Source organism: Streptomyces sp. NPDC004838 (assembly GCF_053600955.1).
Window position 1 is genome coordinate 1 of the sequence record NZ_JBSGAW010000041.1, and the last position, 57,671, is coordinate 57,671.

The 57,671-nt window shown below is 70.4% G+C and carries 43 protein-coding genes and 1 pseudogene (2 of these 44 only partly in view); 27 read left to right on the plus strand and 17 right to left on the minus strand.

Going from position 1 to position 57,671, the window contains the following annotated elements; genetic code table 11:
- The coding region (locus ACWEFL_RS32995) for an alpha/beta fold hydrolase (RefSeq protein ID WP_451720072.1) at nucleotides 1-105 on the plus strand (105 nt) is incomplete at its 5' end.
- A gap of 59 nt (nucleotides 106-164) precedes the next feature.
- On the opposite strand, the gene ACWEFL_RS33000 is transcribed toward ACWEFL_RS32995, so the two are convergent.
- From ACWEFL_RS33000 to ACWEFL_RS33010, 3 genes are all read right to left on the minus strand, one after another.
- A complete protein-coding gene (locus ACWEFL_RS33000) occupies nucleotides 165-401 on the minus strand; it encodes a hypothetical protein (protein ID WP_451719968.1) in 237 nt (78 codons plus the stop codon).
- Between the two features lie 523 nt (nucleotides 402-924).
- Complete coding sequence (locus ACWEFL_RS33005; RefSeq protein WP_451719971.1) at nucleotides 925-2,064, minus strand: sensor histidine kinase; 1,140 nt, start codon at nucleotides 2,062-2,064, stop codon at nucleotides 925-927.
- A 98-nt stretch (nucleotides 2,065-2,162) separates the two neighbouring features.
- On the minus strand, nucleotides 2,163-2,843 hold the full coding sequence (locus ACWEFL_RS33010) for a response regulator transcription factor (protein WP_451719973.1): 681 nt from the start codon (nucleotides 2,841-2,843) through the stop codon (nucleotides 2,163-2,165).
- A 125-nt stretch (nucleotides 2,844-2,968) separates the two neighbouring features.
- Here ACWEFL_RS33010 and ACWEFL_RS33015 point away from each other — a divergent pair, with 125 nt between their 5' ends.
- The 4 genes from ACWEFL_RS33015 to ACWEFL_RS33030 are packed head-to-tail and all read left to right on the plus strand — an operon-like array spanning nucleotide 2,969 to nucleotide 6,586.
- Nucleotides 2,969-3,508: a hypothetical protein gene (locus tag ACWEFL_RS33015; protein ID WP_451719975.1), complete on the plus strand. Its 540-nt coding sequence runs from the start codon at nucleotides 2,969-2,971 to the stop codon at nucleotides 3,506-3,508.
- The gene (locus ACWEFL_RS33020) at nucleotides 3,505-4,578 is read left to right on the plus strand and encodes a peptidoglycan-binding protein (protein WP_451719978.1); all 1,074 of its coding nucleotides are present in this window, start codon (nucleotides 3,505-3,507) and stop codon (nucleotides 4,576-4,578) included. Before ACWEFL_RS33015 ends, ACWEFL_RS33020 begins: the two co-directional genes overlap by 4 nt.
- On the plus strand, nucleotides 4,575-5,378 hold the full coding sequence (locus ACWEFL_RS33025; protein WP_451719980.1) for an ABC transporter ATP-binding protein: 804 nt from the start codon (nucleotides 4,575-4,577) through the stop codon (nucleotides 5,376-5,378). The genes ACWEFL_RS33020 and ACWEFL_RS33025 overlap by 4 nt, the downstream gene beginning before the upstream one ends.
- Nucleotides 5,375-6,586: an ABC transporter permease gene (locus tag ACWEFL_RS33030; protein WP_451719982.1), complete on the plus strand. Its 1,212-nt coding sequence runs from the start codon at nucleotides 5,375-5,377 to the stop codon at nucleotides 6,584-6,586. Before ACWEFL_RS33025 ends, ACWEFL_RS33030 begins: the two co-directional genes overlap by 4 nt.
- Before the next feature lie 354 nt (nucleotides 6,587-6,940).
- Here the strand turns inward: ACWEFL_RS33030 and ACWEFL_RS33035 are convergent, their stop codons facing one another.
- Nucleotides 6,941-7,711 (minus strand): hypothetical protein, encoded by a 771-nt coding sequence (locus ACWEFL_RS33035; protein ID WP_451719985.1) that lies wholly within the window; start codon nucleotides 7,709-7,711, stop codon nucleotides 6,941-6,943.
- A gap of 241 nt (nucleotides 7,712-7,952) precedes the next feature.
- On the opposite strand from ACWEFL_RS33035, the gene ACWEFL_RS33040 reads away from it, so the two are divergent.
- The 11 genes from ACWEFL_RS33040 (at nucleotide 7,953) to ACWEFL_RS33090 (ending at nucleotide 22,920) form a co-directional block, all read left to right on the plus strand.
- Entirely contained in the window at nucleotides 7,953-8,156 is a 204-nt protein-coding gene (locus tag ACWEFL_RS33040; protein ID WP_451719987.1) for a hypothetical protein, read from the plus strand.
- A 141-nt stretch (nucleotides 8,157-8,297) separates the two neighbouring features.
- Nucleotides 8,298-10,130, plus strand: coding sequence for an ABC transporter ATP-binding protein (locus ACWEFL_RS33045; protein WP_451719990.1), 1,833 nt, complete (start codon nucleotides 8,298-8,300; stop codon nucleotides 10,128-10,130).
- The gene (locus ACWEFL_RS33050; RefSeq protein ID WP_451719993.1) at nucleotides 10,127-11,050 is read left to right on the plus strand and encodes an LLM class flavin-dependent oxidoreductase; all 924 of its coding nucleotides are present in this window, start codon (nucleotides 10,127-10,129) and stop codon (nucleotides 11,048-11,050) included. The genes ACWEFL_RS33045 and ACWEFL_RS33050 overlap by 4 nt, the downstream gene beginning before the upstream one ends.
- 16 nt (nucleotides 11,051-11,066) lie before the next feature.
- Entirely contained in the window at nucleotides 11,067-13,985 is a 2,919-nt protein-coding gene (locus ACWEFL_RS33055) for a thiopeptide-type bacteriocin biosynthesis protein (RefSeq protein ID WP_451719996.1), read from the plus strand.
- The gene (locus ACWEFL_RS33060; protein WP_451719998.1) at nucleotides 13,986-15,212 is read left to right on the plus strand and encodes a lanthionine synthetase LanC family protein; all 1,227 of its coding nucleotides are present in this window, start codon (nucleotides 13,986-13,988) and stop codon (nucleotides 15,210-15,212) included. It abuts the gene before it with no gap.
- A gap of 7 nt (nucleotides 15,213-15,219) precedes the next feature.
- Complete coding sequence (locus tag ACWEFL_RS33065; protein WP_451720001.1) at nucleotides 15,220-17,934, plus strand: lantibiotic dehydratase; 2,715 nt, start codon at nucleotides 15,220-15,222, stop codon at nucleotides 17,932-17,934.
- Entirely contained in the window at nucleotides 17,927-19,507 is a 1,581-nt protein-coding gene (locus ACWEFL_RS33070; protein WP_451720005.1) for a YcaO-like family protein, read from the plus strand. Before ACWEFL_RS33065 ends, ACWEFL_RS33070 begins: the two co-directional genes overlap by 8 nt.
- Entirely contained in the window at nucleotides 19,504-20,892 is a 1,389-nt protein-coding gene (locus ACWEFL_RS33075) for a TfuA-like protein (RefSeq protein ID WP_451720007.1), read from the plus strand. Before ACWEFL_RS33070 ends, ACWEFL_RS33075 begins: the two co-directional genes overlap by 4 nt.
- Nucleotides 20,893-20,960: 68 nt before the next feature.
- Nucleotides 20,961-21,359, plus strand: a complete 399-nt coding sequence (locus ACWEFL_RS33080; RefSeq protein WP_451720010.1) for a GntR family transcriptional regulator — start codon at nucleotides 20,961-20,963, stop codon at nucleotides 21,357-21,359.
- The gene (locus ACWEFL_RS33085; RefSeq protein ID WP_451720012.1) at nucleotides 21,356-22,261 is read left to right on the plus strand and encodes an ABC transporter ATP-binding protein; all 906 of its coding nucleotides are present in this window, start codon (nucleotides 21,356-21,358) and stop codon (nucleotides 22,259-22,261) included. The genes ACWEFL_RS33080 and ACWEFL_RS33085 overlap by 4 nt, the downstream gene beginning before the upstream one ends.
- Complete coding sequence (locus tag ACWEFL_RS33090) at nucleotides 22,258-22,920, plus strand: hypothetical protein (RefSeq protein ID WP_451720015.1); 663 nt, start codon at nucleotides 22,258-22,260, stop codon at nucleotides 22,918-22,920. Before ACWEFL_RS33085 ends, ACWEFL_RS33090 begins: the two co-directional genes overlap by 4 nt.
- Here ACWEFL_RS33090 and ACWEFL_RS33095 read toward each other — a convergent pair.
- The 12 genes and pseudogenes from ACWEFL_RS33095 to ACWEFL_RS33150 all read right to left on the minus strand — a co-directional run bounded on the left by ACWEFL_RS33095 (nucleotide 22,882) and on the right by ACWEFL_RS33150 (nucleotide 35,606).
- A complete protein-coding gene (locus ACWEFL_RS33095) occupies nucleotides 22,882-23,682 on the minus strand; it encodes an AfsR/SARP family transcriptional regulator (protein ID WP_451720018.1) in 801 nt (266 codons plus the stop codon). The two genes, ACWEFL_RS33090 and ACWEFL_RS33095, sit on opposite strands and share 39 nt — an antisense overlap.
- Complete coding sequence (locus ACWEFL_RS33100; protein ID WP_451720021.1) at nucleotides 23,679-25,073, minus strand: alkaline phosphatase family protein; 1,395 nt, start codon at nucleotides 25,071-25,073, stop codon at nucleotides 23,679-23,681. The genes ACWEFL_RS33095 and ACWEFL_RS33100 overlap by 4 nt, the downstream gene beginning before the upstream one ends.
- Complete coding sequence (gene eboE, locus ACWEFL_RS33105) at nucleotides 25,070-26,236, minus strand: metabolite traffic protein EboE (RefSeq protein WP_451720024.1); 1,167 nt, start codon at nucleotides 26,234-26,236, stop codon at nucleotides 25,070-25,072. The genes ACWEFL_RS33100 and eboE overlap by 4 nt, the downstream gene beginning before the upstream one ends.
- Before the next feature lie 4 nt (nucleotides 26,237-26,240).
- Complete coding sequence (locus ACWEFL_RS33110; RefSeq protein ID WP_451720027.1) at nucleotides 26,241-27,095, minus strand: TatD family hydrolase; 855 nt, start codon at nucleotides 27,093-27,095, stop codon at nucleotides 26,241-26,243.
- Nucleotides 27,096-27,099: 4 nt separating this feature from the next.
- Nucleotides 27,100-27,744 carry an EboA domain-containing protein gene (locus ACWEFL_RS33115; RefSeq protein ID WP_451720029.1) on the minus strand — a complete coding sequence of 215 codons (645 nt, stop codon included), beginning with the start codon at nucleotides 27,742-27,744 and terminating at the stop codon, nucleotides 27,100-27,102.
- Nucleotides 27,741-28,640: a sugar phosphate isomerase/epimerase family protein gene (locus ACWEFL_RS33120; RefSeq protein WP_451720032.1), complete on the minus strand. Its 900-nt coding sequence runs from the start codon at nucleotides 28,638-28,640 to the stop codon at nucleotides 27,741-27,743. The genes ACWEFL_RS33115 and ACWEFL_RS33120 overlap by 4 nt, the downstream gene beginning before the upstream one ends.
- A gap of 139 nt (nucleotides 28,641-28,779) precedes the next feature.
- Nucleotides 28,780-29,688: an SCO3242 family prenyltransferase gene (locus ACWEFL_RS33125; RefSeq protein WP_451720035.1), complete on the minus strand. Its 909-nt coding sequence runs from the start codon at nucleotides 29,686-29,688 to the stop codon at nucleotides 28,780-28,782.
- Nucleotides 29,685-30,848, minus strand: coding sequence for an inositol-3-phosphate synthase (locus ACWEFL_RS33130; RefSeq protein WP_451720037.1), 1,164 nt, complete (start codon nucleotides 30,846-30,848; stop codon nucleotides 29,685-29,687). Before ACWEFL_RS33130 ends, ACWEFL_RS33125 begins: the two co-directional genes overlap by 4 nt.
- A gap of 42 nt (nucleotides 30,849-30,890) precedes the next feature.
- Nucleotides 30,891-32,153 carry an FAD-dependent monooxygenase gene (locus ACWEFL_RS33135; RefSeq protein WP_451720040.1) on the minus strand — a complete coding sequence of 421 codons (1,263 nt, stop codon included), beginning with the start codon at nucleotides 32,151-32,153 and terminating at the stop codon, nucleotides 30,891-30,893.
- Between the two features lie 996 nt (nucleotides 32,154-33,149).
- A pseudogene (locus ACWEFL_RS33140) lies at nucleotides 33,150-33,331 on the minus strand (hypothetical protein); the annotation flags it as partial.
- A gap of 5 nt (nucleotides 33,332-33,336) precedes the next feature.
- Nucleotides 33,337-33,729 carry a hypothetical protein gene (locus ACWEFL_RS33145; protein WP_451720042.1) on the minus strand — a complete coding sequence of 131 codons (393 nt, stop codon included), beginning with the start codon at nucleotides 33,727-33,729 and terminating at the stop codon, nucleotides 33,337-33,339.
- A 347-nt stretch (nucleotides 33,730-34,076) separates the two neighbouring features.
- On the minus strand, nucleotides 34,077-35,606 hold the full coding sequence (locus tag ACWEFL_RS33150) for a helix-turn-helix domain-containing protein (RefSeq protein ID WP_451720044.1): 1,530 nt from the start codon (nucleotides 35,604-35,606) through the stop codon (nucleotides 34,077-34,079).
- A gap of 654 nt (nucleotides 35,607-36,260) precedes the next feature.
- Here ACWEFL_RS33150 and acnA point away from each other — a divergent pair.
- The gene (gene acnA, locus ACWEFL_RS33155; RefSeq protein ID WP_451720073.1) at nucleotides 36,261-38,999 is read left to right on the plus strand and encodes an aconitate hydratase AcnA; all 2,739 of its coding nucleotides are present in this window, start codon (nucleotides 36,261-36,263) and stop codon (nucleotides 38,997-38,999) included.
- A 125-nt stretch (nucleotides 39,000-39,124) separates the two neighbouring features.
- Nucleotides 39,125-39,256, plus strand: coding sequence for a hypothetical protein (locus ACWEFL_RS33160; protein WP_451720047.1), 132 nt, complete (start codon nucleotides 39,125-39,127; stop codon nucleotides 39,254-39,256).
- On the opposite strand, the gene ACWEFL_RS33165 is transcribed toward ACWEFL_RS33160, so the two are convergent.
- On the minus strand, nucleotides 39,237-39,584 hold the full coding sequence (locus ACWEFL_RS33165; RefSeq protein ID WP_451720078.1) for a hypothetical protein: 348 nt from the start codon (nucleotides 39,582-39,584) through the stop codon (nucleotides 39,237-39,239). The two genes, ACWEFL_RS33160 and ACWEFL_RS33165, sit on opposite strands and share 20 nt — an antisense overlap.
- Nucleotides 39,585-39,597: 13 nt before the next feature.
- Between ACWEFL_RS33165 and ACWEFL_RS33170 the strand changes: the two genes are divergently transcribed.
- Nucleotides 39,598-40,314 (plus strand): FAD-dependent oxidoreductase, encoded by a 717-nt coding sequence (locus ACWEFL_RS33170; RefSeq protein WP_451720076.1) that lies wholly within the window; start codon nucleotides 39,598-39,600, stop codon nucleotides 40,312-40,314.
- 394 nt (nucleotides 40,315-40,708) lie between these two features.
- Entirely contained in the window at nucleotides 40,709-43,471 is a 2,763-nt protein-coding gene (locus ACWEFL_RS33175; RefSeq protein WP_451720050.1) for an AAA family ATPase, read from the plus strand.
- Between the two features lie 386 nt (nucleotides 43,472-43,857).
- A complete protein-coding gene (locus ACWEFL_RS33180; protein WP_451720053.1) occupies nucleotides 43,858-44,511 on the plus strand; it encodes a response regulator transcription factor in 654 nt (217 codons plus the stop codon).
- Between the two features lie 6 nt (nucleotides 44,512-44,517).
- Nucleotides 44,518-45,795, plus strand: coding sequence for a sensor histidine kinase (locus tag ACWEFL_RS33185; protein ID WP_451720056.1), 1,278 nt, complete (start codon nucleotides 44,518-44,520; stop codon nucleotides 45,793-45,795).
- Nucleotides 45,796-45,903: 108 nt separating this feature from the next.
- Nucleotides 45,904-46,101 carry a hypothetical protein gene (locus tag ACWEFL_RS33190; RefSeq protein WP_451720059.1) on the plus strand — a complete coding sequence of 66 codons (198 nt, stop codon included), beginning with the start codon at nucleotides 45,904-45,906 and terminating at the stop codon, nucleotides 46,099-46,101.
- Between the two features lie 96 nt (nucleotides 46,102-46,197).
- Complete coding sequence (locus ACWEFL_RS33195; protein ID WP_451720062.1) at nucleotides 46,198-47,139, plus strand: streptomycin biosynthesis protein; 942 nt, start codon at nucleotides 46,198-46,200, stop codon at nucleotides 47,137-47,139.
- 263 nt (nucleotides 47,140-47,402) lie between these two features.
- Entirely contained in the window at nucleotides 47,403-49,514 is a 2,112-nt protein-coding gene (locus tag ACWEFL_RS33200; protein ID WP_451720065.1) for an ABC transporter ATP-binding protein, read from the plus strand.
- Between the two features lie 101 nt (nucleotides 49,515-49,615).
- Nucleotides 49,616-57,671, plus strand: partial view of an amino acid adenylation domain-containing protein gene (locus ACWEFL_RS33205; protein ID WP_451720068.1) — the 5' portion only. 2 nt of this gene lie beyond the right edge of the window; the window shows 8,056 of its 8,058 coding nt (coding positions 1-8,056); the start codon lies at nucleotides 49,616-49,618; only part of the stop codon is in view: it crosses the right edge, with 1 base visible at nucleotide 57,671.
- Nucleotides 57,670-57,671, plus strand: part of the annotated coding region (locus ACWEFL_RS33210) for a condensation domain-containing protein (protein ID WP_451720070.1) (this coding region is incomplete at its 3' end). 2,020 nt of the annotated region lie beyond the right edge of the window; 2 of its 2,022 annotated nt are in view. The genes ACWEFL_RS33205 and ACWEFL_RS33210, both read left to right, overlap by 4 nt.

Genomic DNA, 57,671 nt, shown 5'->3' on the forward strand with positions numbered 1-57,671 from the left:
CTCCCCACCGCCACCTACGTCGAAATCGACGGCGCACCCCACGGACTCCTCACCACCCACACCACCGAAATCAACCAAACCCTCCTCGACTTCCTTCAGAATTGACACCGTGTGTCATAGGGTAAATCACGGACAAAACCAAGAGCGACAGTTCGGTGGTGAATTCATCGAAGCCCGATCGGGCAGTCTATGCAGACTTTGGGGCAACTACCCGGCTTCCACTGTGTGATGTCGCTACGCTCCTCCACTGATGTCTCAACCATCACCAGGAGGATTGCGTTCATGATTCGAAGAATTGCCGCCGTGTCCGCGTTTATGGTGGCTGTCATCGGCGGGACTGTGCTGAACACCGGAACAGCCTCGGCCAGCTCCCTGGCAGGTACGTACTCGTCGCACAACATATGTATCAAGGTGGGCAAGCAAGGCGTGGCGAGCGGAAACTGGCGCCTTTACCGCTGCGAACCCAGCTCAGGCTGGTGGTATCTCTGGGTAAATTAAGGGCAGTCGAATAGGTGTAGGTGAATGTAGGGGGGATTCCCGGCCGGGAATCCCCTCTTCGTCGACGGGCGCGGGAGTCCGCTCGCCGTCATCCTCACCGGTGGAAACTCCCCGCGCCGATGGGCCCGGCGGCGACAGCGACGCGGTCTTCGCGTAGCCACCGGCCGACCGGCACAAGCCCGGTCCTGGAGCGAAGTCCCGGAGAGGAGAAGCCCATGCGGGTCCGCCCGTGGAATGGTCGAGACCGTGATCCGGCGAGCACCGCGGACGCCCTCGCGGCCGCCACCGTGTCCGCGGCCGTCCTCTATCTCTCGTTCGGACTGCCACGGACCTGAAGCACTGTCTTCCGCCTCCATCGCTGGGGGCACGGTGGCGGGCTGATACCCGGCGCCCGGCTGGAGACCATCCCGGACAGCCGTACCCGGGTCATCCGGAACCGCTCCTGGGCGATCCGCTCGAATGCTCCGGGAACACCACCCGGACGGTCAGGCCCCCGCCCGGGTTCGCCTCCGCCGTCGCCTCGGCCCCGTGGGCACGGGCGATGGACGTGACGATCGAGAGACCGAGGCCCACTCCTTCGCCCGCCGCGTGTCTGCGTTCCTTCAGGCGGCGGAAGGGCTCGAAGAGCAGCGGCACGTCCTCGTCAGGAACGACCGGTCCCGTGTTGGTGACCTCAAGACTGCGGTCCTCGGCCGTGGCCGAGATGCCGATCGTGCCGCCGCGGTGGTTGTAGCGGACCGCGTTGCCCATCAGATTGTTCACCAGATGGGTGAGCAGTACGGGGTCGCCTTCGACGGTCATCGGTTCCGTCGACGTCCGGATGGTGATGCCCCGTCCTCGTGCCTCGTCGCTGAAACCGGCTGCGACGATCGCGACGGTTTCGCCGAGCGCCACCGGTTCGGAAGTCTCCAGGTCGCCGCCGTGGCTGGCGGCCAGCAGCAGGAGCGACTCGATGAGCTGTTCGCTGTTGTCGGCCACGTCGATGAGCTGGCGCCGGATCCACTTGATCCGTTCCGGCTTGGGGTCGGGATCGGCCAGACCGATCTCGGCGAGCGCCCGCTGGACCGCCAGGGGTGTGCGTAGCTCATGCGCCGCATTGGCGGCGAACCGTTGCTGGGCCGTGACCAGTTGCTCGATCCGGCCCAGCATCTGATCGAAGGTGTCGGCGAGTTGCTTGAGCTCGCCCGGCGGCGCCTTCAGGTCGATCCGCTGGTGGAGGTTCTCCCCGGAGAGCTTGCGTGCGGTGGTCGTGATGAGGCCGACAGGTCGCAGCACCCGGCCCGCCATCCACCAGGCCAGGAACACCGAGAGAGCGGCGAAGACGGCGACGGCGATCGCGGACACGGTGAGCAGTCGGTGGAGCGTGGCGGCGGTGACCATTTGCACGGTCTGGGTCACCGCATGGCTGCCCGCCTCCGCCGACGGGATCAGCTTGCCGCGGTCGACGGGCTGCAGGTCGGTCCAGACCCTCTCCAGCTTCGGATCCACCGCCCTGCCGATGCGGTTGTCGAGCTCGTCCTGGACGAGCAGGTAGATGACCGTGACCAGCACGCATCCGGCCGTCATCAGCAGGCCCCCGTAGAGGGCGGTGAGACGGGCTCGCTCACTCGCGAGCCGGACACGCGGAATCCGCCGCGGAACCCGGCGTGCGAAGGGACGCGCGGTCAACGCTCGCCCCACGCCGCGCCGCACGCGATGCGGTACCCCGCCCCGGGCACCGTCTCCACCACCGGCGGTTCCCCGAGCTTCCCCCGCAGCCGGCTCAGCGCGACCCGCACCGGGTTCGTGTCGTACCCCGCGTGCTCGTCCCACACCTTTTCGATGAGGTCCTCGCTGCTGACGACGGAGCCGTCGGCCCGCATGAGCGTTTCGAGTACGGCGAACTCCTTGCGGGTCAGATTCAGGTGATGCCCGTTCCGGCTGGCCTGCCGCCGCGAGATGTCCAGGACTATGCCACCCCGTTCGAGCACCGGCGGCAGCGCGGGCTGCGCCCGGCGGCCCAGTGCCAGGACCCGGGCGAGCAGCTCGTCGTACGCGAACGGCTTGGTGAGGTAGTCGTCGGCGCCCAGACCGAGGCCCTCGACGCGGTCCCGCACGGTCCCGGATGCCGTGAGCATCAGTACGCGGGTGAGGAGCCGCTGCGCCACGACGCGCCGGCAGACCTCGTCACCGTGCATGCCGGGCAGGTCGCGGTCGAGTACGAGCACGTCGTAGTCGTTGGTCTGGAGTTTCCGCAGCCCGATGGCGCCGTCGTGGGCGATGTCCACCGTGATCGCGTCGCGGCGCAGCCCCTCGGCGATCAGTTCGGCCAGGAGCGCCTCGTCTTCCACCAGTAGTACGCGCATGCTCCCTGTTTACCCGATGGTGACATTTCGGCACTGTGACATGGTCGGTAAGAGAAGCGACACGGCCTCTTCGGCCACTGTTCCTCCCGTCCGCACACAGGTGCGTCCGTAAGGGAAGTGGAACGATGAGGAATCGCAAGCTCGCCGTGGCCGTCGCCTCGGGCATCGCCGGTCTGTCCCTGTTCGTCTCCGGGTGCTCCGGCTCCTCCGACGGAGGAGAGGACTCGTCGCGGTCCGGGGACTCGGTCGCCCCGGGCGGCGGCTCGGGTGGCGGCTCGGGTGGGGACGACAGCGCGGCGGAAGACATCGACAGGGACCAGAAGCGGCGCAAGTGCCTCCGGGACAAGGGCATCAAGATCGCCGACCTGCCGCCGGGCACGGACCCGCGCACGCAGTTGCTCGCCCCGCCGGAGGGCACCCCGCCGGAGAAGTGGCAGAAGGCGCTGGAGGCATGCGGTTCCTTGCCGGGGAGCGGCAGCGGCGACGGTGCTTCGGACCAGCAGCAGTCGGACCAGCAGCTCAAGATCATCCAGTGTCTGCGCGGCAAGGGCTTCACCATGCCGGACCCCAAGCCCGCCAAGGGCGGCATGACGGAGCCCTTCCGAATCCCCCAGGGCGCCGACCCCGACAAGTTCATGAGGGCCCTGAACGAGTGCGCCGCGTGAGGCGCCGCACCATGGCGGTCTCCGTCGTGCTGGTCGCGGCCGTCGCGGGCGGCGGCTTCGCCGTCACCGCCCTCGGCGAACCGCAGTCGGAGGAGGGCCCTGGGGGCCCTGGGGGCCGGGTCGGCCTCCCGCCCGCCACCGCCTCCGTGATCAAGGGCGACCTGAGCAACAGCACCGGCATCGACGGCACCCTGGGCTACTCCGGGCAGCACAAGATCAACGCGGGCACGGCCGGCACGCTGACCTGGATCACCCCCGGTGGCTCCAGGACCCAACGCGACGGCAGGCTGTACGCGGTCAACGGCCAGGACGTCCGGCTGATGTACGGGACCGAGCCGATGTACCGTGCGCTGAGAACCGGCTCCAAGGGCACCGACGTACAGCAGTTGGAGGAGAACCTCCGCGACCTCGGATACGGGACCGGGCTCGCCATCGACGAGAAGTACACCTCCGGCACCGCCGACGCGGTCAAGCGGTGGCAGAAGGCGCACGACCTGAAGCAGACCGGTCGGATCGGTCCGGAGCAGATCGCCTTCGCCGCAGGGCCCGTACGAATCCAGAGCGCCGACGCGGCGGTGGGCGACCAGACAGCGCCCGGCCAGAAGATCCTGACCACGACCGGTTCCGATCGTGTCGTCCATCTGGAGGCCAAGGTCTCCGAGGCGTCGCTGGCCAGGATCGGTGGCAAGGTCGAGGTGGAGCTGCCCGACGGCACCGTCGCCAAGGGCACGGTCACCTCCGTCGCCTCCGTGGCGAAGCCGGGCTCGGACCCGAACGACAGAACACCGCGTATCGGCATCGTCGTCACCTTCGACGACCCGGCCGAGGTCAAGGGCTTCGACAAGTCCCCGGCCACCGTCGAGTTCCGCGGTGAGACGCGAAAGAACGTGCTCAGTGTCCCGGTCGGCGCGCTGCTCGCACTGGAGGACGGTTCCTTCGGCGTCCAGGTCGTCGAGGGCGACAGGACGCGCGAGATCAAGGTGAAGCTCGGTCTCTTCGCCCAGGGACAGGTCGAGGTGACGGGCGACGGACTGAGCGCGGGCATGAAAGTCGGGGTGCCCAAGCCATGAGCGGCGCCTCCCCGTACCCGCGCACGGCCGAGTCCGGCCCGGTGGCACCGGCTTCCGTCCCGGACCGGATCCCGGCCCCTGTGGTCGAGCTGGCCGGGGTGACCAAGGAGTACCCGGGCGGGGTCGCCGCGCTGCGCGGGGTGGACCTGACGATCGACGCGGGGGAACTGCTGGCGATCGTCGGCCCCTCGGGCTCCGGAAAGTCCACCCTCCTGCACATCGTCGGCACCCTCGACCGGCCCACGGCCGGCTCGGTCGCCATCGCCGGACACGACGTCGGCCGGCTGTCCGACCGCGAACTCTCCGCGCTGCGCGCCCAGCACATCGGCTTCGTCTTCCAGGCGTTCCACCTGGTGCCGGGCATCAGCGCCCGGGACAACGTGGCCGAGGGGCTCCTCTACTCCGGGCTGCCCCGCGCCGAACGGTACGAGCGGGCCGCCCGTGCCCTGGAGCGGGTCGGCCTCGGGGACCGGATGAAGCACCGGCCGCACGAACTCTCCGGCGGCCAGAAGCAACGCGTCGCCATCGCCCGCGCGGTCGTCGGGGAACCCGACCTGCTGCTCGCGGACGAACCGACCGGCGCGCTGGACACAGCGTCCGGCAAGGCGGTCATGCAACTGATCCACGACCTCAACGAGGAGGGCGCGACCATCGCCGTCATCACCCACGACACGGAGATCGCCGGGATGCTGCCGAGGCAGGTGCGGATCCGGGACGGGCAGATCGCCCGGGACAGCGCGGCGCGGGCATGCGCGGCGCAAGGACACGTACGTGCGCGGACACGGGGTGACGCCCCATGAGCACGCACCGGCAGCGGCCGACGCTCAAGGCGGCCCGGCTGACCCCGCGCGACATCCTGCACACCGGGGCGGCCGGGATGCGCAGCCGGCCCCTGCGGGTGGTGCTGTCCGCCCTCGGGATCGCCATCGGGATCGCCACCATGATCTCGGTGGTCGGCATTTCGGCGTCCAGCAGGGAGAAGGTCCTCCAGGAGCTCGAAAAGCTGGGCACCAACATGCTGGTGGTCACCCCCGGCGACGACCTGCTGACCGGGAAGAAGATCCCGATGGCCGAGGACGCGGTCGGCAAGGTGGCCAGGATCGACGGTGTCGAGCACGTGGGCGGCACCGGCCTGTTGGAGCATTCCGTACGCCGCTCGGAGAAGATCTCCGAGGACATCACCGGCGGGATCACGGTTCAGGCCGCCACCGAGGACCTGCTGACCACCCTGCGCGGGAGACTCCGCACCGGGACATGGCTCAACAAGGCCACCGGCGCGTACCCGGCGGTCGTTCTGGGCGACGTCGCGGCAGACCGCCTCGGCATCTCCCGGCCGGGCCAGCGGGTGTACATCGACGGCCAGTACTTCACCGTCCTCGGCATCCTCGACGAACTGACGCTCTCACCCGAGATCGCGCGCTCGGCACTGGTCGGGTGGGACATCGGCAGGAGCAGGCTCGGCTTCGACGGCCACCCGACGACGCTGTACGAACGCTCGGCGGACGCCGAGGTCGGCAGGGTTCACAGCCTCCTCGCCCGTACAGTGGACCCGCAGACCCCGCGCAACGTCGACGTCACGGACCCGTCGTCCGGCCTCCAGGCGAAGGCCGTGACCGAGGGCGCGCTCAGCAGTCTGCTGCTCGGCCTCGGTGGAGTGGCCTTGCTGGTGGGCGGTGTCGGGGTGGCCAACACCATGATCATCTCAGTGCTGGAGCGACGGCACGAGATCGGACTGCGCCGCTCCATCGGCGCGACCCGGGGGCAGATCCGGGGTCAGTTCGTCACCGAGTCCTTGCTGCTGTCCGGCCTCGGTGGCGTGGCGGGCATCGCCCTCGGATCGGCGGCAACGGGCGTTCATGCGACGAGCAGTGGGCTGCCGTGGGTGGTTCCGCTCTGGGCGATCGGCGGTGGGTTCGGCGCGACACTGGTGATCGGCACGGTCGCGGGCCTCTATCCGGCGGTACGGGCGTCCCGCCTGTCGCCGACGCTGGCGCTGCACGCCGCGTGAGGAAGCGGCGGGCCGCGGCCGTCGCTCGGCCTGCCGGACTGCCGAGACCGTGACAGTGACTGTCACCCACGTCCGGCAGGCACACGGCCCGATCCCCGGTTCGCGAAATCGGGGATCTTCCGGAGTTTCCCAGGCGTCCTTCGGCAGTGAAGCCGGAAGGACGCCTTGTTCCGCTGCAAGCACACCCCCGGTACGAGGAGTTCTCCCCGCGGCTGCCGTTGCCGACGCATACGGTTTCCGCCGGGGCGGCACGCGCGGGAGTGATGCCCAGTAGACGCCCTCTCCGATGGGCTGCCGGCTCTTGTGCCTCTCGGGGCCGATCGCGTCACGATCACCGGAAGCAAGAGCGACCGGTCAGGCCACTGCGGTTCCCTTCGGGTAGGGGATGCTCATGAACTCCTGGTCGAGTTCGCTCTGGTTCTTCGTCAGCCAGGTGCGAGCCAGCTTTGCCGTCACTTTGAAGGGCAGCGGCTTGTTGGGGGAGTCCGTGGAGGGCTTCGCGGCCGTCTGGAGGGCCCAGGCAAGACCGATGAGCGGATTGATCCGGTTCCAGCGCTTCGTGTCGACGCCTGTCTCCGCCATCGCGCGGGCGAAGACGTGCCAGATGTGGTAGCCGAGCGGCGGCGAGCCGTCCTCTCCGTAGTTCATGGTGTGGACGCGCGCGCCGACAGGCGACCTGGGGTCGTAGAGCGTTCCCTGGCCGAATGCGGCGAAGGCGTGCACGAGCCCGGGGAAGTCATTCTTGAAGAACCTGTCGAAGAGCCCCAGCTGGGTGCGCGACACCACCGCGAGCTGCGGCTTGAATTCCTGCATGCGGGCGGCGAAGGTCTGCGGGTACGTTCCCGCCTGCATGTGGTAGCGCCATGAGGTGAGGAGGGTTCCCTCCACCTCGTTGCCGAGCTTCTCCCGTAGTTCCCCCATGGCCCGAGCGAAGTCGGGAGTCGGATCGTAAAAGGTCTCCTGGTCGAACGTGTACCAGAGGTCGTTGGCTCGCTGCACGAAATCGTGCGATGCCGTGGCCGCGTGCGCCGAATCCGTCCCGAGCAGGCCCGATGTGACGAGGAGCCCTGTGCCGATTCCTGCCGAGGTTCGGAGGATCCCTCGCCTGCTGAGCTGCTGACTCACTGCATCTCCCTGGTGTCGTGGAATCAACGACTCGAGAGTGTAGTGCGCAGTTCTATATCACATCTATATTCCGCCGGGGATTATGAGCCTATATTCAATCTATAAGTCGTGCTGCATTCGGCGGGATGAGGGGATGCTGATCTTACGAGCTGGTTGACGACAATCGAGAGCGTGTGATTCTTTGATTTCTGCTGGGTGGCTCTCATTCAGGAGTCGCCTTTCGTCGGAACCCTGAAAGGGGATGACTATGGCGCAGATAGTCGCCGAAAAGATCGACGTGCTCGACCTGTCGATCGATCAGGAGGTGTTCTCGACCCCGGGTGGCGGGGACATGGGGTCGACTCAGGCCGCAGTGGAGCCGCAGGGCACGTGGACCACGACCACGACCTGTTGGAGCTGCAAGTGGACCTGTGACTGCCCGCCCAACTCCACCTGCACCTGCTGATCCCGACCGCACCACGGTACAAACTAGGGGCGCTCTAGGCGCCTTCCCGCCTCGCTAGGCGGCTGTCGGCCGTGCCTGGGCTCGTTCACCCTTGCCCTGGTGCGGTCGGCAGGGCGCAGAGAGAAGAATCGAGGAGCAGGCGTGCAACAGGGCAAGCGGCAGGAGCCATCACGCAAGCGAACGCCGATCCAGAACGTCATCGACTCCCTCAGTCTCAGTTACCAGGCCCATCGCCGCCTCTTCGTCCTCGCCGTGGCGCTCCCGGCGACGGCGGCCCTGCTCGGTGTCGTCCAACTGTTCGTGATCCGTGGGGCAGCGCAGGCGTTCGTCGGCGACGGCTCGGCTCCGGATGCCAAGGTGGCCATCGAGGCGATGGTCCCCTGGCTCATCGCCGCGATCGCCCTGACGGTCTTAACGGTCACGATCGACAACGTCCGCGAAGTCGTCCGGGAACTGCTCTCCGAACACGTCAAGCGGCTCAGCGCGACCCGCATGCACAAGGCGATCGCCGCCCTCGAACTCATCGAGTTCGACAACCCCGACATCCACGACCGAATGACGAGGGCGGAGGCGACCGCGGACTACCGCCCCACACAGGTCGTACGCAGCTCCACCTCGTTGCTGGCGTCGGGCCTCCGGGCCCTCGCGATGCTCGCCTGGCTCTTCTTCCTCGAACCGCTCCTGGTGCCCGCGGTGGTGCTCACGGTGGTTCCCATCGTCTTCGTGTCGTCCAGGCTGGCCGGTGAGCGCTTCCAGTTCATCGGCGCCGTCACTCCCCTGGAGCGCCGGCGAAGGTACGTCGGACAGCTGATGTCGACGCGTCAACCGGCGGCGGAGGTCCGTTCCTTCGGCCTCATGGGGCACCTATCGCGGCGCTACGACCGGCTCGCCGGAGAGCGCTTGGAGGAACTGAGGGTGATGCTGCGCAAGCAGTGGCGTGGCCTTCTCGGCGGGCAGCTCACCTTCGGGTTGCTGCTGGCCGGCACCGTGGCCGTGCTGGGCTGGTTCTACTACTCGGGCCGGCTCGGGACCCCGGAGCTGATCGCCGCGGCCCTGGCCCTGTCGCAGCTCGCCTCGCAGCTCGGCGGGCTCGGCTGGCCGCTCAGCGAGCTCGCCGAGGCCGGACTGTTCCTCAGTGACCAGGACGAGTTCTATCGCTACGCGCACCGCGCACCCGCCGGCAAGGGCACCGAGCGGCAGCCCGAACAGCTCAAGGAACTCACCGTCCAGAACCTGAGCTTCCGCTACCCCGCAGCCGAACGAGAAGCACTCACAGATGTGTCCATGACCATCAGGGCGGGGGAGCTCGTGGCGTTCGTCGGCCCCAACGGCTCGGGCAAGACGACCCTCGCCAAGATCCTGGCGTTCCTCTACGAGCCGACCGCCGGCGGAGTGCAATGGAACGGCCGGCAGGCCCAGGAGTACGACCGGGATGCCTTGCGGGACCGGGTCACCACGGTCTTCCAGGACTACGTCACCTACCAGTTCACCGTGGCGGAGAACATCTCCATCGGAGACGTCAGCCGCCCGAGCACGCCCGAGGGCGTGGAACGGGCCGTCGCCGAAGCGGGCGCCGGCGAAATGGTGGAACGGCTCTCCGACGGTGTGGACACCCAGATCGGACCGGAGTTCATCGCGGGCACCTCCCTCTCGGGCGGCGAGGCCCAGCGGCTGGCGATCGCGCGGTCCTTCTACCGGTCACGCGAGTTCGTGGTACTCGACGAGCCGACGGCCGCCCTGGACGCGCATGCGGACCACGCGCTCCTGAGCGATATCAAGTCCCATCTGGACGGCAGGACGGCTGTCGTCGTCTCCCACCGTTTCTCGAACGTCCGCAACGCCGACACCATCTTCGTCCTCAATCACGGACGTGTGGTCGAAAGCGGCACACACGACCAACTCATGGCATTGAAGGGGCTCTACGCCGAGATGTATTCCTTGCAGGCCAGCATCTTCCTGGACGACTCCCGGTGACCGACGACGCAGCCGCGAAGACGGCCGACGATCACTCCGACGCCGGCGGATTACGTACCGGACGGAGCGATGTGAAGCTGGGTCTCCTCGAGTACTTCGACTTCACCCCGGACCGCCCACGCCACGAGAAGCAGTGCAACGCCATGGACGCGGCGTTGCTGGCCGACCACGCCGGATACCATCGGATCTGGATTCCGGAGCACCACGGCCCCAACAGCCCAAGCTCCAGCCCGTTGCTGCTCTCCGCCGCTCTCGGTACCCGAGTGAGCCGCGCCAGGGTGGGTACGGCGGTCACGCTGCTGCGCATCCGTGATCCGTACCTCACCGCTGTCGACATCGCGCATGTCGTCGGGCAGTCCCCCGCAGGGTTTGACCTCGGCATCGGGCGCGGCGACTTCGGGGGGCCCGGTTCGGAGAGCGTCGACCACCTGCGCAAGAACGACACGCAGTTCTCGGCTGCTCTGGACTTGCTGACGAGCCTGCTGGACTCGGGGTCGGCCGCCCTGGAGCCGCTGACGCTCCCCTACGAGCGCTGGATGCACGGAGCCGGCGGCGGCTCGGCGGAGATCGCCGGGAAGCTGGGCTTCAACTACTGCCACGGCCTCTTCCTGAACCCGAATCTCGACGACTGCCTGCGGCAGTTGGAGACGTACCGGGCGCTGCGCCCGGACGGGGGGCGGACCGCGGTGGCGATGACCGTGCTCACCAGTGACCGGTGGGCGACGGCACCGAACGTCAGGCGCCGACCCATGGTCCTCAACGCCTCCGGCACCATCCAGACGTGCGCCGAGGCGATCCTGCGGGTGGGCCGCATGACGGGCGCCGACGAGATCATCGTGGCGGAGGTGTCCCAGGACCCCGCACTCCACCAGAAGGCGGTCACCGGCCTCTACCAAGCGGTGTTCGGCCGCTCCGAATGAGAAGGGTGCTGTTGCCGTGTCGGACGACATAGGACTCCTGCGCGTCGCCGCGCTCAGTGTCGAGGAGGCGTGGGGGCAACCGGCCGACGAGCTGGTCCAGGACCCACGAGTGGCCACGGCGATCGCCCTGGCGGCGGGCAGGGAACTCCTGGCGCTGGGGGAGGACCATCCTCGTGCCCGAAGTGCGGTCAGACGGTACGCGAGTCGGATGGGCGGCCGGGCGACACCGTACGGTCTCCTGGCCGGCACGGCCATGGCCAAGGTCGGAGCCGGCCAGCGGCTGGTTCTCGATACCCGGGACCACGACCGGGCGCGGGTGCGGGTGGACATCGAGGCGCTGCAACTGGTGGTGAAGGAGGCCCTCGACGCCACGGACCCCGGTCACTGGCCGCTCAGGGTGAACCCGACGATACGCCGTCTGGGAGGTGAACTGCGCTACGCCAAGCCCGGTGATGCCAGCGCCGACGTGGTGAGCGTCCGGGCCACGACCGCCATCGAGGCGGTGGTGGGAATCTGCGGACCGGGCACCGTCCGGGGCGCGGATGTCATCGACAGGCTGAGCGCCCGGAGCCCGGGGACCCCGAGGGACGCGCTGGCCGGGTACCTCGGCAGGCTGGTCGACGCGGGTTTGCTGCTGAGGGCCGTCGATCTGATCGAACCCGGCTGCGAACCGGGCGAGTTGGCCTGGGAGGCGCTGACCCGGGCTGGTGCCACCGGTTGCGCGACGGCCATGCGGACACTGCTCGACGAGGCATGTGGACTGCGGCTCATCGGCGCCGGGCTGGCGGAGCTCCTGGAACGCAGTTGGGCGAAGGCCGCCGAGGCGTTGCCCGCCTTGGCGGACGTACCGACGAGGGACCGGTACCACATCGACCTGGAGCACCGGACCCTGGAAGCGACGATCGGCCGGGAGGTCGTGCGTGAGCTGGAGATGACGCTGCGCCGACTGCACGGCATGTTCCCCGCACCGGACCCGCTCAAGTCCGCGCGCGAGGCGTTCCGGCAGCGTTACGAAGACGCCGAGGTGCCCCTCCTGGAGGCCGCCGACCAGGAGACCGGGATCCTGGTCGGCGCGGAGCGTGAGATGTCGAAGGCGGCCGAGCTGGCCGGGGTGCAGTACCCGGGCGCCGAACAGAAGCTTCAGCTCTACGCGCCGGCGCTGCGGGCACTGAGCCACTGGCTCAAGACCGGCGAGCCGTTCGACATCGGCAGCTACCCCGTGGCCGAGCGCAACGCCCAGCAGTCGGTCCACGCCGCTCTGATCGGAGCCCGCCCGGGCGACGGATTCCACAGCATGCTCCTGGCCGGCCACCGCCGTACCCCCACCGCGCTCCTGGCCCGCTTCGCCTTGTCCCGGCCGGATTTCGACCAGGGGCTACAGGACTGGCTGGACGGGCAGCAGCACCGGCCGGACGGCGGCGAGGACGACTCCGGGCGACCCATTCATGCCGAACTGGTGCACGCTCCCGACGGCCGGGTCGGGAACGTCCTGCTCCGGCCGAAACTGCTCGACGAGGCCATCGTGTTCCCCGGGGGCTCAGGCGGCACCCTCACCCTGGACCGGCTGCTGCTCCGGCTCGTCGGATCGGAGTTCCGGCTCCGCGACTCCGTCACCGGCCGCCGGGTGCTGTTCGAGCTGAACTCGGCACACAACGTGGCTGCCGTCGGCTCCCACCCCCTCTACACGTTCCTGGGGCACGTGGCCGACATGCGGCCGATCGGTTGGACCTGGGGCGACCTCGGCGGGCTGCCGCACCTGCCGAGGGTGACGTGCGGGCGCGTACTGGTGGCGAAGGAGATGTGGCACCTCACCGGAGAGGACATCGTCCGCATCCTGGCCTCGGACCACCCGGCCGATGTGTTGCGGAGCGAACTGGAAGGACTGGGCCGGCGCCGCTGGATCGGGGTCGGGCAGTACGACCAGGTACTGCCCATGGACGTGTACTGCGATGTCTCCGTCTCCGACGCCCTTGACCGGATGCGCATGCGCAAGCACGTCGAGTTCAGTGAGATGCCGCAACTCGAAGCCCCGGCCGTGGAAGGTCCGAAGGGCGGCCACGCGGCTGAGATCATCGTCCCGCTCAGTATGACGGACCCGGCGGACCGCCACGGCGAGGCGGCTGTGGCCTACGCCTCCGGGCCCGGCCGGGCCTGGGTGTACTTCAAGTACTACACGGGAGCCGCGGCGGCCGACCGCACGATCGGCCGGCTGCACGCCCTGGCCCGCCGACTGGAGGCGGAGGGCCGAGCCGACGCGTGGTTCTTCCTGCGCTACAACGACGAGGGCCACCACGTCAGGGTGCGCGTCCGGCCGACCGGGCCGGAGCACCGCGTCCACGTGATCGCGGTGATGGACGAACTGGGCCGGACGCTGAACGACGAGGGGCTGGTGTCCCGGACCGTCATGGACGGGTACGTACCCGAGGCCGGCCGCTACGGCGGCGCGGAGAACCTGCCGCTGGCCGAGGAGGTCTTCTCCAACGACAGCCACGACGTCGCCGAATTCCTCCGACGGAGTCCGGACGAGTACACGCGCCTGCACCGCGCCGTCGCGGACGTCATCCAATGGTGCGACGTCCTGTTCGACACCGAGGAAGCACGCCACACGTTCCTCAAGACCTGCCAGTCGGGGCTCGAGTTCTCCTTCCTCAAGGTCGGCAACCTTCAGGGCAAGTTCCACCGCGAGCACCGCACGGCCCTGGACCGGGAAGTGGCCGACAGTACCTTGACCTCCGCCACGGAAGCGGCGCTGAAGGCCCTCGTCGAATCCCTGCGCGGCCGCGCAGGCCCCCGAACCACCACACGGGTCCTGGCAGCCCTGCTGCACATGCACTGCAACCGGATCTACGCCTCCGACCCCAGGCGCCTGGAATTCCTCACCTACGAACTGGCCACCCGGAAGATGCGCGAGCGTCGTGCCCGATTGGAAGCCTGAGTGACTGACGTGACGTGCCAGCATCACCACCACCACCACGAGGCCGCCGAGCCGCTCAGCAGAGATGAAGTGCTCGCCCTGGCCCAGACCCTGTACGCCGATGCGGTGAAAGGAGCCGAGGGAACCGAAGACCTCTCCCTGCAACTCGACCTTGCCCTCGCCCGAATGGAGTTCGCCCGGGCCACCGGTGAGGACCACGGTGCGTTGGGCGCCTTCCGCGAGGCCACCGGGCTGCTGCGGAGCGCTCGTCAGGTCACACCGTGGCTGTACGGCGGTGCGGCCCACGCGGGCTGGACCGCCGTCCATCTCGCCCGGATGCACGGCGCCCCTCTGGCCGGCACGGCCGCTCTGGACGACACCGTCGTGCACTGGGTCGAGGACTACCCGGAGGACCTCGACGTCGATCTGCCGACCGGGCTCCTGGGACTGGGCGTCTACGGGTTGGTGCACCCGACGGCGAGCGTCCGGGAGAAGATCACCTCCGGCGTCATGAAGGTCGTGGAAGAGCGCGTGGAGAGGGGCGAGGGGGCCTTCGTCCGGCTCGCCCCCGCGAGGTTCCGGGTCGTGGAGACCCCGCACCTCGTCGGATACCGCGACCTGGGCATGGCTCACGGCAACGCCGGTCTGGTGTCCTTCCTCGCGTCGGTCTCGACGAGTGACACGACAGCACGGGAAGCGGCCGCGGGCCTCCTCGGTGACGCACTCGACTGGTTCCTCGGGCAGCGTGTCGCAGCCGACGGAGTGCAGTTCCCGCAGTCCGTCGAGTTGCGCTACTCCGCGTCCCGCACCGCCTGGTGCTACGGCGATCCCGGCGTCTCGATGGGCCTGGACGTCGCGGCCGGGGCCACGGGCCGCCACGACGTCGCCGAGGTCGCGAAGGAGACCGCCGCCACCGCGGTCGCGCGCCCCGCCGACCGGACCGGAGTGGTGGACCCCTGCCTGTGCCACGGCGCCGCCGGACTCGTCTACTTCGGGCAGCGGACCCGGCGGGTCCACGGGATTCCCGGCGCCGACGGTCTCATCGACGCCTGGACGGGCGTCATCCACCGCAAGCGGGCCGCCGGCCCACTGGAGTACTTCGGGCGCGAGGGCATGCGGCCGGACCACTCGTTCCTCGAAGGCGACCTGGGCGTCGCCCTGGCCCTGCTGCAACTGGTCTCATCGGTGGCCCCGTTGTGGGAGGAACGGCTGCTCACGGTACCTGTGGGCACGGGAAGCACGGAGTGAGGGCGCGATGACGACGGCGTACCTGCGCAGTTCGGTCGTCGGCATCGGGGAAGCGGTCGAAGCGGGGCGCACCGACCGGCTGCCCCCGGACATGGCGGCCATGGCGGCCATGGTGGCCGGCGCGGACCCGGCCTCCCCGGACCACGGCAGCGACGACGACGGCGCGGCGCCGGCCGGCCTGCTCGATGCCTTCCTGCACCGCCGGGCCATCCGCGCGCCGCGTTACGCGGCGCTGTTCGCGACCACGCGCGCCACCCTCGGACCCCGGCGCGACCTGCGGCTCCCCGACCGGTCCGAGCTCACCTTCTCGGGGAGGTTCGCGGACGGTGTCCTCCAGGCCCTCACGGACGCCGCCCTCGCACGGGCCAGGCCCGACGCGCTCCGGTTGCGGCGCAACCCCACGGTCCGCAGGACGGGTTCCCGCTACGAGTTCCGCACCTGGCGGGGAAACACACTCGCCCTGTCCACAGTGAATGCCACGGCGGCGATCGAAGCCGTACTCGAGGCATGCGGCGCCCACGGGACGGAGCGCGTCAAGGCCGCCGCGGCCCTGGAGGCTCTGTCCCCGTCCACTCCGCCCGAGCGTCTTGACGCCTTCCTCGGGCAGCTCATCGACGCCGGGCTGCTCCTGATGGACGTTCCGCTCCCCGACCACGACGGTCTGGACCGGGCGTGCGCGGCATGCGAGGCGGCGGGTGAGGAGGCAGCGGCGCGGGCCCTGCGTCGCTTGGCGACCGCGGCGGGCGAGGAGCGTCCGTTCGGCCGACTCCCGGCCGAGGAGCTCACCGGGCTGTGGCGGGAGCACGGCGCTCCGCTGGACCGATTGCTGGAAACCGACCCCGGAAGCCAGGACCGGCTGCGCCCTCGTATCGCCCCGGGCCCCGGAACCCTGATGGTGGAACGTTCGACGCAGGCGGCGCTGCGCCGGGCGCTGGCCCGGGTGACGCGGCTGTCCGGCGAGTCTCCCAGGCAGGAGGCACTCACCGCCGCCTTCACAGCCCGGCACGGTGACGCCGCGGTCCCCCTGACCGAGTTGCCGGACCTCGAGGACGAGGTCCGCGGGTCGGCCTGGCGGTCGGACCGGTCGACCGGCCCCGGCGACAGGACGGCCGCGCGGGCCCTGGCCCACTGGGCGCGTTCGGGAGAGCCGTACGACCTTGCCGACGAGGACGACGAAGGGCTGGGCCCCTCGGAGGCCGACGGTCCGGCGCACTGGATCCGTGCCGCGCTCCTCGACCGGTTCGAGGACCGCTATGACGCTGTTCTGCTCGCCGGGTACCAGTACCTTCCGGCCGCGCTGGAAGGCGACTTCGAGGTGGCGCGTGCACACGCGGTGGACCCGCCGGCCATCGACGACCTTCTGGTGTCGTACGACCGGGAGGCGGGCCTTCTGCTGTGGGACGAGCGGACCGGGGCGGCGGTGCCCCCGCCCGCGGAGGAGGCCGCCGCGGGCGGGCGAGACGGCCGAATGCTCACCGCCCTGGTGCGGCCGTTCCTGGACCGCGAGCCGGTTGACTGGACCTGGGGCGAGCTCGGCGGCGAACTGCCCCATCTGCCCAGGGTGGTGGCCGGCCGGGTGATCGTCGCTCCTGAGCGGTGGCGGCTGGACGCGGCCGGGGTCCAGCAGGTCGTCGCGGCGCCGGATGCCGCGGCCGCACTGCGGTCCGCCCTGCCGGGTCTGCGAGGGCGCCGCTGGCTGGCCGTGACGGGGCGAGGCCGGACCCTTCCGTTGGACGTGTGGTCGGCGGGCGCGGTTGAACTGGCCTTGCGGCTCCTCGGGGACGGTCATGGCATCCGGTGCGAGGAACTGCCGCAGTTCGAGGCGCCCGCCGTCAACGGACGGGTGGTGGAACTGCTGCTGCCTCCGACGACGCGCACCGAAGCAGCGGTGGTCGTACCCCGGCGCCGGCCGGACGACCCCCGGCCGGGTCTCCGCTACGACATACGTTGCCGCGCCACCGCGGCCGACGAGGTACCGGTCCTGGCCGGGGCGCGGATGGAGGAGCTGGCGAGCGCCGGTGACGTCGCCCACTGGTCGTACACCTGGGACGGCCCCGACCTGCGGATCGAGTGCCGGGTCGCCACGGTGGACGCGCGGCCGGGTGTCGTCGCGGCCCTGGACGGGCTGGGATCGGACCTGGTGGCCAGTGGTCGTGCCGTCGGCACGACGCTGCTGCGGGGCACCCCGCGTGCCTGGTGGCAGGGTGCGTCGCCGGTACCGGGACCGGCCGAGGAGATCGAGCGGGCCGACAGCCGGGAGACCGCGACCTTCCTCGCGACGCGTCCCGGGGACGAGGAGAGGATCCGGTGGTACTCCGCGACCCTGCTCGGCTGGCTGCCGTTCCTCGCCGAAGGGACCGCCGAGCAGATCGCCATCCTGTCGGCGACCGCCGCGGACGTCAACGACGGGGCAGAGGCGCTCCACGTCCTCACGGAGCCGCCGCCCGCTTCCGGCCCGCCGAGGACCTCCGGCCCGCTGGTGTCCTCGCTGACCCGGTTCGCCCGCGAGTGGAATGCCGCCGGAGACAGCGGCCTCGCCCGGCGGGCACACGCCGCCCTGCTGAGCGCCCACTGCGCCCGCGTCTTCCCGACGGCGCCCGCGGCACACCGACGGGCCGGCTGCGAGGCGGCCATCCACGCACTGCGCGACCGGCCCGCCGCGGCCGAGACGGGCACCGGACCGGGAGACGACGACAAGGACGGGGAGCGGGACGGTGTCTGACGCACATGGACTGAAGCAGACCTATCGCTCGCTCCTGACCGACCCGGCCCGCGCCGCGCGTCTCCTCGCCGCGGCCGGTCCGCCCCATCCGGCGGAACTCCGAGAGCTCACGCCGGACGGCGCGGAGGCTTCCCACCACGACCACGACCACGCGCACGCCGATGCGGAACCCCTCGCCGGATCGGCCGGGTTGATCGCGAGCTGCCTCGCCGACCCCGGCACGGTGGGTTCCGCCGGGCCGACCCCGCTCGCGGCGGACCGCTCGCGGCCGTATCCCGCGATTCCGCCAGGAGCGGCCCGGCTGCGGCACCAGTCCGCGGTCCGGTACCGCGGTGTCGAGCTGAAAGCGGTGAAGAACTACTTCCAGGGGACGCAGCGCAGCGTCCCTCCGGAGGAGACACTGCGGCGCATCAGGCCGCTGTTCCCCGACGCGGGCATCACCCGCCTCGTCGACATCACCGGGCTGGACACCGTCGGCATCCCGGTGACCCTGGCCATCCGCCCCAACGGACGGACGCTCAGCAACAGCGCGGGCAAGGGCACCACTCTGGGGGCGGCCCTGGTGTCCGCCGCGATGGAATCCCTGGAACTGCACCACGCCGAGGAGTGGGCTCCGGTCTCCGTCCGCCGGACGTACGAGCAGATCAGCGCGGAACACCCGGTGCCCGATCCGGTGGATCTGCCGCTCTCCCGGGCGGCGCCGTTCCCCCGCGACTGGAACTACCTGTGGACGTGGGGGTGGGATCTGCTGCGGCAGGAGGAGGTCGCGATTCCGGTGTCCATGGTGCACATGGGCAACCGGACGAGCCGCATCCACGACCTCCATTCCTTCCAGGTCACCTCCAGCGGACTGGCCTCCGGCAACAACATGGCCGAAGCCGTTCACGCCGCGCTCCTGGAGACCATCGAACGGGACGCCGCAACCTGTCGGCAGGAGCGCTGGGACGTGCAACTCCTGCCACCGCCGGTGCTCGACGGCGACGCCGTCGAATCCGCCGCGGTACGCGAGCTGACGGACCGGTTGCGGAAGGCGAACGTGGGGGTCCTGATCTTCGACTGCACGGTGGACACCCGCGTGCCCGTCTACATGGCCGACATCTTCGACCACGAGCGCCTGGTCGACGGCGTGTACCGGGGATACGGAGCCCATCTCGACCCCGAGATCGCGCTCACCCGGGCGCTCACCGAAGCCGTCCAGGCCCGGACGGTGCACATCGCGGGGTCGCGGGACGACATCTTCCGCAACCGCGACCTCCGTACGCGCGCGCACGCCGACATGGAGTACGAGCGCATCCGGGCGATGGCCGACGGTCCGCCGCCGGTCGTGGCTCACCCTCCCGGACCGGCTCGGGCCACCGCCACGTTCGAGGGGGACATCTGTCTCATGCTGGATCGGCTTCAAGCCGTGGGAATCGAGCGCGTGATCATCGTCGATCTCAGCCGCCCCGGCTCGCCCATCTCCGTGGTGAAGGCCGTTGTCCCGGGACTCGAGGGGTACCGCATGGAGAACTACGCGCCCGGCAGGCGCGCCCGCCGGTTCGCCCGGGCGGTTGTGGACGGTGGGGCGATATGACCGTGGTGGTCTTCCTGGGCCCTTCGCTGCCGCTTGAAGAGGCCCAGGCGCTGCTGCCGGAAGCGGTCTTCCTGCCGCCGGCCCGGCAGGCGGATGTCGCGACGGCCCTCACCCTCCATGACCCGGACGTGATCGCGCTTGTCGACGGTGAGTTCCACCAGGCCCGTTCGGTCTGGCACAAGGAGATCCTTGTCGCGCTGGAGCGCGGCACCAGGGTGTACGGCTCGTCGAGCATGGGAGCGCTGCGCGCCGCCGAACTGGCCCCCTTCGGGATGCTCGGCAGAGGCGAGGTGTTCACGCTGTACGCCTCGGGCGAGCTTCTGGACGACGACGAGGTCGCGCTGACGTACGCGTACGAGGACGGGCTGTACCACAGACTGTCGGAACCCATGGTCAACATCAGGGCGACCGTGCGCGCGGCGCTGACGGACCAGGTGATCACCAAGCGGACCGCACGCACGACCCTGGAGATCGCCAAGGGATTCCACTACCGCGAGCGGTCCAGGCCCCGCGTGATCAAGGCCCTGCGCGAGCGGGGCGTGGAACAGGCCGGCCGACTCGACTCGTACTGGCTGGAGCGGCCCGTTGACGTCAAGGCAGCCGACGCGCGCGCCGTGCTGGCGGAGATCGCGGGCTCGCCACAGGCCGGCGCCCGGTCGCGGGACGCCCACCCGCTGGCCGTCGCGCCCACCGCGGGGCTCGACACGTTGTACAACCGTGAACGCGAGGTCACGTTCGACGGGCTGCGCATCGCACTGTCGGACATCGCGGACCACGTCCAACTGCACCACCCCAGGGCCGGCCGTTTGACCGGCGAGGCGATGAACAGGGCCGCGGCCCTCGCCCTGGCCGAGTTGCTGCGACTGAGCCCGTCGGAGAGGGAGACGGACGAGGAGGTCGCCCGATGGCGGGTCCGCCACGGCTGTGAGGACGACACCCTGTTCGAGAGCTGGCTCCGCCGCAACCACGTCACAGCCGACGAGTTCCGGACGCTGGCCCGGAAGGCCGCGCAGTGCCGTGCGCTGCACCGCTGGCTGTTGTACGCACACCACACGGAGCGGAATGCCAACTTCGTCCTGGACCAGCTCCGTTGGAGCGACGAGTTCGAGGACTGGGGCAGTTCCGCGGCCGTGGGGGCCGAGGCGGCCCGGCAGTCGGGCGTCGACGAGGCAGCCGTCGCGGCGACGCTCAGTCCGGTTCAACTGCGCGAGGAGCACGAGGCGTGGGCGGGGCAGGCCGGCGAGGGCGGCTTCGAGGAATGGGCCGAGGAGGCCGGCTTCCACTCCACGCGGGAGCTGACCCTCGCGCTGGCACGCGCCAGGAGCATGAGGATCGGCATGATCCGGGCCATCCGGCGCGCTTCCGCGGAGGCGGAGGAGGTGTGATCCCGCGTTGCGGGACGGGGATGCCTTCCACTATCTTCTACTAAGACATTAGTGGTTTAGGGGAAGTCGTGCTGGAGTTGCATCTCGACCGGCGATCCGGTCTGCCCACCTACCTCCAGCTGACCCAGCAGATCGAACAGGCACTGAGGCTGGGGATGCTGGTTCCCGGCGATCAGCTGCCGACTGCCAGGGAGGTCGTGAGCCGGCTCGCGATCAACCCGAACACCGTGCACAAGGCTTACCGCGAGCTGGAACGGGCGGGCCTGGTCGAAGCCCGCCCCGGCAAGGGGACCTTCGTGCTGAGGGGGCTCGGAAACTCCCCTGCGGACGTCAGCCCGGCGTTGCGGGCCGATCTGGATCGGTGGATGGACGACGCCATCGCCAGCGGATTGCTGGCTGATGACCTCCGTGCGCTGTTCGACACCGCGCTGCGGGCGAAGGTGGGCCTAGTGGAAGGAATGACGTGACAGACGCACTGGCAGCAGAGGGACTGGGGAAGCGCTACAAGCGCGGATGGGCCTTACGGGACGTATCGTTCACCGTTCCCGCCGGCTGCATCGTCGGCCTGGTAGGACCCAACGGTGCCGGTAAGAGCACGCTGCTTCACCTCGCGGCCGGTCTGCTCTCCCCGAGCACCGGAAGCATCCGGGTCCTGGGCACCGAACCGGCCGAACGCCAGGAGGGGCTTGCGCGCGTGGCCTTCCTCGGGCAGGACAAGCCGCTCTACTCGGGGTTCACCGTCGAGGAAGTGCTGCGCCTTGGGGAACGGCTCAACCCCGTCTGGGACGACAGCCTGGCGAGGGAACGGCTCAACGCCCTGGAGATTCCCCTCAACGCCCGCATCAAGCAGCTCTCGGGCGGCCAGCGGACCCAGGTCGCGCTCGGCGTGGCCCTCGGCAAGCGGGCCGACCTCCTTCTGCTGGACGAGCCGATGGCGGACCTCGACCCGCTGGCCCGGCACCAGGTGATGGAGTTCTTGATGGTGGCGGTCGCCGAGGCCGGGATGACCGTCGTCATGTCCTCACACGTGCTCGCCGAGCTGGAGGACGTCTGCGACCACCTGCTGCTGATGGCCGGTGGCTCCGTCCGGCTCAGCGGTGGGATCGAGAGCATCCTGGCCTCGCACGCCGTCCTGACCGGCCCGCTTGATTCCGCGGCGGGACTGGCCGGCCAGACCCACGAGGTCATCCGCACCTCCATGAGCGAACGCGGCGCCTCCTCCCTGGTCCGTCTGTCGTCCGCGGTCGACGGCACGGGACTGTCGGTACGCACACCACGGCTCGAGGAACTGGTCCTCGGCTACATGCGGCTCGACGACGGAAACGGGAGTGCCGGCACGCAGGCCCGCAGCAAGGAGGACGTTCGATGACCTGGCTGGCCTGGCGCATTCAGCGACCCGTCGCCCTCGCTCTGATCGTTCTGCTGGCGTTCTACGCCGGAATGGCGGCGCTGGAACAGGGCACGTATCCGAGCATGTCCGGTGTGACCATCGGTCTGTCACAGTACTTCTCCCTCTTCCTCGGCCTCTTCGTCGGAGCACCCGCGGTGGCCCGGGAGTACGAAATGGGCACCCACCGGCTGGTGTGGACGCAGACCATCACGCGACGCCACTGGTTCGCGACCCGAGCCGCCATGGCGGCGGGCCTCACGGTGGCCGGGGTCGCGCTGCTGAGCGTGGTCCTGGCGTGGGCGACCCGACGGCCCGAGGGCTGGAGCCGCATGACCGTGGATCCGATGAGCTCCGAATACTTCGACTCCCACGGTGTGACGCCCTACGCCGTCGCGTTCTTCCTGGTCGCCCTGGGCTTCACCACGGGCGCGCTGCTGCAGCGGACCCTGCCCACCATGGGGGTGGTCCTGGTCACCTGGGTCGCTGTTACCGCAGGCGGGCCGGCCCTTCGGGACCAGATCCAGGAAACCGGGGTCATCGACGGCTACTGGCCTTGGCAGTTCGCCTACGGCGGCGCGCTGTTCGTCCTGGCGGCGGCGCTAACAGCGGTGGGACTGCAACGCGTCATCCGTCGCTGAACAGCCCGCCACGACATCCGGGAGCCGGCCCCTCAGAATGGCCTGGTACGTCTCCTTGAGCTCGTTTCCCGGATCGATCCCCCAGTGTGTGCTGAGCGCGATCCGGCCCTCGTGGTACAAGTCGAGGGCCTCTGCCTGGCGGGCGCAGAGGAAGAGAGCCGCCATCAGAAGGGAGCGCATCCGCTCACGGCCGGGGTGCTCGGCGACCGCGTCGGTGAGTCCGGCGATCACCTCGTCGCCATGGCCGAGGGACAGTCCGACCGATGCCCAGTTCTCCAAGGTGGCAAGCCGTGCCGTGACCAGTGCCGGCGCTTCGGCCTCGGCCAGCCAGGGCGTGGTGTTCCCCAGGACCGGCCCCGTCCACTGCTCCAGCGCCGTGCCGAAGGCGCCGTACGCGCCCGGGTGGTCTCCTACGGCGAGCAGGCGTGCACCGAGCTCAGTGTGTTCCACGAAGGCGTCGTGGTCCAGGACCGCGGAGACCGTCTTCAGCTGGTACGCGTGATGCAAGCGGGTGATCTTCACGCCGCTCCCCAGGGAGTGCCGCAGCCGCGACGCGTAGGTGTAGAGCTGCGCGGACTGCGTTTTGGGGGGAGTCGAGCCCCAGAGCAGCTCACTGAGCCGCCGGTCTCTCACGGTCCGCCCGGGCGCGAGGAGCAGAGCGGCCAGGACGGTCCGGGGTTTGGCCCCGCCCAACTCGACTTCACGGGCGTCGAGTTCGGCTTCGACAGGTCCCAGTACGCGCAATGCGAGAGGGCCGGTCACCAGTTCTCCTCGTTCGGACAGGACTCCAGGCCGGCCAGCCGCAGCAGCAAGCCCTTGACTTCGGTGGCCGCGAGGGCGGTGCGTTTCAGACCGGGCTCGGAGCAGAGGAACACAGGGCCGTCCTCGGGAGACACCGGCAGCCTGCCGTGGCTGCCGCGCACCCGCGACGGGTCCAGGGAGACGACCTGCAAGGAGTACCGCAGGCCCAGCCTCTTGCGGGCCAGAGTCATGACCGCACGTGCTTTCACCAGCGGATCGCGATGGTCGAAGTGCAGTTCGGCGGGGTCGTACCCCGGCTTCCGGTGGATGTCGACGGCTCGGGCGAAGTCCGGCGCCCGGGAGTCGTCCAGCCAGTAGTAGTAGGTGAACCACGCGTCGGGGCGGGCCACCGCCACGAGTTCGCCCGCTCGCGGATGGTGAAGTCCCTGCTCCTTCTTCCCCTGGTCGTCCAGGACCGCGTCGACTCCGTCCAGCCCGGCCAGCAGATCACGCACCCGGCTCATGTCGGCCGGGCTCCGAACGTACACATGGGCGATCTGATGGTCCGCGACGGCGAACGCCCTCGAGGCCAAGGGGTCCAGGTACTCCATGCCGTCCTGGGTATGGACCTCCAAGAGGCCGGCGCGGCGCAGCGCCCGGTTGATGTCGACCGGACGGCCGACCGGAGTGATGCCGTATTCGCTGAGCACGACGACGGTGGCACCGCCCCGTTCGGCTTCGTCGAGCAGCGGTGTGAGCTCGCGGTCCAGCTCGCGCGCCGCCCGGACCGCCCGGGGCCCGAACGGGTCGTGGCGTTGCAGCGCGTAGTCGAGGTGCGGAACGTACACCAGTGTCAGATCGGGCTGGTGCCGGCGCAGCAGATGACGGGCGGCGCCGATGATCCATCGGGAGGACGCGATCCCGGCCTTCGGCCCCCAGTAGGAGAACAGCGGGAACGGTCCGCCGCCGCTGACGAGTTCGTCGTGGAGTTCCGGCGGTCGGGTGTAGCAGTCGGGTTCCTTGCGGCCGTCCGCGTAGTAGATGGGACGAGGGGTGACCGTCCAGTCCACGTCCGCGCCCATCGCGTACCACCAGCAGACGTTGGCCACGGTGTAGCCGGGCCGCTTCCTCCGGGCGGCGTCCCACAGTTTCTCGCCCGCGATCAGGCGGTTGCTCTGCCGCCACAGCAGGACCTCGCCCAGTTCACGAAAGTACCAGCCGTTGCCGACGGCGCCGTGGGCAGAGGGGGGAGTGCCGGTGAGGAAGGTGGACTGCATCGAGCAGGTCACCGCGGGCAGGACCGGATCGAGGCGGGCACCGAAGCCTTTGGCGCGCAGAGCGGAGAGCCGGGGCATCGAGGGCAGCAACCGGGGTGTCAGCCCCACGGCGTTCACCACGACGAGTCGATTCACGAGATGATCTCCTTCATGCCGAGTGAGAACAGGGCGTCGCGGGTCCACGCGAGTTCGGCGGCGATGCCGTCCAGCAGCTCGCTCCGGGTGGGAGTCTCCGGCAGTACGGACCACGTGTACGTCTCGATGTCGACGTGGTCCGTCAGCGCGGCCGGGCCGCCGAGCAGGGCGTCCAGGGTGGCCAGTAGTTCGCTCTGCGTGGAGCGGAGCGGCGGGGTGAGTGCGGTGTGCACGGGCACGTGGTAGTGGACGCGCCAGGGGCCGTCACCGGGCAGGGCGCCGGCCAGTGCGTCCGGTAGGTCGTCGGCGCGCAGGACGTGGTCCCCGCCCGCCCGCTCCCGGGCCTGGTGCAGGAAGCGCTCCTCGGCGAAACGCCCGAGGGCGACGCGGGCCGCTGGGGTGGTGGGGGAGTCGACGTGCAAGGCGCAGGACGCCTGCGCCTTGACTACGGGCACCCCGTGGGCCACCAGTGCGCCGCACACCTCGGCCGGATCTTCGAACTCGGTGGCCAGGTGGCAGGCGTCGAGGCAGAGCCCGATCAGGTCCGACGGCACGTGGTCCCACAGCGATATGGCCGCGGCGACGTTCCCCATCACGCAGCCGGGTTCGGGTTCCAAGCCGACCCGGATCGTGCGGCCGGTCTCGGCTCGGACAGCCGAGAGGCCGTCGGCAAGCAGGCCCAACTGCCGGTACGCGCGTGCGGCTCGATATGGCGACCACGGCGTACGCCAGGCGAGGGGCAGGCTGGAGATGCTGCCGCGTACCGCGTCGGAGGGGAGCAGGCGGGTGAGGATCCGGGCGCAGTCGAGGGTGTACGCCAGCCTTTCCCGTTCGGTCCAATCGGGGTGGTAGACGGCCTTCTTCACCGGTGCGCCCGTGTGGAAGCCGGCGTAGGGGAAGGCGTTGAGCGTGACCACTTCCAGGCCGCGTCGTTCGAGTTCGTCGCGGAGGAGAGGAAGCGCGCCCGGATCCTCCAGCAGCCGGGTGGCCACCGTGCGGGCGAGCCAGAGGCCGAGCCCGAGCCGTGGGGCGCCGAGCCGTTCCCTCACGGGTTCGGCGAAGTCGGCGAGTTGGGCCAGCACCCCGGCGAGGTCCTCGGCGGGGTGGACATTGGTGCAGTAGGACAGGTGGACGACGGTGCCGTCGGGGTGGCGCAGTCTCATGCGATCACTCCTGGCCACGCTTGATCGAGTTGTTCCCGGGGCCCGCGACGACGTCCGGCCGCGGTCGTTCCAGCTCGAGCCGTCCGCTCTGCCCGTAGAAGGAGACCGGGTTCTCCCAAAGCACCCTCCGTACGTCCGCGTCGCGGAAGCCGGAGCCGAGCATGGCCCGGCCTGTCTTCTGCGGCGTGAGGGGGTCGCTGTGCCCCCAGTCCGCCGCCGAGTTCACGAGCAACCGATCGGTGCCGTACCGGGTGAGCGACGCGACCGCGCGGTCCACGCTCATCTTGGTGTCCGGGTAGACGGACATCCCCATCCAGCAGCCGCTGTCGGCGACCAGGGGGAGGGTCGGCTCGTTGAGGTGGTCGACCAGAACCCGCTCGGGTGCGATGCCTGACTCCCGGATCACATCGAGGGTGCGTCGTGTTCCGGCCACCTTGTCCCGGTGCGGGGTGTGCACCAGAACGGGGAGGTCGTGGTGGAGCGCGTACTCCAGTTGGGCGGCGAATGCCTTGTCCTCCGCCGGTGTCATCGAGTCGTAGCCGACCTCGCCAACGGCCACGACCCTGTCCTTCACGAGGTACCGGGGCAGCACGTCGAGCACTCCCGCCAACCGCTCGTCGTTGGCCTCCTTGGGGTTCAGCGCGAGTGCGCAGTGGTGCTGGATGCCGAACTGCGCGGCCCGGTAGGGTTCCCAGCCCAGTAGGCTGTCGAAGTAGTCCTCGAAGGTGCCCACATGCGTACGGGGCTGCCCGACCCAGAACGCGGGCTCGACCACGACACGGACACCGGCCGCTGCCATGGCCGCGTAGTCGTCCGTGGTGCGCGACGTCATGTGGATGTGGGGGTCGAAGATGTCCATGGGGTCACTCCTTCTCGGCGATGGCCGACATGTCGAGGAAGGCTTCGACGTCCGGTGGGACGGGTCGTCCGGCGGCTCGGCGTTCGGCGGCGCAATCGCCGAGCATCCTGAGCAGTTCAGGGGCGTCGGGCCGGGGTGGCGGGGCCACGGCGGCGAGCGGGATGCCGAGGAACACGCACTTGAGGAGGGCGTGGTGGAAGGCCGGAGCGTCGAGGTGGCGCCGGGCGTAGTCGCCGAGGGCCGCGGTGACGAGTCGGGCGTCGTTGGTGCGCAGGGCGTCCTCGACGAGCGGCACGGCCCGCGCGCCGAGGGCGTGCGGGGCACCGAAGAAGCACAGGGAGCGAAGGACGCCGCGCCGCTCGGCGGCGTCTCCATACCGGTACAGCCGGATCAGCAGACCGGCGAGCTCATCGCCTCGGCAGGGCAACGCGGTCAACAGCAGGACGCGTACGGCGTCGTCGGTAGACCAGGCGGGGGCCGCCGGTCCGCCGGGCAGCGGTCCGCGCCCGCAGGCCCGGCCGGCGACGGCCAGCAACGTGTCCACGCGGTCAGGGTGGTCCGTGACCACTGCCGTGGCCTTGCTCAGCCAGGCGTGGGCAGCCGCGGGCAGTCGCGCGCGGAGCGCGTCGGCATGCGGATCGCGCGTCACCCGCGGACTCCCGGGACCGAGGGAACCGAGGACGCGGCCGCGGCCCTCGTCAGGAACTCGATGGACCGCCGGGCGGCTTCGGGTGCGTCGTGGCTGTGGCGCGGCAGTTCGACGCCGACCAGCCCTCGGTGGCCGACCTCGGCGAGGGCGGCGAGGACCGGCGGGAAGTCGATCTCTCCCGTGCCGAACTCCAGATGGGTGTGGTCGCCGCGTCTCATATCCTCGATCTGGACGTTGACCAGATGAGGGCCGGCCCTGCGGACACACTCGGCCACCGGCTGGGGTTCCAGACAGCGGCAGTGGCCGATGTCGAGGGTCAGACCGAACGCCTCCGGTTCGCCCAGGCGCCGGCGCAGGTCGTCGAAACGGTCGAGCGTGTCGACGAACATGCCGGGTTCGGGCTCGAAACCCAGCATGACGTCGTGCGCCGCGGCGTACGAGGTGAGTTCCTCACAGCCCGCGGTCAGGCGGTCCCATGCCTTCGCTTCGGACAGGCCCGGCGGCGCGTGACCGCTCCAGAAGGACACGACCCCGATACCGAGCTCGGCGGCGATGAGCACGGCGCGGCGCAGCAGGTCGACGCGGAGTTCGGCGCCTTCGTCGGACAGCAGGGTCGGGTGGTGTTTACGCCGGGGGTCGAGCAGATAGCGGCCGCCGGTCTCGATCACGGCGGTGAGGCCCAGGGCGTCCAGCCGGGCGGCGAGCCGGGTGAGTTGCCGGGGAAGGTCCGGAGCGAACGGGTCGAGGTGACGGTGGTCCAGGGTCAGTCCCACCCCTTGATAGCCGAGGTCGGCGAGGACGCGCAGGGCGTCCCCGAGTGAGTGATCGCCGAAGCCGTTGGTTCCATAACCAAATGTGAGTTCGAGTGCTGAGGAGTGGGTTGTCGAGGAAGACATGGAGAGGTGTGCTCCTGAATGCGCGTTCCCCGCAAAGTGGCGCTGCGGGACCCGACGGCTGGGTGGGAGGACGCTGTGTGGCAGGGTCCGGTCGCGGCACACTCGTTGATGAGGGCGACGTGCGCGGGACCGGGCTCGCTCAGGTAGGGGTGATTCTCCGGCCCAGCGAGCGGGCCAGCGGATGGGCGGCGGCGATCAGCAGGGCCAGGGCGGGGGAGCCGGAACGGGCGACCAGTCCGGCCTGGAGGGGCAGCAGGGCGTGGATTCCCGCGCCGACCGCCCGTTGGACCCGGCGGGCGGAGGGGGCGTGCGACGCGGCCGCCAACTGGGGCGCGAAGCTCGCCAGGTATGCGGCGGCCAGGAACGCGGAGGCGCCTCGGTCGAGGCGCCGCACGCCGGAGGACGGAGCGGCCACGGCCACGGCGACACCGGCCGATCCGCCGATGCCGAGAGCGGCCGCGGTGGCGACGCCCGGGCCGGGTGTGACCTCCTCCCTGCTCAGCCTGGTGATCAGGCCGGTGTGCAGTGCGACGATGCCTGCCGAGGGGAGGGCCGACCTGAGCGTCCCGCCCCCGGCGACCGTGCCGGACAGCACATCGATGCCGCGCGCGGCGCCCATGACGACCGGGCCCGCCGCGGTCGACTTGAACAACAGGTCGTACGACCAGATGGCGGTGGACAGGGCCACGGCGGAGACGAGTCCTCTGCGGCCGCCCGCGGCGACGCTCAGCCCGATGCCGGTGGCGGTCAGTCCGGTTGCCAGGGCGAAGGCGGCACCTGGACTCACCGTTCCCGAGGGAATGGGGCGTTCAGGCCGTTCCACGGCGTCGATCTCGCGGTCCGCCCAGTCGTTGAGCGCCATCCCGGCCCAGTACAGGCAGACGGAGGAGGCGACCCCAAGTGCCGCCCGGGGACGGAGCCGCGCCCCCGAGGACACTATCCCGGCAAGGATGTCGCCGGGAACCGTGAGCGCTGCCGGGGCGCGGACCAGCCGCATGGCCGCCCCCAGCCGGGCCCGCCCCGTCACCGGACACGGTCGCCGTCTCATATGGCCGCCCGTAATCCCTGTGCCCAGTCGACCAGTTCCGAGAACTGCCGCTCCAGGACGTGCTCACGGCCGTCGACCGGATCCTTGAAGAAGAAGCCCAGTTCGGTCATGGGGCCCGAGCGGCCCGCTCGGTGCGCGGCCGCCATCAGCCGTGTGAGGTCGAGTACGAGCGGCGCGGCGAGAGCGGAGTCGCAGCCCTGCCAGGTGAACTGGAGGGACATCCGGGCACCGAGAAACCCCTCGAAGGTGATGTGGTCCCAGGCGGTCTTCCACTCGCCCAGCGCGGGCACGTGGTGAATGTGGACGTCGCCGTCCACGGGATGGCCGAGCGTGCTCCGCACCACGAGGGCCTTGCTGGCCGCCTTGCTGTTCACCGGGCCGGGAGCTTCGAGCGTCGCGCCGTCACCACCACCGAGCAGGTTCGTCCCCGACCAGCTTCGCACGCGCAGCGCGCGTCGCGCGAACATCGGTGCCAGTACGGACTTCACCAGGGTCTCGCCGGTTTTGCCGTCGCTGCCGGTGAACGGGACGGCGCGTAACCGGGCCAGTTCTGCCAGGGCCGGCAGCCGGGCTCCCGTGGAAGGAGTGAAGTCCACGTAGGCACAGCCCGCTTCGAACGCCGCGTAGGCGTAGAGCGAACTGGCCGGCAGCAGCGCGCCGCCATCCGGTACGGAGGGCTCCCGCAGTGCCTTTTGTAGGGCGCTCAGCGACATGTGGGCGGGGTTCGGGTGTACCGGTGGTTCGGTTGACGAGAGGTTGACGACGACCACGGTGTCGATGTCGTTCCGCTCACGGAACTCGACGAGATCGGCGGTCAGGCCGCGGATCACGGCGGCCGTGTCACCGGACGTGCCGTCCGTGCCCGGACGGATGCGCGCGTTCGCCGCCTCCAGTTCGTCCGTGATCAGGGAGGGCAGACCGGCCGGCAGCACTCCATCGGCGACCAGTTGTTCGGCGCGCTTGAACAGGTCGGGTCCGGCGATGTCGTGTCCGCCGCACAGGAGTTCGCCCAGGTCCGGTAAGGGCACCCGGCCGAAGGGTTCAAGGGTGGTGACACAGCCGACGGGGGCGTGTGCGCCCCGGCGGACGGCGGCCAGCCCGGCGGTGACGGTGGTGGCCACGGACCCCCGAGCGCCGATCATCCACAGGCCAGTGTTCATGAGGTTCTCCTTCGTCTGGAGCGGAAAGCCCGGGGACGCCTGTCACGAACGGGCCGCAAGGACCTCCGTCGCGGTGGCGGCATCGCGAAGTGCTTCCCTGACGTCGTACGCGTGGATCCAGGAGACGTCCTCGACCATCCGTCCGAGCGCGGCGTCGGCCGGGCCGTCCTGCCCCGCGTCGACCGCCTGCGGCCCCGATGACAGCCGGAGGGTCCCGCTGCCGCGCGAGCCGATCTGAACGCTGCGGGTGTGCGGGCGGCGGATCTCCTCGTACCGGTGCAACGCCGCCGCCACGGCTGCCTTGTCGCGGGCGGAGCGGCCCGCGGCCGTCCTCTCGGCCGGCCCGGCCAGACAGTGAGCGAGTGCCACGGCGTCCTCGATGGCCTGACTGGCTCCCTGCCCGTGATGGGGGAGCATGGGGTGGGCGGCATCTCCCAGGAGGGTGGTCCGGCCGCTCGACCACCGTTCCAGCGGCTCGTGGTCGACCAGGGCCCAGAGTCCGACGTCGGTCACCGAGTCGAACATTCCCACGACGTCGGAGTTCCAGTCGGCGAACTTCTCCTTGAGTGTGCCGACGGTCGCGCGGATGCTCCAGGACGCGGGCCGTGGTACGGGATCGGGCACGACGGCGACGAACGCCACCTCCCGGCCGGACTTGACCGGGCAGCAGAGCAGCTTCACCTCGGGGCCGGGCCACACGAGCAGGCAGTCAACGGGCACGGTGGGCAGCGCATCCACGGGTACGGTCCCCCGGAACGCGCTGTTGCCGGAGTAGACGACATGGTCGCCGGAGGTCAGAGAGCGGCGCACCGTGGAGTTGACGCCGTCGGCGCCGATGACGACATCGGCGGTCGCCGTGCTCCCGTCCGCGAGGTGCAGCCGCACGCCGTCAGGTTCGTCGTCCAGGGCTGTGATCCGGCTGTCGAGGCGAAGGAGGGCGCCGTCGGCGCGTTCCGAAAGGACGCGGTGCAGGTCGGCACGGTGCACGGTGTAATAAGGGGCTCCGTATTCCTCTTCCCAGTCCTGCCCCATGGGACGACGTACGAGGGTCTCGCCGTTCTTCCAGTGCCTGACCTCCAGGGCCGGCGGGCGCACAGCGACCTCTTCCAGGGACTCCCTCAGTCCCCAGCTGTGAAGTAACCGGGAGCCGTTGGGGCCCAGGTGTAGTCCCGTTCCTGTTTCGCGGAACTCGTTTGCCTGCTCATAGACCGTCACCTGGCAGCCCACTCTGCTGAGCGAGATAGCCGCGGCCAATCCGCCTATCCCCGCCCCGACTATGGCGACACCCAGTGCATGCTGATCCATTCAGTTCCCCCGTGAACATGGTCGGGTGGTTCTGGTTACTGGTTTGGCATGGTGATCCGTCTCCGAAGCCCAGTCGGCATACGGACCGAGTGTGGCATTCGAGGGGTGGCGACAAAAGCGCCCAAGGCGTGAACGCTGCGCAGAAGGGCGAACGTGCTGTTCGGTACTTCCTGGAGAGCGTTCGGTCAACTCAGGGGCGAAGGAGCGCCGAGGCTTCCCCGTCGCCTCGATTGGCGAAAGAGTGGGAGGTCCAGTTTCAGGTGTGTGCGCCGCTTGCCGTATACCGAACGGATGGAGGATCAACGCGGCCTGTTGTTCCGTGGACGGGGTCACTAGCCCGGATTCAAAAGGGATGGTGAGAGATGCCATGGAAGTGGCTGAGTGAGTGTCAGCACTGCGGTCACTGTGTCCCTTTCTGTCGAACCCCGTGGGTGTGACGGTGGTGTCTGGTGTGATCATACATCCGGAAAGTTGAATTCCGGGGGCGGTTTTCAGCCCTCCCAGTGGGCTCGATTCCCCGGCGGCGTTTGGCCGTCCGGATTCCGATCCCGCGATCCGGTGCCCCGTCACGATGAGCTGTACTGAACTTCGCGGAGTCTCTGAAACCCGGGGTTGCGATCCCGGCGTAAATGATGCGCAATCGGTTTCGATTTATCGCGTGATATCCGGTCTGTGGGCGGCGGAATGAGAAGAGGCGCCTGCTGACCTGCGATGATGGGAGTTCCTGCGCTTCGATGAGGCACAGCGCAGCGCCCTATATTGGGAAGCAGTCCTACCGTCGGCCGGTCCCGCTTGCGGGGCCGCTGCCGAAACTGCACCCGTACCCAAGGCTGCGGCCGCCGAGGAGATAGTCGCTCACGCGTAAGTCCTCTCGCTGGGTGCCGGCCCCTGTGATGTTCTCGATGGGGCCTCGTCCGGATGTGATCAGTCGATGTCCGGATTATCGGCCTCGTCGAGGAGACGGGCTGCGAGGTCGTCGGCCCACTCCAATGCCCAAGCGCGGAGTGCGGCCGCGATGTCGGCCATGGGTGCCGGGTTCTCGGTGGCGACGTCGAGGTCCTGGCTGGGGCGGTTCACGAGGTGGTGCGCCCGCACGGCATACCCACCGGTGAGGACCAGGGGGTACGGGGAGCCGAGGGCGATCACATCTGCCGGAGCCGCGTGTGCTGCTCCGGCATGTCCGTCACGCGGATGCCTGGGTGCGGGCGGCGAGCTGGGGGAAGGCGTCTTCCCACACGGTGCGCACCGTGCGACCGACGAGGGTGCGCAGCACCGGCCACAGATGGAGGAGCAGGTCCTGGTTGAGGTAGCGGGGCAGGTCGTCGCGCAGGCCCTCGTGCAGGACGGTGCGGTACAGGCCCATGCGCTGGCGAGGCTTGCCCAGGTCGTACGAGGTCATCCCCGACCAGGCCATGTGCAGCGGTAGCTCCACGACCCCCTGGGTCGGGCCGTGCAACTCGTCCAGCGACTCCGGCAGACGGCACCGGAACTTCTCCCGGTACAGCGCGAGGTCCTCGACGTCCGTGCCAGAGAGGTCCATCGGCGCGGGGGCGGGGTGCTGTGGGCTGGAAGGCATGACTCCACTATGACGGCCGGGGGAGCGGCGCGGGCCATGATGTGCGAGCCGGTGTCTGGAGTGATCAGCGCGGTCCCGTGCCGGATGAGCACGGTTGTTGCAGTGTGTTCTGTCCCGAGCAGAGGCGTGGGCTGTCGGTCATGACGCTCTGGGCGCCCGCACGTGGGGAAGTGAGCCGGGAAAAGGTCCTGACCTGGCCCTTTTCCCGGACTCACTCCGGCTCACAAGATGACGCCTTCGGTCCCGACCAAAGGCCCCAGAAAAGTCCCAGAGGTGCCGCCGCGCCCCCTCCTGCCTCGCGTTCGCGCAGGTCAGAAGGGGGATGACGGCGTCTTTTCCGAGGGCCTTCAGATGTCCCGGAAGATCTCGATCTGCGCCCCCACCGAGTTGAGCCGCTCCGCCAGTTCCTCGTAACCGCGGTTGATGACGTACACATTCCGCAGGACCGACGTGCCCTCCGCCGCCATCATCGCCAGCAGTACGACGACCGCCGGGCGCAGGGCGGGCGGGCACATCATCTCGGCGGCGCGCCAGCGGGTGGGGCCCTCCACCAGGACGCGGTGGGGGTCGAGGAGTTGGAGCCGGCCTCCCAGGCGGTTGAGATCCGTGAGATAGATCGCTCTGTTGTCGTAGACCCAGTCGTGGATCAGGGTCTGGCCCTGGGCCACCGCCGCGATCGCCGCGAAGAACGGGACGTTGTCGATGTTCAGTCCGGGGAACGGCATCGGGTGGATCTTGTCGATCGGCGCTTCCAGCTTGGAGGGGCGTACCGTCAGATCGAGCAGCCGGGTGCGGCCGTTGTCCGCCGTGTACTCCGTGGAGCGGTCGTGGTCGAGCCCCATCTCCTCCAGGACCGCCAGTTCGATCTCCAGGAACTCGATCGGGACACGCCGGATGGTGAGTTCGGACTCGGTCACCACCGCCGCCGCCAGCAGGCTCATCGCCTCGACCGGGTCCTCGGAGGGGGAGTAGTCGACGTCCCTGTCGATCGTGGGGACGCCGTGCACGGTGAGGGTGGTGGTGCCGACGCCCTCGACCCGTACGCCCAGCGCCTCCAGGAAGAAGCACAGATCCTGCACCATGTAGTTGGAGGAGGCATTGCGGATGACGGTGACGCCGTCGTGCCGGGCGGCGGCCAGCAGCGCGTTCTCCGTCACGGTGTCGCCGCGCTCGGTCAGGACGATCGGGCGTTCCGGACCCGTCCGGCGCTCGACCCGCGCGTGGTAGAGCCCCTCCGTCGCGGTGATGCCGAGGCCGAAGCGGCGCAGCGCGATCATATGGGGCTCGATCGTGCGCGTACCGAGGTCGCAGCCGCCCGCGTACGGGAGCCGGAAGTTGTCCAGCCGGTGCAGCAGAGGCCCCAGGAACATGATGATCGACCGGGTCCGGCGCGCCGCCGTCGCGTCGATGGCGTCCATGTCCAGCCGGGCGGGCGGGACTATCTCCAGGTCCATGCCCTCGTTGATCCAGCGGGTACGGACTCCTATGGAGTTCAGGACCTCCAGCAACCGGTAGACCTCTTCGATGCGCGCCACACGGCGCAGCACGGTACGGCCCTTGTTGAGCAGTGAGCCGCACAGCAGTGCGACGCACGCGTTCTTGCTCGTCTTGACGTCGATGGTGCCGGAGAGGCGGCGTCCGCCGACCACGCGCAGATGCATCGGTCCGGCGTAGCCGAGGGAAACGATCTCACTGTCGAGCGCTTCTCCGATGCGTGCGATCATCTCAAGGCTGATGTTCTGGTTCCCGCGTTCGATGCGGTTCACAGCGCTCTGACTGGTGCCGAGTGCCTCGGCGAGTTGGCTCTGTGTCCAGCCACGATGCTGTCTGGCGTCACGGATGAGCCTGCCGATGCGTACGAGATAGTCGTCTGCCATGCGTCGGAGGTTATCTCGGATATGAGATGAAATGCGCGCCAGGTGTGGCGTTCGGGTGACGGCTACACGCCGGGCGGCCTGTGCTTCTGACGCTCCGTCGAGCACGGGGATCCGGCAATCGGGGGTCATCCGTCCGGGTGACGGCCGGACGGCCCGACGGCCTGACGCCGGCGGGCCCATGGGCCCGCCGCCTCGTACGGGCGGCGGAAGGCCGCGCGCTGTGCGGGTGCGCGGCTTTCCGTGTACGGCCAGCGCCGCGCCGTTCGAGGCGGCGTGCGAACCGGCCCACCCGTACGCGCGACAGCCGCGTCCCGTCCGGCGGTGGCGTCGGCGATGTCGGCGACGCCGGGGCGGAGGATCCCCGCCCGGCGTCCGCGCCGGGCCCTGCCCGTCCGGCCCCGCTCCCGGCGCGGCGAGGGCCGTGCGGACCGCCCGGCGCCCGATTTCGAGGCGCAGCACACAGCATCCCGGGCATGACCGAGCCGCACCGATGTACTAGAGTTATCTCGACATCGAGATAACTGTCCGGGCGTACCGCAGCCGCCGCCCTGGTAAGGGTCACCTAACTGAGCCCTACCTTAGCGGATCGAAGAGGGGCCATGGCGGGAGCATGGACATGGACGTAGTACGCGCACACTGATGAAGGAGACTGTCGTGTCGGCGAACAGCTTCGACGCCCGCAGCACGCTGCGCGTGGGTGACGAGTCGTACGAGATCTTCAGGCTGGACAAGGTCGAGGGCTCCGCGCGCCTTCCCTACAGCCTGAAGGTGCTGCTGGAGAACCTGCTCCGCACCGAGGACGGCGCGAACATCACCGCCGACCACATCCGGGCGCTCGGCGGCTGGGACTCCCAGGCGCAGCCCAGCCAGGAGATCCAGTTCACGCCGGCTCGCGTGATCATGCAGGACTTCACCGGTGTTCCCTGTGTCGTCGACCTCGCCACCATGCGTGAGGCCGTCAAGGAGCTGGGCGGCGATCCGGCGAAGATCAACCCGCTCGCCCCGGCCGAGCTGGTCATCGACCACTCCGTCATCGCCGACAAGTTCGGCACCAACGACTCCTTCGCCCAGAACGTCGAGCTGGAGTACGGACGGAACAGGGAGCGCTACCAGTTCCTGCGCTGGGGCCAGACCGCGTTCGACGAGTTCAAGGTCGTCCCGCCCGGCACCGGCATCGTCCACCAGGTCAACATCGAGCACCTGGCCCGTACCGTCATGGTCCGGAACGGTCAGGCGTACCCCGACACCCTGGTGGGCACCGACTCGCACACCACCATGGTCAACGGCCTCGGCGTGCTGGGCTGGGGCGTCGGCGGCATCGAGGCCGAGGCCGCGATGCTCGGCCAGCCGGTCTCGATGCTGATCCCGCGCGTCGTCGGCTTCAAGCTGACCGGTGAGCTGACCCCCGGCACCACCGCCACCGACCTGGTCCTCACGATCACCGAGATGCTGCGCAAGCACGGCGTCGTCGGCAAGTTCGTCGAGTTCTACGGCGAGGGCGTCGCCGCCACCTCGCTCGCCAACCGCGCCACCATCGGCAACATGTCGCCGGAGTTCGGCTCCACCGCCGCGATCTTCCCGATCGACGGCGAGACCCTGAACTACCTGAAGCTGACCGGCCGCAGCGAGCAGCAGGTCGCGCTCGTCGAGGCGTACGCCAAGGAGCAGGGCCTCTGGCTCGACCCGGCCGCCGAGCCCGACTTCTCCGAGAAGCTGGAACTGGACCTCGCCACGGTCGTCCCGTCCATCGCCGGCCCGAAGCGTCCGCAGGACCGTATCGTCCTCGCCAACGCGGCCCAGCAGTTCGCGCAGGACGTACGGAACTACGTGGACGACGACGAGGAGGCGGGCAAGGAGTCCTTCCCGGCCTCCGACGCCCCCGCCTCCGTCAACGGCGTGCCGTCCCGGCCGACCCTGGTGACCGCCCCCGACGGGTCCACGTACGAGATCGACCACGGCGCCGTCACGGTCGCCGCGATCACCTCCTGCACCAACACCTCCAACCCGTACGTCATGGTCGCCGCCGCGCTGGTCGCCAAGAAGGCGGTGGAGAAGGGCCTCAGCCGCAAGCCGTGGGTCAAGACCACCCTCGCGCCCGGCTCCAAGGTCGTCACCGACTACTTCGACAAGGCCGGGCTCACCCCCTACCTCGACAAGGTCGGCTTCAACCTCGTCGGCTACGGCTGCACCACCTGCATCGGCAACTCCGGCCCGCTGCCGGAGGAGGTCTCCAAGGCCGTCAACGAGCACGACCTCGCCGTCACCTCGGTGCTCTCCGGCAACCGCAACTTCGAGGGCCGGATCAACCCCGACGTCAAGATGAACTACCTGGCGTCCCCGCCGCTGGTCGTCGCCTACGCCATCGCGGGCTCCATGAAGGTCGACATCACGCGCGACGCGCTCGGCGTCGACACCGAGGGCAAGCCGGTCTACCTCCAGGACATCTGGCCCACCGAGGCCGAGGTCAACGACGTCGTCGCCAACTCCATCGGCGAGGACATGTTCAACAAGTCCTACCAGGACGTCTTCGCGGGCGACGCCCAGTGGCAGGCGCTGCCGATCCCGACCGGCAACACCTTCGAGTGGGACGCCGAGTCGACCTACGTCCGCAAGCCCCCGTACTTCGAGGGCATGCGGATGGAGACCACGCCGGTCCAGGACATCTCCGGCGCGCGCGTCCTCGCGAAGCTGGGCGACTCGGTCACCACCGACCACATTTCCCCGGCCGGCGCGATCAAGGCCGACACCCCGGCGGGCAAGTACCTCACGGAGCACGGCGTACAGCGCCGTGACTTCAACTCCTACGGATCCCGCCGCGGCAACCACGAGGTCATGATCCGGGGCACGTTCGCCAACATCCGGCTGCGCAACCAGATCGCGCCCGGCACGGAGGGCGGCTTCACCCGCGACTTCACGCAGGCGGACGCACCGGTCTCGTTCATCTACGACGCGTCCCGCAACTACATCGAGCAGGGCACCCCGCTGGTCATCCTCGCGGGCAAGGAGTACGGCTCCGGCTCGTCCCGCGACTGGGCCGCCAAGGGCACCGCGCTCCTCGGGGTCAAGGCCGTCATCGCCGAGTCCTACGAGCGCATCCACCGCTCCAACCTGATCGGCATGGGCGTCCTTCCGCTCCAGTTCCCGGAGGGCGCGTCCGCGGAGGCCCTCGGGCTGACCGGTGAGGAGACCTTCTCCATCTCCGGCGTGACCGAGCTGAACGACGGCACCACGCCGCGCACGGTCAAGGTCACCGCCGACACCGCCCCCGGCGAAGCCGGCAACGTGCGCCGTGAGTTCGACGCGGTCGTCCGCATCGACACCCCCGGCGAGGCGGACTACTACCGCAACGGCGGCATCATGCAGTACGTCCTTCGGCAAATTATCGGTTCTTGACCTGACGTGAACGAGCGCCCTGCCCCTGCATCTCGCGCGGAGGCAGGGCGCTCGCGTGCGACGGGGTGCAGGGTCGGGTGACACCTGACCTGGCTTGCTGAGAGGCGGCCTGGAAGGATGTTGCAGTGCCCGAGCCGTATCCGAAGGAGTTCCGCGAGGATGTCGTGCGGGTCGCGCGCAACCGCGAGCCCGGCGTCACGCTGGAACAAGTCGCCGGCGACTTCGGAGTCCACCCGATCAGGCGAGACGTCCGGTGAGCACGGTCTCGTCACGGCCCGCCATCGGCAGCGCGGCGCCCAGGAGCGGGTGCTCGACGGAGTTCAGCCCCAGACCGTCGGCGTCCACGGTGACGGCCGGTGTGTCGAGCCAGTAGCGGCGGTGCTGGAAGGCGTACGTGGGGAGCGGGACGCGCCGCGCCCTCGGCAGGACGGCCTTCCAGTCGGGCCGGGCACCCGCCAGGTGCAGCTGGGCGACGGCCCGGAGCACGGTCTCGGCCTCGGCGCGGCCCTTCCGCAGCGCGGACGTCACCAGCGCCTTATGGCCGTCGGCGTGGTGCGCCGCCCGGGCCGTACGGGCCCAGGGCAAGAGGACGCTGCTCCTGGAGGCCCGGGACCGGACCGGCGGACGGACCTGGACCGGCACGTTCGCCGGCGAACTGGTGGAGATGGACGGCGCTTGGGTCCACCCGGTGCACACCAGGGTCTGGCACGAGATCCAGAGCCACGGTATATCCCTCGTGGCCGACGACACCCCGCCCGACCGGCTGATCCTGCCGTCGGGCAGCGGCTACGCGGACTTCGACCCCGCGGTGGCCGGAACCCGGCTCGGAGAGCTGCTCACCGACTTCTTCGCCGGGTCGGAATCGTACTTCCCCCGCCCCCACGACCCGCTGCACCGGGTGGACCCGCTGGCCGAGCCCGACCGGCTGACGCTGCGCGACCGGCTCGACCAGCTGCGGTTCGCGCCCCGGGACGACGCCTGGCTCAACGGACACACCGCCACCGCCGGCGGCGCCAACACGCGTGGCGCCTACACGTCACTCGTCCGGCAGCTCGCCCTCTCCGGGGACCTGGGGACGTACAACGGACTCAACACCTACCGGCCCGTCACCGGCATGGGCGGCCTGATCAACGCGATGCTGGCCGACCAGCCGACCAGCCGACCAGCCGACCAGCCGACCAGCCGACCAGCCGATCACGCTCCAGCTGACGCCTGTCGAAGCGGATGGCCCGTCCCGTGCCGCACCCTTCAAACTGGTGGTGCCGAAGACCGACGGCCGGCCCCGACCCGCCGCTGCGGGCCTGAGAGACGCTGACCGAAAGCCGACGGAAAGCTCTCGCCGCAAAGGTCTATACCACTGCCGGTGTCGCGTCGGCGTCGGCCGTGTGGGCGTCCGCAGGTCCTTGGGGCGGCGAGCGTTCCAGGTCAGCCGGATCCCCCCGCTCGCCTTCCGAATGGTCGTTGATTTCAGCCATCTGAAAATCGCGCAAGGGGAGCCATTCGATGCGGAATTGAATGGTCCATTTGTGTGGTGAATGGCTTGAATTAAGTGGCGCTCGGAAGTTCCTGCACCGAATTGGGCTAGTAGTTGATATTTCGCTGTGGGAGAATCTTCACAAGGATGGGTGGTCTCGTTCGAAAGGCTGCGTCTGATCGGCTGCCCGTGCCGCGCGAGAATCAGCCGTCGAGACTGGGGGACAAGTCGGCTCATGAACCTGGTGGAACGGAACAAGGAACTGTCGACCATGGAGGGCATGCTCGATGCCGCCATGGCCGGGCGTGGCGGCATGCTGGTGGTGAGCGGCGCGGTCGCGAGCGGAAAAACCGCGTTACTCCGTGCCTTCGGGCAGCGGGTGAACGCCTCCGGGGCGCTGTTGATGCAGGCCACGGCATCGGAGGCGGAGCGCGACATACCCCTTGGGGTGATGGGGCAGTTACTGCTCTCGGCCGGGTTGCCGGACGAGGGTATGGCGGCTGCGGTGCGGTCCATGGTCGTCACGGAGTTGTGCGCCATTGTCCTCGAAGCGGCACGGGAAAAGCCCGTGACGCTCATCGTCGATGATGTGCAGCACATAGATCAGGATTCAATTGGGTGCCTGCTCTATCTGGCCCGCAGGCTGAGCAAGAACCGCATTCTTATAGTGCTCGCCGAGAGTGACGGTGAATTATCCGACAACATCCGCGTCCAGATGGATTTTCTACGCCTTCCGGACTGCCGCAATATCCGGCTCGGCCTGCTGACACGACGTGGTATCGGAGAAATGATCGGTGCCCATGGAGGGGAACGGTGGCGGACGCGCCCGCTCGTCGCGCAGCTGCACCGGACCGGTGGTGGAAATCCCCTCCTGACGAAAGCGCTCCTGGAGGACATCGCCGCATCGCTCGCCGACGGCGAGGAGAACGGGCTCGACGCGTGGGAGCCGGGCGAGTCCTACGAGCGTGCCGTCACGGCGTGCCTGTACCGCGTCGACCCCGTGCTTCAGCACATCGCCTGGGCGCTCGCCGTCCTCGGCCCACAGGCTGCGCCCACCGAACTGGCCGAAGTCCTGGGCGTCGGCCGGGAGTCGGTGCACCGCGGCCTGGCAGCCCTGGACACCATCGGACTGCTCGACTCCGGCTGGTTCCGGCACGACGCGGGCCGCGGCGCCGTGCTGCGCGGCATGGAGCCCTCGCACCGGGCCCGATTGGAGGCCCGCGTCGCTACGGTGCTGCACGAGCACGGCAGGGCCGCGACCGTGGTCGCACGGCATCTGATGCTCGCCGAGCGCGTCGACGACGCCTGGGCGCTGCCGACCCTCCTTGAGGCGGCCGACCGGGCCCTGGCCGACGACGACGTCACCCTGGCACTCTCCTGTCTGCGCGCCGCCCGCGACCTGTGCACCGACGAGGGGCGGTCCCTGGACATCAGGGCCACGCTGACCCGGGCCGCCTGGCGGGTCAATCCGGCCATCGGCGCCCGAAACCTGCCCGAACTCACGGCCGCCGCCCTCGCGGGCCGCCTCGGACACCGGCAGTCCGCCGAACTGGTCGGCCACCTCCTGTGGTTCGGCCAGGTCAACCAGGCGCTCGCCGTGCTGGACACCGCCCCGCGCGCCGGCGCGAGTGCGGGACTGCGCCACCGGCTCGACGACATCCGGCTGTGGACGGCGCGCACCTACCCGGGACTGCCCCGCCACGACCGGGCCGACCCGCGCGGTGCGGCGCCGCGGGCGGCCCCGTCCGCACGCAGCGTCCATCACCGGGTGGCGACCTTGGCGCAGGCGGCGTCCGACCCCACCAGGGACGACGTCGTGGTGCGGGCGGAGCAGATCCTCCAGGGCACCCGCCTGGACGACCACACGGTCCCCTCGCTGGTCGCCACCCTGGACTCGCTCGTCCTCGCCGACCACCTCGACGAGGCGGCGTACTGGTGCGAGACGCTCTTCAAGGAGGCCACCGAGCGGGGCGCCCCCATGTGGCAGGCACGGTTCGCCGCCGTCCAGGCCCGTATAGAAGTGCGGCTGGGCGGGCTGACCGCCGCCGAGGAGTCCGCGCGCACGGCGAACGTCCTCGTACCCGCCGAAGGCTGGGGCGTCGCCCTCGCGTCGCTCGTCGCCGTGTCCGTCTACGTGAAGACGGCCATGGGCCGGCTCGACGAGGCGGCCGACCATCTCAGCACGCCGGTCACGGAGGCGGCCTTCCAGACCCCTGACGGACTGCTCTATCTGTGGGCGCGCGGCTGCTACTACCTCGCGGCCGGACGCCCCTACGCGGCGCTCGACGACTTCCGCGCCTGCGGCGACACCATGACCGGCTGGGGTCTCGACCTGCCGGCCCTGGTTCCCTGGCGCACCGATGCCGCCCTGGCCCATCTGGCGCTCGGCGACAAGCGCCGCGCCCGCGGCCTGGCGGAGGAACAGCTCGCGCTGGTCGGTCCCGGAGCCGCGTGGACGCGCGGGGTGTCGCTGAGGGTCCTCGCCCGAACCTTCACCCCCGCCCGCCGTCTGCCGTTGTTGGAGGAGGCCGTGGAGATCATGCGGGAGACCGGGCACCGGCTCGAACTCGTCCGTGCCACCGACGAGTTGGCCCGCGCCCACCGTGAACTCGGCGACGCCGGGCAGGCCCGCCCGCTGGCCCGCAGGGCGCGTCGGCTGGCCGGGGAGTGCGGCGTACCGGCTCCTGAGGCACCGCCTACCCACACCGGCACGTCCTCCGCCCAGGACGGCACGGGCGCGACCCGCCCGCGGCAGGAGCCCGCCGAGCTCAGTGACGCGGAGCTGCGGGTCGCGACGCTCGCCGCACGGGGACTCACCAACCGGGAGATCGCCGGCAAGCTGTTCATCACGGTGAGCACGGTCGAACAGCACCTGACGCGCGCCTACCGAAAACTGGACGTCCAGCGCCGCACGGACCTGATGGCCAAGATCACCATCGCCAAGGGCTCCGGTCAGCGCTCGAAAGGCCGTCACCGCGCCGCGCGCCATCCGGCGTGACAGGTCCGAGAAGAGGAGTCCTTCGGTCATCTGCGAGGTCACAACTCCCTGCCGCTCGGGCGTCACTGTCGGTTCCGCTCCGGTTGTTCTACGGGGCGGGCGGTCACAGCGCGGTCCGAAAGCTCGCGCGGGTTACAGGAGTCGGCGGTTCACAGGAGTTGGTGAGCCGGTGAGCAACAGGAGTTCGGCCGGCACCGGATATGCCTTGATCCGGGCCTGTGGACGGGCGGTTCGCATCGGTACGCTGCGATCTGCGATCTGCGAACAGAGAGCTGCGAGCTGCGGTCCGCGGGACCGCCGACTGTGACCGGTGCGTGACGGGAGATCGGGCAGTCTCGTGCGGCGTGATCAGGTGCGGGCCGCCCGGCCGGACGCGAGGAGTGTAGATGAGGGTACTGGTGGTCGAGGACCACGCCGAGCTCGCGCAGTCGGTGGCGCGGGTGCTGCGCCGTGAGGGCATGGCGGTGGACGTGACGTACGACGGCGCGGACGCGCTCGAGCGCACGGGAGTCGTCGAGTACGACGTCGTAGTCCTCGACCGCGATCTGCCCGGCGTGCACGGCGATGAGGTGTGCACCCGGCTGGCCGACCAGCCGGTGCACGCCCGGGTGCTGATGCTGACCGCGTCCAGCACCATCGCCGACCGCGTCGAGGGCCTGAGCCTCGGCGCGGACGACTATCTGCCCAAGCCCTTCGCGTACGCCGAACTGGTCGCCCGTATCCGCGCGCTCGCCCGCCGCTCGCAGCCGGCCGTGCCGGCGGTCCTCGTCCACGGTGATCTGCGACTCGACCCGGCGCGGCGGATCGCGACCCGCGCCGCGCGGCGGCTCGCGCTCACCCCGAAGGAACTCGCGGTCCTGGAGTACCTGCTCGCGGCCCAAGGGCGCGCGGTGTCGACCGAGGAATTGCTGGAACGGGTGTGGGACGAGGCGGCCGACCCCTTCACCACCACCGTCAAGGCGACCATCAACCGGCTGCGTCCCAAGCTCGGCCACCCGCCGCTGATCGAGACCGTCCCGCGCGGCGGCTACCGGATTTGAGGCACCATGCGACTGCCGAAGCCCACGGCGCAGCCGCTCGCCGGCGCCGTCCGCCTTCTCACCGCGGCCGTAAGCCGTCTGACGCCCCGTCGGGTCCGGATGCGCCTCACCCTGCTCTACGGGGTGCTCTTCGTCGCCTCCGGCGCGGTGCTGCTCGCGATCACCTACCTGCTCGTCACACACGCCTCGTCGAACGTCATCGTCGGCAGGGAGGGCGGCGACGTGTCCCGGCTGACCCGCGGCCCGGACTCCGGTGCCTCCCTCGGCCTGACGGACGGCACTCCGCCCACCCTGGACTCCGGCCTCGGCGACCTGCGCGAACACGCCTACCGCCAGCACCAGCAGGGGCTGGAGAATCTGCTGGTGCAGGCGGGCATCGCCCTCGCCATCATGGCCGTGATCTCGATCGTGCTCGGCTGGCTGATGGCCGGGCGGGTACTGCGGCCACTGCGCACGATGACCGGCAGCATCCGCCGTATCTCCGCGCGCAATGTGCACGAGCGCCTCGCCGTCGCCGGGCCTGCCGACGAGGTGAAGGACCTCGCCGACACCGTCGACGGACTGCTCGGCCGGCTGGAGGCCGCCCTCGACTCCCACCGGCGTTTCGTCGCCAACGCCGCGCATGAGCTGCGTACGCCGCTCACCCTGGAGCACGCGCTGGTGGAGGAGTCGCTCATGGACCGCGACGCCACCGTGGAGTCGTACCGTTCGAGCATGGAGCGGCTGCTCGCGATCAGCCAGCAGCAGGCCCGTCTGCTCGAGTCGCTCCTCACCCTGTCCAGCAGTGAACGCGGTCTGGACCGTCGTGAAGAGGTCGACCTGGCCGACGTGGCCGAGCACGCGGTCGGCATCCCGCGCCCGGACGCCGACCGGCGCGACCTCGACGTGGAGATCAGGTCGGCGCCCGCCCCGATGACGGGCGACGCCGCACTCGTGCAGCGCCTGGTGGCCAATCTCGTCGACAACGCCGTGGACTACAACGTCCCCGGCGGACGGGTGGAGATCGCGACGGCCACGCGGGGCCGGCATGCGGTGGTGACCGTCACCAACACCGGTCCTGAGGTTCTGCCGGATCAGGTAGAGCGGCTCTTCGAGCCCTTCCAGCGGCTCGGCCGCACCGTCGGCGAGGGCCATCACGGGCTGGGCCTGTCCATCGTGCGCACCATCGCCACCGCCCACGACGCCGCGCTCACTGCCCGCGCGCGGCCGGGCGGCGGCCTGGTCGTGGAGGTTGCCTTCCCGTTGCGGAAGGACGCCGTGGTTCCGGCTCTCACCCGGGTGTGACGACCGGTGTGACGACTGCTCAGGAACAACCCCTCAGAGGCGGACAGGAATGACCCCGTAGGGGTGGGTAGGGGTGTCCAAGCCCGGAAAGCCGTTGTTAAGGTCGTCGTGTTCGGCCATCGGGAGACGTTCTTCCGCCAGGCGTATTTCTGCGACGGGCATCTCGCCCCGCACCAGGCGAAGACCTTTTCGGCCGGGACGCGTACCGGGGAACGGGCCATGGGCGCGAGCAGGATTCAGAGACTCGGCGAAACGTTCAGCTACGGATTCACCGCTGACGGGATGCTGCCCCCGGTCACGGTGTGATCCACCACGCGCGGCTGCGTATGCGCGTGGAGCGGGACCGAGTCACTAGGGGGAATCGAGTTGGCGATACCTGGCCACCCGCGCATTGATCGACTCATGGTCGTCGAAGTCGAGATCAGCTCTTTGTCGACAGGCGACTCGCCGAGGCTCTCCGGAGCCGATCAGGGACACGTGGAAGTCCTGGCGGCGGTGCAGACACCGCTGCCCCCGATCACCCTGCACCGCCCGACGATGCGGATCATCGACGGGCTGCACCGGGTACGTGCCGCGGAACTGCGCGGCCAGAGCAAGATCGCGGCCAGGTTCTTCGACGGCGCCGACGCCGACGCCTTCGTCCTGGCCGTGGAGTCCAACATCGCCCACGGACTGCCGCTGACGACCGCGGACCGCAAGCGCGCCGCGGACCGGATCATGAGCACGCATCCGCAGTGGTCGGACCGCATGATCGCCTCGGTGACCGGCATCGCGCCGGGCACGGTGGCCGAGCTGCGCCGGCGGTCGCAGGACGGCGAGACCGCGCGGACCAGCAGGATCGGCCAGGACGGCCGGATCCGTCCGGTCAGCGGCGCCGAGGGGCGCAGGCTGGCCAGCGAGATCATCGCCGAGAACCCGAGCCTGTCGCTGCGTCAGGTGGCCCGGGCCGCCTCCATCTCACCCGAGACGGTCCGTGACGTGCGCAACCGCATGATGCGCGGAGAGGACCCGCAGCCACCGGGCAGACGGCAGCCGCACCACGGAGACAGCGCGAACCGTGGGGCCTTCGGGCCCGTCGGCGTGGCTTCGCGCGCCACGGCCCAGGACCGGGCCGCGCTCGTGGAGCGGCTGAAGGCGGACCCGGCGCTGCGGTTCAGCGAGACCGGGCGCACCCTGCTGCGGCTGCTGAACCTCCACACCCTCGACACGGAGGAATGGGAGAGGATCGCCGACCGGGTTCCGCCGCACTGCGGTGTCGTCGTCGCCCACCTCGCCAAGGAATGCGCCGAGATGTGGACGGAGTTCGCGGCACGAGTGGAGCGGAAGGCCGCCGAGACGGCATAGCTGCGGCGGCGGGTGTCCAACCGGCCGATTCGCACGGTCGGACAGCGGGGCCGCGATGTGAAAACACTCGCGGCTCCGCTCCGAACTTCTTCGGTGAATTCGCATACCCGGGATTTCCGAGTTCCCGGGATTCTGGCATGCGCTCTTTCGGTGGCCTTTTGGATTGCCTATCGGCGGGCCTGGTGGGCGAAAATCCAGAACGGTAGTGTCCCTGCTAGGTGTGAAGCCGATGGAATTACGTGATCCCAGGAGGTTTCCGTCGCGTGTTAATCAGCCAAGGTCCTGGTGGAATTACCGTCGGAGACCCGAATTCGTCCGACAGCAAGAACAAGAGGCAGTCCCTGCGGCCCGGCACGGTGCCCCGCGCGCTCACCTATATACGGCCGCATCGGCGCTCGTTGCTGTTTCTGCTGCTCACCACCGTGGTCGACTCGCTCGCCATCGTGGCGACGCCGCTGCTGCTCAGGGAGATCATCGACGAGGGAATACTCAAGGACGACCTGGGGCTGGTCATCGCCCTGGCCCTCACCGTCGCCGGACTCGCCGTGGTCGACGCGGTGATGCAGCTCGGGCAGAGCTATTTCTCCGGCCGGATCGGTCAGGGGGTCAGCCACGATCTGCGCGTCCAGACCTTCACCCACGTCCAGCGGCAGCCCATGGCGTTCTTCACCCGCACCCAGACCGGGCTGCTCACCAGCAGGCTCAACGCGGACGTCATGCTGGCCCAGCAGGCCCTCGGTCTGCTGCTGACCTCGGTGACCAGTGTGCTGACCGTTGTGCTGGTCCTCGCCGAGATGTTCTACCTGTCCTGGCTCATCAGCCTGATCGCCGTGGCCCTGCTGCCGCTGTTCGTCGTGCCGGGCCTCTACGTCGGCCGGCGCCTGCAGCGCTACTCCAGGGAACAGATGCAGTCCAACGCGGAGTTGGCCGGCGTCGTCCAGGAGCGGTTCAACGTGAGCGGCGCCATGCTCGCCAAGCTGTACGGCCGCCCGCGGGAGGAGGCCGCCGCGTTCTCGGCACGTGCCGACAAGGTGCGCGACGTCGGTGTGAAGTGGACCGTGTTCAGCCGGCTGTCCTTCATCTCCATGGGGCTGCTCGCCGCGCTCGCGACGGCGCTCGTGTACGGAGCCGGCGGCGCCCTCGTACTGGACGACGTGTTCCGGATCGGCACGCTCGTCGCCCTCGCCGTACTCCTCGGCCGGCTGTACGGCCCGATCACCCAGCTGTCGGGCATGCAGGCGAACGCCCTGACCGCCCTGGTCAGCTTCGACCGCCTCTTCGAACTGCTCGACCTCAAGCCGCTCATCGAGGAGAAGCCCGGCGCGACCCCCCTGGCGCCGCCCGGCGCCGGCCCCGCGCCGCGCATCGAGTTCGACCAGGTCTCGTTCGGCTACCCGCGAGCGAGCGAGGTGTCCCTGGCGTCGCTGGAGTCCAACACGCAGTCCCCGGAGGAGCGTTCGAGGAAGAGCCCGCAGGTGCTGCACGAGCTGTCCTTCGAGCTGCTGTCCGGACGGCTCACCGCTCTGGTCGGGCCGTCGGGCGGCGGCAAGACGACCATGACGCACCTGGTGTCCCGCCTCTACGACCCCACCTCGGGCGCCGTCCGCATGGACGGCCACGACCTGCGGGACGTCACCCTCGACTCACTGCGCGACACCGTCGGGGTCGTCACCCAGGACGCGCACTTCTACCACGACACCATCCGCGCGAACTTGCTGTACGCCCGGCCCGAGGCCACCGAACAGGACCTCATGCATGCCTGTGACGGGGCGCAGATAGGGGAGTTGATCCGCTCGCTGCCCAGCGGCCTCGACACCGTCGTCGGCGACCGCGGCTACCGTCTCTCCGGCGGCGAGAAACAACGGCTCGCCCTGGCCAGGCTCATGCTCAAGGCACCCTCCGTCGTCATTCTGGACGAGGCCACCGCCCACCTGGACTCCGAGTCGGAGGCGGCCGTCCAGCGGGCGCTGACCACCGCGCTGCGCGATCGCACCTCCCTGGTCATCGCGCACCGTCTGTCCACCATCCGCGAGGCCGACCAGATCCTCGTCATCGACGGGGGCCGGGTGCGCGAACGCGGCACGCACGACGAGCTCCTGGAAGCCGGGGAACTGTACGCGGAGTTCTACCGCACCCAGTTCGACCGGCCTGCCGTCCGCGCCAACGGCTCCGAAGGACACCTCGGGGTCCGCGCCCGGCCGCAGGTCATGAACCTCGGGGACGGCCCGGTCATGGGTGGCGGTCCCATGCTCGGCACAGGGCCGATGCCCGGTGCGGGGCAGACGGCCGGCGGCGACGGACTCGCCCTCGGCGGCGGCATGCCACCGGGAGGCGGCGGCGAGTACATGGTGCGCCGCCGGGGCGAGCCGACCTAGGCCGACTGGAGGCCGTAAGGCCCGGCAGGGCGCCGGTCGGCCCACGCCACCCACATGACACGCACGCACACACGCACCGTCGCGCCGCCGAAGGGAGAGCGATGAGCAGCGAAACGGATTCCACCTTGCCCCTGTCCGAGAGCCAGGAGGGGATCTGGCTGGCCCAGCGCGTCGAGAGCTCACGCGGCTTCTACACCATCGGCCAGCACGTCGAGATCCTCGGGCCGCTGGACACCGGAGCCTTCGAGGACGCGTTGCACCGGGTCGTCGAGGAGACCGAGATCCTGCACGTGCGGTTCGTGGAGGAGCCGGGCGGCGGGGTGTCCCAACTCGTCGTCCCGGCACCGGAGTGGAGCCTGACGGCGGTCGACCTCTCCGCGCACCAGGACCCGTGGGCCGCGGCCGAGGCATGGATGCGCGCGGAGCTGCACCGGACGGCACAGTCCGCCGACGCCGGCCTGTTCGCGTACGCGCTGCTCACCCTCGCACCCGGCCGGCACGTGTGGTACCAGCGCTACAACCACCTGCTGATGGACGGCTTCGGCTGCTCGCTGATGGCCCGCCGCGTCGCCGAGCTGTACACGGCCGCGCTGCACTCAGACCCGGCCCGGCCCGCGGGACACGCGCCGCTGCGTGAGCTGCTGGGACAGGAATCCGCGTACCGCGACTCCGAGGAGTACACCCGGGACCGCCGCTATTGGCACGACCACTTCGCCGACCGGCCGGAGCTCATCGCCCTCCCGGGCCACCGCCCCACCGCTCCCGACGGCCCCGTGCAGGCCACGGGTCACCTTCCGCCGCCCGCCGTGCGCGCCCTGCACGAGGCCGCGGCGCACGCCAAGGTGAGCTGGCCCCGGCTGTTCGTCGCCGCGGTCGGCGCCTTCACCTGCCGGATGACGGGCGCCGACGAAGCCGTACTGAGCCTGCCCGTCGCCGCACGCCTGACGGGCCCCGCGCGGCGCACCCCGGGCACGATGGCGAACGTCCTGCCCTTCCGGCTGCCCGCCACCCCGGCCATGAGCCTGAACGACCTGGCCCGCGCGTCCGGGCCCGAAACCGCCGGACTGCTCAGGCACCAGCGCTACCGAGGCGAGCGACTGCGCCGCGAACTGGCCTGGCCGGACGGCGGTCGCTGGCACTTCGGCCCCTTCGTCAACATCCTGCCCCTCGGGGAGAACCTGCGCTTCGGCGACTGCCGAGGCATCGTCAGGGACCTGTCGAATCGCCGCGTCGAGGAACTGAGCGTGGTGGCGAGCGGCTGGTCCGACGACCAGGGCATGTCCGTCTCCCTGGAGGCCAACCCCGCGCACTACGACCAGGACTGGGTGCGGGGGAGCCATCGGTTCCTGGTGCGCTTCCTGGAATGCCTGGTCGCGGACCCGGCCACGCCGATCGGCCGGATCGACGCCGCGGCACAGCTTCAGCCCGTCGCCGTGGCACACCCCCGTCCCGCCACCACCCCGCCGCCCGAGCCGATGCGGACACCGCCGGTTCCGGAGCTGATCGCCGGTCAGGCGCTGCGCCGCCCCGACGCCGTGGCCCTCACGGACGGCGCGGGCTCCCTGACGTACGGCGAGATGTGGCGGCGGGCCGGGCAGGTCGCCCGGAATCTGGTGGGCGCGGGCGTCGGCCGGGGCGATCGGGTCGCCGTGGTGATGGAGCGGTCTTCGGACCTGGTGGTGGCGCTGCTCGGGGTGTGGCGGACCGGGGCCGCCTACGTCCCCGTGGACCCCGGCCATCCGGCGGAACGGGTGGCGCGGGTTCTCACCGACTGCGCCGCGTCCGTGGTGGTGTGCGCCGGGACGACGCGTGCGACGGTGCCGGAGAGCGGTGCCCGGGTGGTGATGCTCGACGACCCGGCCACCACCGGGGAGCCGGCCGCCGACGAGGCAGCCGACCTCCCCCTCGGCCCGGCGAGCCCGCACGACGTGGCATACGTGATGTACACCTCGGGGTCGACGGGCGCACCGAAGGGCGTGGCCGTGCCGCATGCCGGTGTGGCCGCGCTGGTCGGCGAGCGCGCCTGGGAGATGACCCCCGGCGACACGGTGCTGATGCACGCACCGCACGCCTTCGACGCCTCCCTGTACGAGGTGTGGGTCCCGCTCGCCGCGGGCGGCCGGGTGGTCGTCGCCGGGCCGGGTCCCGTCGACGCGCAACGCGTACGCGCCCACGTGGCCGCGGGCGTCACGCGGCTGCATCTGACGGCGGGCACGTTCCGGGTCCTCGCGGACCAGGAGCCGGAGAGCCTCACCGGTCTGCGCGAGGTGCTGACGGGCGGAGACGTGGTGCCCGCCGCCTCGGTCGCCCGGGTGCGCGAGGCATGCCCCGACGTGACCGTCCGGCACCTGTACGGGCCGACCGAGGTCACCCTCTGCGCGACCTGGCACCTGATCCGGCCGGGCGGGGCGACAGGCCCGGTGCTGCCCATAGGGCGCGCCCTGCCGGGGCGGCACACCTTCGTTCTCGACGCCTTCCTGCGGCCCGTGGAGCCCGGCCTGGTCGGTGAGTTGTACGTCGCCGGTGCCGGCCTCGCGCGCGGTTACTGGGGTCAGGCGGGTCTGTCGGCTGAGCGGTTCGTGGCGTGTCCGTTCGTGCCGGGTGAGCGGATGTACCGGACCGGCGATCTGGTGCGGTGGACCGATGACGGGGCGCTGGTCTTTGTCGGTCGTGCGGATGCGCAGGTGAAGATCCGTGGGTTCCGCGTGGAGCTGGGCGAGGTGGAGGCGGTGCTCGCCGCGCATCCGTCGGTGGCCCAGGCAGTGGTGACCGTGCGCGAGGACACCCCGGGCGAGCGTCGTCTCGTCGGGTACGTCGTGCCCGAGGACCCGGACGGCGTGGAACCCGACGCCGTACGCGCCCACGCCGCCGGACTGCTGCCCCAGCCCATGGTGCCGGCCGCGGTGTGCGCCCTGGACGCCCTGCCCGTCACCCGGAACGGCAAGGTCGACCGAGCGGCCCTGCCCGCGCCGGACTTTGCGGGCAGAGTCACCGGGCGCGCCCCCCGGACCCCCGCCGAGGCGGCCCTGTGTGAGCTGTTTGCCGCCATACTGAAACTCGACGAGGTCGGCGCCGACGACAGCTTCTTCGCCCTGGGCGGCGACTCGATCATGGCGATGCAACTGGCCGCCCAGGCGCGCCGCGCGGGCCTGCTCTGCACCGCGCAGGACGTGTTCGAGAACGAGACACCGGCGGCCCTGGCGACCGTGGCCACGCTCACCGAAGCGGCGCGGCCGACCGGTCACGAGGAGCCCGGTGCCTCGGACACCGGACCGCTCCTGACGGACCTGGCGCCAAACGAGCTCGCCCGGCTGCGCGCGGAGCGGCCCGGCCTCGTGGACGTATGGCCGCTGTCACCGCTCCAGGAAGGCATGCTCTTCCACGCGACGTTCGACCACGACAGCCCCGACGTGTACGCCAGCCAGCGCGTCCTGGCCCTCGACGGACCTTTGGACGTGGCGCGGCTGCGCGCCTCCTGGAAGGTGCTCCTCGATCGCCACGGCGTACTGCGCGCCTCCTTCGGCCGGCGCGACTCCGGCGAGCAGGTGCTCGTCATCGAGCGGGACGTGCCGCTGCCCTGGCGTGCGGCTGACGCATCGACGCTGCCGGGTCCCGAGGCGGCGGCCGAGGCCGCACGGCTCGCCGAGGCGGAGAAGGCCGAACGCTTCGACCTCACGGCGGCCCCGCTGCTGCGGCTGCTCCTCATACGGCTCGACGAACACCGCCACCACCTGGTCATCACCAGCCATCACACCCTCCTCGACGGCTGGTCCATGTCGGTCGTCTTCGGCGAGCTGGCCGAGCTGTACGCCGCCGACGGCGACGGGCGGACGCTGCCCGCCGCGACCTCGTACCGCGCCTACCTGGACTGGCTGGCCCGCCAGGACCGGGAGTCGGCACGCCGCGCCTGGCAGTCGGCGCTCGCGGGAGCCGGGGAGCCCACGCTGGTGGTGCCCGAGGAGGCCGTCAGGACACCGGTCGTGCCCCGACCGGTGCGGTTCGAGTTCAGCGACGAACTCACGTCCGCCGTCGGCACGTTGGCGCGTGCCCATGGCGTGACGGTCAACACGGTCGTACAGGCGGCGTGGGCGCTGGTCCTCGCCCGGCTCGTGGGACGTACGGACGTCGTCTTCGGTACGACGGTGGCCGGCCGGCACGCCGAGCTGCCGGGCATCGAGTCGATCGTCGGACCGTTCATCAACACCCTGCCCGTGCGCGCCGCCCTGGCGCCGGACCGGGCGGTCGCCGAGCTGCTGACCGAGCTGCGCGAACACCACGTCTCGCTCATGCCCCACCAGCACCTGGGTCTGAAGGAGATCCGGGGGGCCGCCGGCGACGGCGCGGTCTTCGACACTCTCGTCGTATTCGAGAACCTGCCCGAGGCACCGGCCGCGCCCGCCACTCAGGAGTCCGCGCCGACCATGCGGCCCGTCGGGGAGCCCGAGGACCGCGGCCACTACCCGCTGGCGCTGATCGTGGTGCCCGACGAGCGGCTGCGCGGACACCTCGTCGGCCGCCCGGACGTGATCGCGCCCGAACGCGTCGCCGAACTGGTCCGCTGGCTCACCCGGGTCCTGGAACAGATGACGGCCGACCCAGCGCAGCCCCTGGGACGCGTCGCCGTCCTGGGCACCGGCGAGCGCGCGCTCGCCGCCGCACGAGCGCGCGCGGCGGAGGAAACGGGCCCGTCCGGCACCCACGACGACGTCCTGGTGCCCGACGCCTTCACACGCCGGGCCGTCGAAGCGCCCACCGACGTGGCCCTGGAGGCGGACGGACAGACCGTCACCTACGCCGAGCTGGCCGCCGGGTCGGCCCGCCTCGCCCGGTACCTCATGAGCGAGGGCGTCGGGCCGGAGCGCCGGGTCGCCGTCCTGGCCGACCGCTCCGTCGAGCTGATCACGGCCCTGCTGGCCGTGTCGCTGGCGGGCGGCGTCTTCGTCCCGCTCGACCCCGGCCACCCGCAGGCGCGGCTGCGCCTGATGCTCGACGACGTAACTCCGCCCGTCGTGCTGTGCACGCGCGCGACACGCGACGCCGTACCCCCGGAGTACCCGGGCCACGTCGTGGTCGTCGACGACCAGGAGATGTCCCGGGCGATCGCCGGGCATGCCGACGGACCCGTGACCGACCGGGACCGCCGGGCGCCGCTGCGGGCGGCGCACGCCGCCTACACGATCTACACGTCCGGTTCGACCGGAACCCCCAAGGGCGTGGTCGTCCCGCACGGCGCGCTGCGCAACCTCGTCACCGACCACGCCCGGCGCTACGCGCTGGACGCGGCCAGCCGGGTCCTGCAACTCGTGTCGCCGAGCTTCGACGTGTCGATGGCGGACATCTGGCCGGTGCTGTCCGCGGGCGGACGCCTGGTGCTCGCCCCGCCCGCACGGCGCCACGCGAGCGGAGAGGACCTGGTACGCCTGATGCACGCCGCCCGGGTGACCCACGTGGCAATGACCCCGACGATGCTCGCGCAGCTGCCACCCCAGCACCTGCCCGCACTACGTGTGCTGATCATCGGCGGCGAGACCGCGCCCGACGACCTGCGGCGATGCTGGACCGTCACCGGCCGCGACGTGCACAGCGAGTACGGCGTCACCGAAGCGGCCGTCACCTCGACCGTGAGCCGCCCGCTGCACGCCGAGGACCGGCCCACCACGGGCCGCCCGATCGCCCGCACCGCCGCCTACGTGCTGGACGGCTTCCTCCACCCGGTGGGCCCCGGCACGGTCGGCGAGCTCTATCTCGCCGGCGCCGGTCTGGCCCGCGGCTACCTGGACAGGCCCGGACTGACGGCCCGACGGTTCGTGGCCTGCCCGTTCGCACCCGGCGAGCGCATGTACCGTACCGGAGACCTGGTACGCCGGACCCGGGCGGGAGACCTCGTCTACGAGGGCCGCGCCGACGCACAGGTGAAGGTGCGCGGGTTCCGCGTGGAACCCGGCGAGATCGAGGCGGTCCTCGCCGCACACTCCGGGGTCGGTCGCGCGGTGGTGGCGCTCCGGCGCGACGGCAGGGGCGAGCGGCGCCTGGTCGGCTATGTGACCCCGGCAGCGGAGGGCGCCGTCTCCACGACGGTGGACAGCGCCGTCTCCACGACGTCACAACGGCACCTCCTGGACGGCGAGTCGGTCCGTACGGCCATCGCCGACACCCTCCCCGCCCACATGGTGCCCGCAGCCGTCATGGTGCTGGACACCCTGCCGGTCACCCCGAACGGCAAGACCGACCTCCCGGCCCTGCCCACCCCCGACTTCGCCGAACGCGTCGCGGGGCGTGCTCCCGAGGGCGCCGCGGAGGAGATCCTCTGCGCCCTGTTCGCCGAAGTGCTCGGCCTGGAACGAGTCGGCGCCGACGACAACTTCTTCCGCCTCGGCGGCGACTCCATCACCTCCATGCAACTGGTCAGCCGTGCCCGCGGGGCCGGCGTGTCCTTCACCGCGCAGGACGTCTTCGAACGCCCGACGGCGGCCGACCTCGCACCCGTCGCCCGGCTCGGCACCGGAACGGAGCCCGCCTGGGACATCGGCGTGGGCGAGGTGCCGTGGACACCGGTGATGCGGGCACTCGGCGAGCGGGTCACCGGCAAAGCCTTCGCCCAGTGGGTGACCCTCGGCGCACCGGCCGGGCTGGGCACCGAGGCACTGACGGCGGGCATACGAGCCCTGCTCAACACCCACGACATGCTGCGCGCCCGGACCGAAACGGACGGACCGGCGACGCGCCTCGTCGTGCGCGAGAGGGGCGCGGTGGACCCGGCGGAGCTGGTCACCACCACCGACGCGACCCAGGTGGCCGAGCCGGACCTGGACGAGGCCGCGGACCGGGCCGCGGGCGATGCGGTACGGCGCCTCGACCCGTCGTCCGGCGTGATGCTCCAGGCGGTGTGGCTGGACGCCGGACCCGCCCGCACCGGCCGACTGGTACTGGCGCTGCACCACCTGGCCGTGGACGGAGTGTCCTGGCGGATTCTCGTGCCCGACCTGCGGGCCGCCTGCGAGGCCGCCGCGACCGGCCGCGAGCCCTCCCTCGACCCGGTCGGAACGTCGTTCCGCCGCTGGGCGAGCCTCCTCGCCGGACAGGCCAGCCAGCCCGAACGCACCGCCGAGCTCGAGGGCTGGGGCGCCGTGGTGGCCCATGCGGAACCCCCCTTGGGCGGGCGCAACCTCGACCCGGTCCGGGACACCGCGGCCACCGTGCGCCGCGCGAGGTGGACGGTGCCCGCGCGACAGGCCCGCACCCTGGTCGGCGAGACCCCGCTCCTGTTCCACTGCGGTGTCCATGAGGTGCTCCTGTCCACCCTGGCGGGCGCCGTCCGCCTGGTCCGCGGACGCCCCGCCGCCCCGGACGCGGGCGCCGCACGGCACCCCCGCGACGGGAGCGGCGACGGGAACGGCGTCGTCCTGATCGACGTAGAAGGCCACGGACGCCACTCGCTCGGGGGCGCGGACCTCCTGCGCACCGTGGGCTGGTTCACCAGCGTGCACCCCGTACGCGTCGACCTCACACGCGTCGACCTCGACGAGGCACTGGCCGGCGGACCGTCCGTCGGCACACTCCTGAAGGCCGTCAAGGAGCAGGCGCGGGAGATACCGGGCGACGGACTCGGCTACGGCCTGCTGCGCCACCTGGGCCCCGAGACCGCCCCCATCCTGGCCGCCCTGCCCAGCCCCCAGGTGGGCTTCAACTACCTGGGCCGCTTCTCCACCGCCCCAGGCACCGGGGCCGTGGCCCCCTGGCAACTGGCAGGACAGACGCCGATCGGCGGCTCGGCCGCCCCCGACCTGCCCGCGGCACACGTCGTCGAAGCCGCAGCAGCCGTCCGCGACACCGCCGACGGACCCGAGCTCACCCTCACGCTCAGCTGGCCCACCGCGGTCCTCGACGAGGCGACGGCCGACCACCTCGGCCGCACCTGGCTCGACCTGCTCGCCGCCCTCGCCGGCCACACCGCGGACCCCACCGCGGGCGGACACACCCCGTCCGACTTCACGCTCGTCGACCTCGCCCAGGACGAGGTCGAGGAGTTCGAGGCGATAGCGGCCCAACTGGCCGGCCACGGCCTGGAAGAACGCGACGGCGTCGAAGAGCACCACGGACTCGCACAGCACCACGGACTCGAAGGAATTGAAGGACTCGAAGGAGGACGGTCACTGT

Coding starts and splice junctions, on each gene's coding strand:
- ACWEFL_RS33000 (WP_451719968.1), bottom strand. CDS start 401: ATGTTGTGCGACGAGTACGTACCTGCCAGGGAGCTGGCCGAGGCTGTT.
- ACWEFL_RS33005 (WP_451719971.1), bottom strand. CDS start 2,064: ATGACGGCCGGATGCGTGCTGGTCACGGTCATCTACCTGCTCGTCCAG.
- ACWEFL_RS33010 (WP_451719973.1), bottom strand. CDS start 2,843: ATGCGCGTACTACTGGTGGAAGACGAGGCGCTCCTGGCCGAACTGATC.
- ACWEFL_RS33015 (WP_451719975.1), top strand. CDS start 2,969: ATGAGGAATCGCAAGCTCGCCGTGGCCGTCGCCTCGGGCATCGCCGGT.
- ACWEFL_RS33025 (WP_451719980.1), top strand. CDS start 4,575: ATGAGCGGCGCCTCCCCGTACCCGCGCACGGCCGAGTCCGGCCCGGTG.
- ACWEFL_RS33030 (WP_451719982.1), top strand. CDS start 5,375: ATGAGCACGCACCGGCAGCGGCCGACGCTCAAGGCGGCCCGGCTGACC.
- ACWEFL_RS33040 (WP_451719987.1), top strand. CDS start 7,953: ATGACTATGGCGCAGATAGTCGCCGAAAAGATCGACGTGCTCGACCTG.
- ACWEFL_RS33065 (WP_451720001.1), top strand. CDS start 15,220: ATGACGACGGCGTACCTGCGCAGTTCGGTCGTCGGCATCGGGGAAGCG.
- ACWEFL_RS33075 (WP_451720007.1), top strand. CDS start 19,504: ATGACCGTGGTGGTCTTCCTGGGCCCTTCGCTGCCGCTTGAAGAGGCC.
- ACWEFL_RS33090 (WP_451720015.1), top strand. CDS start 22,258: ATGACCTGGCTGGCCTGGCGCATTCAGCGACCCGTCGCCCTCGCTCTG.
- eboE (WP_451720024.1), bottom strand. CDS start 26,236: ATGAGACTGCGCCACCCCGACGGCACCGTCGTCCACCTGTCCTACTGC.
- ACWEFL_RS33110 (WP_451720027.1), bottom strand. CDS start 27,095: ATGGACATCTTCGACCCCCACATCCACATGACGTCGCGCACCACGGAC.
- ACWEFL_RS33120 (WP_451720032.1), bottom strand. CDS start 28,640: ATGTCTTCCTCGACAACCCACTCCTCAGCACTCGAACTCACATTTGGT.
- ACWEFL_RS33125 (WP_451720035.1), bottom strand. CDS start 29,688: ATGAGACGGCGACCGTGTCCGGTGACGGGGCGGGCCCGGCTGGGGGCG.
- ACWEFL_RS33130 (WP_451720037.1), bottom strand. CDS start 30,848: ATGAACACTGGCCTGTGGATGATCGGCGCTCGGGGGTCCGTGGCCACC.
- ACWEFL_RS33135 (WP_451720040.1), bottom strand. CDS start 32,153: ATGGATCAGCATGCACTGGGTGTCGCCATAGTCGGGGCGGGGATAGGC.
- ACWEFL_RS33145 (WP_451720042.1), bottom strand. CDS start 33,729: ATGCCTTCCAGCCCACAGCACCCCGCCCCCGCGCCGATGGACCTCTCT.
- ACWEFL_RS33150 (WP_451720044.1), bottom strand. CDS start 35,606: ATGGCAGACGACTATCTCGTACGCATCGGCAGGCTCATCCGTGACGCC.
- ACWEFL_RS33175 (WP_451720050.1), top strand. CDS start 40,709: ATGAACCTGGTGGAACGGAACAAGGAACTGTCGACCATGGAGGGCATG.
- ACWEFL_RS33180 (WP_451720053.1), top strand. CDS start 43,858: ATGAGGGTACTGGTGGTCGAGGACCACGCCGAGCTCGCGCAGTCGGTG.
- ACWEFL_RS33185 (WP_451720056.1), top strand. CDS start 44,518: ATGCGACTGCCGAAGCCCACGGCGCAGCCGCTCGCCGGCGCCGTCCGC.
- ACWEFL_RS33195 (WP_451720062.1), top strand. CDS start 46,198: ATGGTCGTCGAAGTCGAGATCAGCTCTTTGTCGACAGGCGACTCGCCG.